The organism is Tatumella sp. JGM118, assembly GCF_018257515.1.
Lineage (GTDB): Bacteria > Pseudomonadota > Gammaproteobacteria > Enterobacterales > Enterobacteriaceae > Tatumella > Tatumella terrea.
The window spans coordinates 57,672-108,944 of record NZ_JAERJR010000010.1; the positions used below are offsets into that span (position 1 = coordinate 57,672).

The 51,273-nt window shown below is 48.5% G+C and carries 41 protein-coding genes, 4 tRNA genes, 3 other RNA genes and 2 pseudogenes (1 of these 50 cut by a window edge); 5 read left to right on the forward strand and 45 right to left on the reverse strand.

What is annotated here, in order from left to right:
• From JK223_RS10845 to JK223_RS10860, 4 genes and pseudogenes are all read right to left on the reverse strand, one after another.
• Nucleotides 1-15, reverse strand: the 5' end (the start) of a protein-coding gene (locus JK223_RS10845) for a hypothetical protein (protein ID WP_212714203.1). 417 nt of this gene lie to the left of the window's left edge; the window shows 15 of its 432 coding nt (coding positions 1-15); it begins with the start codon at nucleotides 13-15; its stop codon lies beyond the left edge, outside the window.
• Nucleotides 12-248, reverse strand: a pseudogene (locus JK223_RS16955) (DUF2778 domain-containing protein); the annotation flags it as partial. The gene JK223_RS10845 and the pseudogene JK223_RS16955, both read right to left, overlap by 4 nt.
• Before the next feature lie 488 nt (nucleotides 249-736).
• Nucleotides 737-1,171: a hypothetical protein gene (locus JK223_RS10855; protein ID WP_212714204.1), complete on the reverse strand. Its 435-nt coding sequence runs from the start codon at nucleotides 1,169-1,171 to the stop codon at nucleotides 737-739.
• A complete protein-coding gene (locus tag JK223_RS10860; protein WP_212714205.1) occupies nucleotides 1,168-1,533 on the reverse strand; it encodes a tlde1 domain-containing protein in 366 nt (121 codons plus the stop codon). Before JK223_RS10860 ends, JK223_RS10855 begins: the two co-directional genes overlap by 4 nt.
• A 534-nt stretch (nucleotides 1,534-2,067) precedes the next feature.
• On the opposite strand from JK223_RS10860, the pseudogene JK223_RS16960 reads away from it, so the two are divergent.
• Nucleotides 2,068-2,325 (forward strand): annotated as a pseudogene (locus tag JK223_RS16960) (integrase core domain-containing protein); the annotation flags it as partial.
• 199 nt (nucleotides 2,326-2,524) lie between these two features.
• Here JK223_RS16960 and JK223_RS10865 read toward each other — a convergent pair.
• The 19 genes from JK223_RS10865 to JK223_RS10955 all read right to left on the reverse strand — a co-directional run bounded on the left by JK223_RS10865 (nucleotide 2,525) and on the right by JK223_RS10955 (nucleotide 26,318).
• Nucleotides 2,525-3,814 (reverse strand): oligosaccharide flippase family protein, encoded by a 1,290-nt coding sequence (locus JK223_RS10865; protein WP_212714206.1) that lies wholly within the window; start codon nucleotides 3,812-3,814, stop codon nucleotides 2,525-2,527.
• Nucleotides 3,815-3,852: 38 nt separating this feature from the next.
• A complete protein-coding gene (locus JK223_RS10870; protein ID WP_212714207.1) occupies nucleotides 3,853-4,767 on the reverse strand; it encodes a GT-D fold domain-containing glycosyltransferase in 915 nt (304 codons plus the stop codon).
• Between the two features lies 1 nt (nucleotide 4,768).
• A complete protein-coding gene (locus JK223_RS10875) occupies nucleotides 4,769-5,668 on the reverse strand; it encodes a beta-1,6-N-acetylglucosaminyltransferase (protein WP_212714208.1) in 900 nt (299 codons plus the stop codon).
• Between the two features lie 16 nt (nucleotides 5,669-5,684).
• Nucleotides 5,685-6,740: a glycosyltransferase gene (locus tag JK223_RS10880; protein ID WP_212714209.1), complete on the reverse strand. Its 1,056-nt coding sequence runs from the start codon at nucleotides 6,738-6,740 to the stop codon at nucleotides 5,685-5,687.
• Nucleotides 6,740-7,483: a glycosyltransferase family 2 protein gene (locus JK223_RS10885; RefSeq protein ID WP_212714210.1), complete on the reverse strand. Its 744-nt coding sequence runs from the start codon at nucleotides 7,481-7,483 to the stop codon at nucleotides 6,740-6,742. The genes JK223_RS10880 and JK223_RS10885 overlap by 1 nt, the downstream gene beginning before the upstream one ends.
• A 1-nt stretch (nucleotide 7,484) precedes the next feature.
• On the reverse strand, nucleotides 7,485-8,474 hold the full coding sequence (locus JK223_RS10890) for a glycosyltransferase family 2 protein (protein ID WP_212714211.1): 990 nt from the start codon (nucleotides 8,472-8,474) through the stop codon (nucleotides 7,485-7,487).
• An 18-nt stretch (nucleotides 8,475-8,492) separates the two neighbouring features.
• Nucleotides 8,493-9,368, reverse strand: coding sequence for a capsular polysaccharide synthesis protein (locus JK223_RS10895; RefSeq protein ID WP_212714212.1), 876 nt, complete (start codon nucleotides 9,366-9,368; stop codon nucleotides 8,493-8,495).
• The gene (locus JK223_RS10900) at nucleotides 9,365-10,594 is read right to left on the reverse strand and encodes an EpsG family protein (protein ID WP_212714213.1); all 1,230 of its coding nucleotides are present in this window, start codon (nucleotides 10,592-10,594) and stop codon (nucleotides 9,365-9,367) included. The genes JK223_RS10895 and JK223_RS10900 overlap by 4 nt, the downstream gene beginning before the upstream one ends.
• Nucleotides 10,595-10,623: 29 nt before the next feature.
• Nucleotides 10,624-12,054 carry an undecaprenyl-phosphate galactose phosphotransferase WbaP gene (gene wbaP, locus JK223_RS10905; RefSeq protein ID WP_212714214.1) on the reverse strand — a complete coding sequence of 477 codons (1,431 nt, stop codon included), beginning with the start codon at nucleotides 12,052-12,054 and terminating at the stop codon, nucleotides 10,624-10,626.
• A 120-nt stretch (nucleotides 12,055-12,174) separates the two neighbouring features.
• Nucleotides 12,175-14,340 carry a polysaccharide biosynthesis tyrosine autokinase gene (locus JK223_RS10910; protein WP_212714215.1) on the reverse strand — a complete coding sequence of 722 codons (2,166 nt, stop codon included), beginning with the start codon at nucleotides 14,338-14,340 and terminating at the stop codon, nucleotides 12,175-12,177.
• A gap of 17 nt (nucleotides 14,341-14,357) precedes the next feature.
• A complete protein-coding gene (locus JK223_RS10915) occupies nucleotides 14,358-14,792 on the reverse strand; it encodes a protein tyrosine phosphatase (RefSeq protein WP_305803616.1) in 435 nt (144 codons plus the stop codon).
• Entirely contained in the window at nucleotides 14,792-15,931 is a 1,140-nt protein-coding gene (locus tag JK223_RS10920; RefSeq protein WP_212714216.1) for a polysaccharide export protein, read from the reverse strand. Before JK223_RS10920 ends, JK223_RS10915 begins: the two co-directional genes overlap by 1 nt.
• 126 nt (nucleotides 15,932-16,057) lie before the next feature.
• Nucleotides 16,058-17,551, reverse strand: a complete 1,494-nt coding sequence (locus JK223_RS10925; RefSeq protein WP_212714217.1) for a capsule assembly Wzi family protein — start codon at nucleotides 17,549-17,551, stop codon at nucleotides 16,058-16,060.
• A gap of 1,015 nt (nucleotides 17,552-18,566) precedes the next feature.
• Entirely contained in the window at nucleotides 18,567-20,087 is a 1,521-nt protein-coding gene (lysS, locus tag JK223_RS10930; RefSeq protein WP_212714218.1) for a lysine--tRNA ligase, read from the reverse strand.
• 9 nt (nucleotides 20,088-20,096) lie between these two features.
• A protein-coding gene (prfB, locus tag JK223_RS10935; protein WP_212714219.1) for a peptide chain release factor 2 occupies nucleotides 20,097-21,195 on the reverse strand; the annotation gives its coding sequence in 2 pieces (ribosomal slippage) (nucleotides 20,097-21,119 and nucleotides 21,121-21,195; 1,098 coding nt in all).
• 141 nt (nucleotides 21,196-21,336) lie between these two features.
• Nucleotides 21,337-23,073 (reverse strand): single-stranded-DNA-specific exonuclease RecJ, encoded by a 1,737-nt coding sequence (recJ, locus tag JK223_RS10940; RefSeq protein WP_212714220.1) that lies wholly within the window; start codon nucleotides 23,071-23,073, stop codon nucleotides 21,337-21,339.
• Between the two features lie 3 nt (nucleotides 23,074-23,076).
• A complete protein-coding gene (dsbC, locus tag JK223_RS10945) occupies nucleotides 23,077-23,781 on the reverse strand; it encodes a bifunctional protein-disulfide isomerase/oxidoreductase DsbC (protein WP_212714221.1) in 705 nt (234 codons plus the stop codon).
• Between the two features lie 28 nt (nucleotides 23,782-23,809).
• On the reverse strand, nucleotides 23,810-24,724 hold the full coding sequence (xerD, locus tag JK223_RS10950; RefSeq protein ID WP_212714222.1) for a site-specific tyrosine recombinase XerD: 915 nt from the start codon (nucleotides 24,722-24,724) through the stop codon (nucleotides 23,810-23,812).
• A gap of 1,048 nt (nucleotides 24,725-25,772) precedes the next feature.
• Entirely contained in the window at nucleotides 25,773-26,318 is a 546-nt protein-coding gene (locus JK223_RS10955; RefSeq protein ID WP_212714223.1) for a TetR/AcrR family transcriptional regulator, read from the reverse strand.
• Nucleotides 26,319-26,454: 136 nt separating this feature from the next.
• Here JK223_RS10955 and JK223_RS10960 point away from each other — a divergent pair, with 136 nt between their 5' ends.
• Entirely contained in the window at nucleotides 26,455-27,267 is an 813-nt protein-coding gene (locus tag JK223_RS10960) for an SDR family NAD(P)-dependent oxidoreductase (protein ID WP_371813110.1), read from the forward strand.
• Nucleotides 27,268-27,353: 86 nt separating this feature from the next.
• Here the strand turns inward: JK223_RS10960 and JK223_RS10965 are convergent.
• The 19 genes from JK223_RS10965 to trxA form a co-directional block, all read right to left on the reverse strand.
• Nucleotides 27,354-27,466, reverse strand: a non-coding RNA gene (locus JK223_RS10965) — RtT sRNA.
• Between the two features lie 30 nt (nucleotides 27,467-27,496).
• Nucleotides 27,497-27,609: non-coding RNA, RtT sRNA (locus JK223_RS10970), on the reverse strand.
• 30 nt (nucleotides 27,610-27,639) lie between these two features.
• A non-coding RNA gene (locus JK223_RS10975) (RtT sRNA) lies at nucleotides 27,640-27,752 on the reverse strand.
• A gap of 30 nt (nucleotides 27,753-27,782) precedes the next feature.
• A tRNA-Pro gene (locus JK223_RS10980) sits at nucleotides 27,783-27,859 on the reverse strand.
• A 29-nt stretch (nucleotides 27,860-27,888) separates the two neighbouring features.
• Nucleotides 27,889-27,975: transfer RNA gene (locus JK223_RS10985), tRNA-Leu, on the reverse strand.
• A 15-nt stretch (nucleotides 27,976-27,990) separates the two neighbouring features.
• A tRNA-His gene (locus tag JK223_RS10990) sits at nucleotides 27,991-28,066 on the reverse strand.
• Between the two features lie 83 nt (nucleotides 28,067-28,149).
• Nucleotides 28,150-28,226 (reverse strand) — tRNA-Arg (locus JK223_RS10995).
• Nucleotides 28,227-28,375: 149 nt separating this feature from the next.
• Entirely contained in the window at nucleotides 28,376-29,116 is a 741-nt protein-coding gene (wecG, locus tag JK223_RS11000; protein WP_212714224.1) for a lipopolysaccharide N-acetylmannosaminouronosyltransferase, read from the reverse strand.
• Nucleotides 29,117-29,134: 18 nt separating this feature from the next.
• Nucleotides 29,135-30,493 carry an ECA oligosaccharide polymerase gene (gene wzyE / locus JK223_RS11005; RefSeq protein WP_212714225.1) on the reverse strand — a complete coding sequence of 453 codons (1,359 nt, stop codon included), beginning with the start codon at nucleotides 30,491-30,493 and terminating at the stop codon, nucleotides 29,135-29,137.
• The gene (locus JK223_RS11010; protein WP_212714226.1) at nucleotides 30,490-31,572 is read right to left on the reverse strand and encodes a TDP-N-acetylfucosamine:lipid II N-acetylfucosaminyltransferase; all 1,083 of its coding nucleotides are present in this window, start codon (nucleotides 31,570-31,572) and stop codon (nucleotides 30,490-30,492) included. Before JK223_RS11010 ends, wzyE begins: the two co-directional genes overlap by 4 nt.
• A complete protein-coding gene (wzxE, locus tag JK223_RS11015; RefSeq protein WP_212714227.1) occupies nucleotides 31,569-32,816 on the reverse strand; it encodes a lipid III flippase WzxE in 1,248 nt (415 codons plus the stop codon). The genes JK223_RS11010 and wzxE overlap by 4 nt, the downstream gene beginning before the upstream one ends.
• The gene (rffA, locus tag JK223_RS11020) at nucleotides 32,816-33,946 is read right to left on the reverse strand and encodes a dTDP-4-amino-4,6-dideoxygalactose transaminase (protein WP_212714228.1); all 1,131 of its coding nucleotides are present in this window, start codon (nucleotides 33,944-33,946) and stop codon (nucleotides 32,816-32,818) included. Before rffA ends, wzxE begins: the two co-directional genes overlap by 1 nt.
• A complete protein-coding gene (rffC, locus tag JK223_RS11025) occupies nucleotides 33,933-34,640 on the reverse strand; it encodes a dTDP-4-amino-4,6-dideoxy-D-galactose acyltransferase (RefSeq protein ID WP_212714229.1) in 708 nt (235 codons plus the stop codon). Before rffC ends, rffA begins: the two co-directional genes overlap by 14 nt.
• 29 nt (nucleotides 34,641-34,669) lie before the next feature.
• On the reverse strand, nucleotides 34,670-35,929 hold the full coding sequence (wecC, locus tag JK223_RS11030) for a UDP-N-acetyl-D-mannosamine dehydrogenase (protein WP_212714230.1): 1,260 nt from the start codon (nucleotides 35,927-35,929) through the stop codon (nucleotides 34,670-34,672).
• Nucleotides 35,926-37,056, reverse strand: coding sequence for a non-hydrolyzing UDP-N-acetylglucosamine 2-epimerase (gene wecB / locus JK223_RS11035; protein ID WP_212714231.1), 1,131 nt, complete (start codon nucleotides 37,054-37,056; stop codon nucleotides 35,926-35,928). The genes wecC and wecB overlap by 4 nt, the downstream gene beginning before the upstream one ends.
• A 38-nt stretch (nucleotides 37,057-37,094) precedes the next feature.
• A complete protein-coding gene (locus JK223_RS11040; RefSeq protein ID WP_212714232.1) occupies nucleotides 37,095-37,934 on the reverse strand; it encodes a Wzz/FepE/Etk N-terminal domain-containing protein in 840 nt (279 codons plus the stop codon).
• Nucleotides 37,935-37,967: 33 nt separating this feature from the next.
• On the reverse strand, nucleotides 37,968-39,050 hold the full coding sequence (gene wecA, locus JK223_RS11045) for a UDP-N-acetylglucosamine--undecaprenyl-phosphate N-acetylglucosaminephosphotransferase (protein ID WP_212714233.1): 1,083 nt from the start codon (nucleotides 39,048-39,050) through the stop codon (nucleotides 37,968-37,970).
• Between the two features lie 255 nt (nucleotides 39,051-39,305).
• The gene (rho, locus tag JK223_RS11050) at nucleotides 39,306-40,565 is read right to left on the reverse strand and encodes a transcription termination factor Rho (RefSeq protein WP_212714234.1); all 1,260 of its coding nucleotides are present in this window, start codon (nucleotides 40,563-40,565) and stop codon (nucleotides 39,306-39,308) included.
• A gap of 347 nt (nucleotides 40,566-40,912) precedes the next feature.
• On the reverse strand, nucleotides 40,913-41,245 hold the full coding sequence (gene trxA, locus JK223_RS11055; protein WP_025904146.1) for a thioredoxin TrxA: 333 nt from the start codon (nucleotides 41,243-41,245) through the stop codon (nucleotides 40,913-40,915).
• A gap of 117 nt (nucleotides 41,246-41,362) precedes the next feature.
• Between trxA and rhlB the strand changes: the two genes are divergently transcribed.
• The gene (rhlB, locus tag JK223_RS11060) at nucleotides 41,363-42,652 is read left to right on the forward strand and encodes an ATP-dependent RNA helicase RhlB (protein ID WP_212714235.1); all 1,290 of its coding nucleotides are present in this window, start codon (nucleotides 41,363-41,365) and stop codon (nucleotides 42,650-42,652) included.
• 7 nt (nucleotides 42,653-42,659) lie between these two features.
• Complete coding sequence (gene gppA, locus JK223_RS11065; protein ID WP_212714236.1) at nucleotides 42,660-44,144, forward strand: guanosine-5'-triphosphate,3'-diphosphate diphosphatase; 1,485 nt, start codon at nucleotides 42,660-42,662, stop codon at nucleotides 44,142-44,144.
• 32 nt (nucleotides 44,145-44,176) lie between these two features.
• Here gppA and rep read toward each other — a convergent pair whose 3' ends face one another.
• On the reverse strand, nucleotides 44,177-46,204 hold the full coding sequence (rep, locus tag JK223_RS11070; RefSeq protein WP_212714237.1) for a DNA helicase Rep: 2,028 nt from the start codon (nucleotides 46,202-46,204) through the stop codon (nucleotides 44,177-44,179).
• An 80-nt stretch (nucleotides 46,205-46,284) separates the two neighbouring features.
• Here rep and ppiC point away from each other — a divergent pair, with 80 nt between their 5' ends.
• Nucleotides 46,285-46,566 carry a peptidylprolyl isomerase PpiC gene (gene ppiC / locus JK223_RS11075; protein ID WP_212714238.1) on the forward strand — a complete coding sequence of 94 codons (282 nt, stop codon included), beginning with the start codon at nucleotides 46,285-46,287 and terminating at the stop codon, nucleotides 46,564-46,566.
• A 43-nt stretch (nucleotides 46,567-46,609) separates the two neighbouring features.
• Here ppiC and JK223_RS11080 read toward each other — a convergent pair whose 3' ends face one another.
• Nucleotides 46,610-48,085 carry a pitrilysin family protein gene (locus tag JK223_RS11080; protein WP_212714239.1) on the reverse strand — a complete coding sequence of 492 codons (1,476 nt, stop codon included), beginning with the start codon at nucleotides 48,083-48,085 and terminating at the stop codon, nucleotides 46,610-46,612.
• A gap of 403 nt (nucleotides 48,086-48,488) precedes the next feature.
• Nucleotides 48,489-50,501, reverse strand: coding sequence for a biofilm formation regulator HmsP (gene hmsP, locus JK223_RS11085; protein ID WP_212714240.1), 2,013 nt, complete (start codon nucleotides 50,499-50,501; stop codon nucleotides 48,489-48,491).
• Nucleotides 50,502-51,273: the final 772 nt, after the last annotated feature.

The following is a 51,273-nucleotide window of genomic DNA, read 5'->3' on the forward strand; positions in this document are numbered from 1 at the left end:
GGCTAACGCGTTCATTTTACAACCAGCCAGCGGTCCCCGCTTTGCCAAATCCGCTCTCTGTAAGAACGTGCCATCACGATACATCCTTTCGAGGCAGAGCCTGGTAAGGTCAGACTGTCTCCATGGATCATAAACGCTTCCCGCCCGCACATATTATTATCGGGGTCCGGCAGTAACGGCAGTGTGAAAGGCCCTGTGGCAGAAGAAAGATAAGGCGAACCAATGCGGTATGTACCCGAAGGTAATGGTCCCTTATTTTTAAGACATTGATAACGGTCCTGATCTTTATAACCGGGAGCACCGGCATAACGGGCACTGAACTGATAAACCCCTCACGAAGAAATTGTCTGTCAGATATAATGTACGTCCATGTCATAAACACTCTCCTGAGTAAAAGTAATCAGTATCAGAATTACTTTTAAATCGATATGTGAAAAGTGTATTTATTTGAAATAACGATCGGGGTCACAATAATAATGCAAACAATGTAGGATTTTAATTGAGCTATTGCTAAAGGGGTTACTAAGAAAAGTACGGAGGGTTAAAACAGCGGGTAGAAGGCAAAAAGTAAAAAGGACATTAAGAGAAAAAATACCGGAGATAAGAATAAAACAGAAAATTAAATATAAAATGAAATCCCCCTTACCCTGCCGGCAGATAAAAAAGGCGAAGAAATTTCAGCCCTGGGAAGTTAAGGACTGATACCCACACCAGGAGACATTAAAACACCAGGACATCAGAAATCCCGTCGCTGAGTAATATACCCTGCGAATGCCACCGAACATTCATTATCATTGATAATCGAAGCCGCAATATAAACATTCGTCTTGTTATTCGGGAAATGATAGATATAACGAACCGTCTCCAGCACGGGATGCGCCTCTGTAAAGATGCGGAAATAATCATCCCGGGTAAGAATGCTTCCTCCCGGGAGCTTGCTGGCTGCCGCATAGGACGCATCCGCTAACTGGCCCGCCAGTAAATCCCCGGCCGCGACTGTAGATAACACCTTCATCACTGGAACAGGAAATTTTCGGGTGACCAATCCGGTGTCTTTTTCGATTTGGTCTTTCAGCATGATTTCCGGTGCAGCCCCCGGAACAGCACAAGGTGTGCTGTCTGCGCAGGCGTTACCGGTAAACAGCGCAAGAATTAAAGGATAGATTTTCATAGAACGATTAACTCATGGTCATTACTCAGCCAGATAGCTCTGCGGTGTTGTGGATCCATAACAATACATCCCTGCGATGCTGTGCCGGGCTCCCTGCGGCTATCGCCATGGATCATAAAAGCACTTCGTCCACACATCTGGTTAGCAGCATCCGGTATCAGTGGCAGGGAATAATAACCTGTAGTTGAGGAGTTAACCGGGGCGGCAATCCGGTATTTTCCCGCAGGGAGAGGCCCTTTGTTAATAAGGCATTGATACTGTGAATCATCCTTATAACCCTGAGCTCCTGCATACAAAGCAGAAAACCGATAAATACCGTTATGGAAAAACATCCGGGTACTCACCCGATACGTCCATGTCATAACCACTCCTGATAACAATTAGTGAAGAAAAACCCCTACCTGAATTCACGGAGAGCACAGTACAGGAAGAAGGAAAGCTCAGGGTTAGGTCTAAACCGGAAGTAGTATGCTGGCCGGGAGGAGAAGGGACAAAGTGCTGAAGCCGGATTTAAGAGCAGGATCACAGCTTATATCAGTAAATCAGAGGATTACATCAGATGGACAGTGTGGCGGGAAAGACTCTTACAAAGGCTGAAGCCGTTGCGCAGATGGAAGGAATATCGGAAGCTACCCTGTATAACTGGCGCAATCAGAGGGTAAACCGGTGTCCGTCGCCGAAAAAAAGTGAGCAATAATCTGAAGAAGCTCGCTTTGTCGCAATAGTCGAAACCGCTACGCGTTCTGAAGTTGTGTAAGCATTCCTGCAAAAAGAACCATTCATTTTTAGAGATCTTCGGACATACTGAATATGTTTACTGAAGGAGGTCGCTAAACGTAAAGGCCGATTTACTGAACACCAGATTATCGCCGTTCTGAAGTCCGTTGAATGACGTAACAAGAGCGTTCGCCGCCTCACAGGGATTCATCATGTGTACGACGCCAGTAGGTAGTCCGGAGAGCAATAGGGTGACTGAATCGTTCGTTAAAACGTTCAAGCGTGACTAGGTTTATGTGAATGACCTGCCGAATGCCATGACCGTTAATGGGAGAACTGACAGAATGGATGGAAGACTATAATAACAGGCATCCCCATGGAGGGTGAAAATGCGGTCACCAAAGGAATACATAAGTTCGTTACTAGGTATAAATTAACCGTATCCGGTTTAGCGGGGAAAACTCTAAAGCATAAAAAAACGTACGAACGAGATTAAGGATAAGGATAAGGATAAGGATAAGGATAAGGATAAGGATATATGATTTATAACTTTTCCATTGAATTTTTATAATTAACTAAATCGTAGTGGAAACTTATGAAGATTTAGTCACCATAAATTCCCACGTAACTTATTAACTATAGATATGTCCTTACATTAAAAACACTGAGATGAACTTTCAATAACTCACCTGATCTGAAGAAATAATTTAGTAATGTAGTAGATAAAACTTCAGTAATTAGCAACGAATAAACAGCACCACTCAAACCAAAATACCTAATCATAACGAAAGACAAAAGAACATTAAAAACCATCAAGACATTTGTTTTTCTCTGAAGATAAGAGTAACCATTGAAATTCATTATGTATCTTTCTGATACCGTACTCAAACCAGAAAACAAACAGATAAAAACCATTGGTATGAGAACAGTGTTAGCCTCTATAAACTTCTGACCATATAATTGATTTATAATAAAATGACCAAAGATAACAAAAAACAACAAGCTACATAAAGATATAACAACAATTATAGATATTATTCTGGCTATAATTTTACGGGACTGGTTTATATCATTTTCTTTATAAACCTGAGTCATAAAAGAAGATATTAGTGCGTTTAAAACAAAATGGAAACTCGTCCCTAAAGTAGCGGCTACTGTGTAGATACCTAATTCATATTTAGAATGATACCCCAAGAAAATCTGGGATATTTTTGTAAAAATTTCAACAGACAAAGTATAAAAAACCAACTTCCGCCCTATTAAAACCATTGCCTTTCTAACGTAAACCTTATTTTTTTTAACTTGCTCTATATTTAAAACCCTGTACTTCCTATAGAAAAAAGTTCTTAATAAAAATGGAACCAGAGTAACCAAAACAACCGGAACACACAGATACTCAGGAGAAAGTTTAAAATAAGCTATTACATATCTAAAGAACAGAGAAACCAGAACTCCACTAACATTGCATATAGTATTAACTTTAGACTTTAATATTGCGTTAAAATAGATACTATAAACATCCTTTGTCAAAAAATACACAGCGAGACAGGAAGACAATGAGAAAATAAAAGTTAATGAGTCAGATGAAATATAAACATAGGATATCAAAAGCAAAGAAAAAACAAAGAATATTAATTCACGAGTTTTTTTTGTAGCATGAATTATTTTCTCTCCTAACTTTATATTTTTGCTTATCCTTTGAAAAATAACATCATCGGTACCGAGCATAGCAACGCTACGAACAATAGCGAAGATAGAGGCAGCATAAGTAAGCTTACCAAAGTTAACAGGGCCTATATATTTAGCTACGAAAGATGTAACAAAAATGAGTCCAAAGATAGAAACAATTTTTTCAGACATCATCCAGAAAGAGTTTTTCAATACATGTGCGTTGCTGCTTAGCTTAGTTAATATTTTGAATTGCATTTTTAGTCCTGAAAAAGTCCTTAATGAAAGCCATCTGATTAAGAAATATGCTGTATTATCTGAGAGGTATATTCATCGTCATTTAAATGATTACCATCTGAAGATACCGCACCAACTTCATTAACATTTTTTCCAGCAACAGCAGTTTTTGAACTTGCATTAGATAGCATCCACTCATACTCAATATCAATGTGGCCGGTGTCTATACATCTGATGCCGGCTTTACTTAAATCAAAAGAAAGTATTGTTGCTGTAGGCCCCAAGGATATTAATACTATGTCATACATATTTTTATGCTCGATTATTGAATCATAAATTTCATCATATAAATCAAATGCATTTTTATTTAATGTGGTAATTCTTAAAATACATGCCGAGGTATTTAACAAATCATTACCAACGCCAAGCTTAGTCCCGGCACCTTCAACGATTAAAACCCTCAGACCTGACAACAACCGCCTGAATTTATTGAATGCATGAGGAGCATTAAGTTTGCTTTTATAATCATTATATGGTCTGGTAACGGAGGTGTTACCAAACGTGTAAGTCCTGGAAAGTAAATTATTGTACTTATGAAAGAAGAAGGCTTTATGGAAAAACCAAAAAAGAGATGGTCCAGATTTAAAATTTTTTGTATTAAAAAACCCATCAGGCATACACACAAGACAATTTTTATTTTTCTCAACATCATTTAAAACTTCAACTAACTTATCAGATAGCTTTTTGTTGAAGGTTTGAAAACCAATGTTTTTATAATGGAGCATTTCCAACTCCCCATCACCATATCTTGCAATAGATAGGTTTGGATTTTCAATCAAGTAATCCAGTGTTTCATCGATTGTTAGTACCTTAACAGACTTAACCTTTCTAAATATAAATAAATACATTACAGAAGCTAAAACAAGCTTAAATGGGAATCTTAATTTCTTATAGAATTTATTAATAAAATTCATTTTAAACCTCAATTTTTAATGAGTCTTTCCGAAACGATCTCATATATTCGTCACTAGCTACTTTAGGTATTTTCCTTGCAAAGAAACATCTACTTTCTTTAATCTTTAAACGATCACTAGGTTGAAGTATTCTTGGATATTCCGGACCTGTTTTCCAGTCGATATATCGCAATGAATTTGATGCTATCGTTTCATCATCAAAAAGTTTTATATCGGACCATGTCTTTATAATTGTGTGAAAAAAAACCTCATCGCAACAGTAAGAATGAATAAAAGAATCATAATACCATGTATTATTTTTTATATAATCAATTACATATTCAACGCATTGATATGACATTCCAAACCAATTACTACCCTTGTATAACTCAGGAAACTCTTTATGATGAGACAAAAAACATTTATTTCTAAAAAATAAAAATTTCAATTTATCGAAGGCTTTACTTTTTATTTTGTTATAAATATTTTTCTTTCTTTTAAAATACCAAAAAGGGTATTTATACTTCACCCTTTCGAGGGGGTTAACATAATTATCATTTTCACTTTGAAACTCGAAAAACTCATAGCCGGAATTATCCTTAAGGAAAACGGTTAAATCTTTCTGACTAGTTAAAGGAATATCATCTCCCGAAAGAAGAAAAAAATAATCAAATTCCAATTTATAGGCATAGCTTAGTAATTTATAGGTAGCTTCAATTTGGCTGAACGTTCCCCAGCAAATATCGACTCTGTCCTGAAGAAAAAAAACATTATCAATATCTATTGAAGAAAATTGTTGAAGATCTGATTTTTTATCGACATGAATAATAACCAAATTATCCTTACAACTGGATAACTCATTTACTGTATAAAGCAAGGGGTCAGTAACTTCATGACAAGTGATAGCATAGATAATTTTCATAGGAGCTCCGAAAATGTCACTCTTTAAAATTGTGATGTAATAGAGCATTCCATTTTTGCTTAATTAGCTCAGGATTATACATCGATGAATTACTAACAGCCCCTTGGCTTAATCTATAAAAAACATCATCTTCATTCAATAATTCTAATTTTGATATAAATAATTCATTATCATCCATATTGATAAGAAATCCATTCTCACTATTTTTGATGACTTCTTTAGGCCCAGTAGGGCAGTCAAATGATATTGCAGGCATACCCCATGATTGAGATTCCAGAAGCACCAATGGTAAGCCTTCGTATCTGGAGGTCATTAAAAAAACATCAGCTATATTGTAGTAATATTCAATATTATTAACTCTACCAAGAAAGGTAATGCTATTTTCAATACCTAATTCTTTCACTTTACTTTGCAAGCTCAGCATAAGCTCACCATCACCCGCAATATAAAGCTTCCAGTCAGGATTATTAATTATAAATGCAGACCAAATATTTATTAACTTATCAAAACCTTTTTGATGACTTAATCTACCGGCAGCTAATGCTATTTTACTCCGGGTATTCCGGATTACGCCCTGGTATTGGACCGGATTTGGGATACAAAAAGAAGTAATATTGAACGAGTTATAAATAGCTTGATCACTGGATGTTAGAAGTATGACTCCGTCATAAAACTTCAAAAATGTCTTTTTTAATATTTTAATCAGTGGGCTAAATGAATGGTAAGATACATGCTCACAAGAGATAAATTTAGCTTTGTTTTTCCCTGTAATGCTGATCATTTTTTGGATAAGTGAAAAATACACACTCAGCTTACCCATGCTAATTATAAATGCAAAGTCAAAGTTTTTATTATTAATACTAATAATTGCCGAAAGTAAAGGAAACCTCTTACCTCTAAATGTTACTATTTCTCTAACGTTATCAAAAGGGTAGAATGTCTCCCCGGAACCGTGCAAAGAATAAACTGTCACTTCGTTGTCAGCACCAAAAGTTTCAGCCATAAAATTACATATATTTTCAGTCCCTGCATAAGAATAGGCATTATCGATTAATATAACGATACGTTTCATTATTTTTTGATTGACCTTGTGAATTTAATGGCATTTATCGCATAAAAAATAAAATAATAGAAAACCTTTATTTTATTGCTTAGTATTTTTTCAAGAGCTTTATAGTGCCATAATGCTGCAGTCACTTTATTACTGGACAGTGATCCTTCAATTACTTGGTAAGATACCATTGGTTCTCTGATGACCTTGCAACTATCATGAATATTGAAAACCTCATTAATATATATAAAATCCTCATGCCCTACGGCTTCAAAAAAAACCTTCTTTCCACTCGGGACATAACATAATGATGAAAAGCATACCCTGAATTTTTTCTTAAGAAAATCGTCCCTGGTTAAGATATCTTTATCATATTCTACCAAGTGAACTTTCTTTTCTACATAATTGTATGATGTAACTAGAAAAAGATTATCCTTTAATATTTCTTCGTGCTGTGCCTTCAACTTATCCGGATGCCATATATCATCGCTATCGAGAAAACATATAATATCTTCAGAGCAAGCTTCTAGCCCCTTATTCCGAGAACCAGCAACTCCAAGATTAGATTCATTTTTCAAAATTCTGATATTATCATGTTCTTTATATTTCGATATTAATGAAAATGTATGATCTGAAGAACAGTCTTCAATGATATAAAGAACCCAATTCTTGTATGATTGGGCCAGGACTGATTCAATTGATTTCTCGATGGTTCCAGTTGCGTTATAAGCAGGCATAATGATAGAAAAAGATTCTAATTTCATTCTATCTAGTACCTTTATCCTTTACGATTCTTAACAAGCTTTTCAATAAAAAACTCAATTTAGGGTTGATTTTGAATGCTACCAAATATACTTTTGTGCCTAATGGTATGCTTTCCGAACGAAGAATGTTAGATAGATTATAGCTATTCTTATCCAGAATTGAATTTAGATACTTTAGGTCTGCGTCGATATTCTTACTGCTATTGTAAATCATATTTGAAGTAACAAAAACCAGATGGAAAATATATGAATTACAAAAAGAAATATTAATCATTGCGTTTTCGTCAGGCCTATTTATACCTAACTTACTTTTTAAAGAGGATAATATCGCCACCTTATCATCAATGTGCTTTTTAGAAAAAGACCTCATAATTGACCCATTCCTTATCCTATAAAAGTAAAGATGATCATTTATTATTTTTATATTCTTATTAGAAACCACATCATAAACTACAGCATAATCTTCATATAACATTCCCACGGGATATCGGATAGATGAAAACACTGTTCGTTTATATAGTTTCCCCCACGCTGTAGGCTCCAAGCATATTGCTTCTATTGCTAATATTTCAACGTCTGAATATTTTTTAGTGTTAGTTAAATTATGTTCTTTATTCTTTATAATTTTTCCATCCAAATCTTTATAATAATTAAAAACCAATATATCATTATCACCAATTTCATTTAAAGCGATAGTAAGACATTCTTTATCTAAATAATCATCACTATCAAGCATTAAAATAAAATCACCTGAACATAGATCAAGTGCAGTATTCCTCGCTGCTGCTAACCCCCCATTAGGAGTATCAACTAATTTAAATCTAGCATCTTTATTGCAAAAGGATTGTACTATTTCTTTTGTCTTATCAGTAGAGCCATCATTTATTACTAAAACTTCAAAGTCAGTCATAGTTTGTACGGATAAACTATCAAGACATTCTTTTATATAATTATCTACATTATATGCTGGGACGCATATTGATACCTTCATACTAATACTCTCTTAGTGTTATATTTTCTTAAAAAGATATTTTAATTTATTTTCTTCTTCTTTCGATATTTTATATGACAACTTATAAATCCCTATAGAGTCATGATCATACAGAAACCTTTCATTTTTTAATGATTCCATTAAAAAATATATTTCATTACCATAGATCCCCAATTGCTCTATATCATTTTTAAATTCACTGAGCCTATCAAAAGTAATATCCAAAACATAATCAATCAAAAAATAGTCTACCATTTGATTGTTTAGCGTCCAATATTCTAATAATAAATTATAAATATATTTAGCTGGGTAATATCTTGATTCAACTTTTACAAAAAAACCGCTCCATCTTCCCTTAGGAACATATTGATATGCTTCTTCAGAAGATTGTTTTAAGGTAAAAAAACCTTCCCCACCAATATTATTTATTTCTTTGGCCAAGAAGATAGTAGAATCCATCCATATACCACCATACTCCGATAATAATGCCCATCTTAAAATATCACTAAAATGAGTTTTAGTAATAATTCCAGATTTATATTTTTTAGTTATCACCATTGGTAGTTTCACATAGCTTGAGAAATTATCTTCGTCAATGATCATAACTTTATAATCTTTCGGTGAATTTTTCTTTATAGAATTAATGCATTGAGAAACGATAAATGGGGCATTTTTTTCTCCCTGCAACCAACTCACCCACACATAATTCCCATCAGGATATAACTGGTTTTTTTCTTTGGGGTATTTTTTTCCTGTAAGTTGCTTTTGAAGATAAGCCTTAATTTCATTTTGAATAAGAACGTTAATTTTATCCAAAAATCGTTCAGAAGCATTAGTTTTTTTTAGAACTAATCTTAAAATTTTAAGTATCTTTATATAAAAAAAACCATTCATTTTATGTCGTGCCCAATCCAGTTTCCATTAAAGTCAACATTATTTAACATTTTTTCAAAGTCACTTTCAGTCCTTAAGACATAAAATACTGGAGGTATAAATAATGACTCCCACATATCACCAAACATCAAAGGTCTTCTTTGTAGATAGATGTTAGAGAATGACATATTCAGAAGCGCTATTACAAATATAATATATTTGACTTTATATAAAATACGACACCTCATCGAGGTAAATGCTAAGACATAGAAAAAAATACCAGTTTCTACAAAGTACCGATTAAATGCCACATAAAAAGAAGACAGAAGAAAACAACTACATATATATATACTTAAAAAATTAGCATATTTTTCACTACCAACCTCAGGGAAAACGAAAAATGACACGATAAAAAAAGCTGCCAATGTATAATAATAGAGATAGACAATAAATTCATTCGTACTATCCCCCTGATTAGCAAATGATTTATTGTCTATGTAACCGTTAAGAGCATAGTCACTTAATCCACCAAATCCAAACTTATTCAATATTAAAGGAATCAGTGCCTTACCGAGCAACAATGATACAACAATTGCAAACGGAAGGATTTTTTTATTCAACCTGACAAACATTGATGCAATCAATACAAAAAAAACATACAGCATTGAAAAGTGAATTAACGCTGACAATATAAGTAACAATATTGATGTTTTTAGTTTATTCTTATCTAAGAAATAGTATGAAATAACACCTCTTACTGCAAATGATACTGCCCATCCCATTCTTAAACCAAGAGCCACAATCAATATATTAATAAAGCAGAAGTAAAAGAAAAATATCAAATTTGGGAATCGTCCCTTCCATTCCCTCCTTCTTATAAAGAGATTTAGAGCTGACAAATGATTCCACACTGTATTAAATACAACAAGTACACTTATATAAAAAAATGGAATCCCTTCTTTTTTAAAGAAAAGCGTTACAACGTAATAAATTACATCAACCTTACCAGTAATAACTTCTGAATAGCTAGTGTCTTGATTATACACAAGGTAAGTTTCAAGAAACCTTCTATATAAATCCTGAAAAGGTGGAATAAAAAAAACCAAACACGCAGAAAACAATGATATTAGGAATATAGATGCCTTTCTATTCCTATCAGTTATTCCAAAAAATGCTGAAATCGCACCTGCTATAGGTAATAGCATTATCAGCACAAAGGATCTATATGTACTAATACTTGTTCTCATAGAATGTAACCATAGTAGTATAATTCATATTAATATGCCCCATCTCTCTTCAACACTACATTTATAGTTTTAAAAAGAATTACAATATCATTCCACATTGACCAGTTTTTTACGTACCAGGCATCAAAATAAACACGGGTTTCATAATCGACATCGCTGCGCCCGCTTACCTGCCAGAGCCCCGTCATACCGGGTTTGCTCATCAGGTAGTAATCGACCTGGTCGTGATAACGTTCCAGCTCAGCCTGAATAATCGGTCTTGGCCCGACCAGACTCATCTCACCTTTAAGTACATTAAACAACTGTGGCAATTCATCCATACTGGTACGTCGTAATACATCGCCGATACGGGTAATGCGAGGGTCATTTTTCAGTTTGAAGGTCGCATCCCACTCGGCTTTAGCCTCAGGATCGGTGGCAAGCAGTTGTTCCAGCAACTCTTTCGAGTTAACGGCCATCGAACGGAACTTCAGGCACTTAAACGGCTTACCGTGTTTACCGATACGCTCATGACCATAAATTGCCGGGCCGCCATCTTTTTTTACTTTACTGCGGATATAGAGCAGTAATGGTGATAACAGCGCGATAATCGCCAGCGATGCAGTGATATCAAAAGCCCGTTTTACAAAACGGGATGACCATTTTGCCAGGTTCTGATGCACACGGAAGATCATCACTTCGTGGCTGAAGATAAAAGACATATCCGTACTGTCCAGCGGCATACCGCGTAATGTGGGGATCACAGAAACATAGCGATAGCCTTTAATCATAAGATCACGCAGCCAGGTATTTCGTAACTTACTCTGATGGTTTTCGACGGCAACAATAAACTGCATTCGTTTATCTACCGCATCTCCCAGCCAGTCACTTTTATGGTGTAGCAGAGGTATCCCATGCAGTTCATTCTTTTCAGTCAGGCCCGGGTCGCTGTTGATAAATGCGGTCACCCGCAGTCCCATATTGGTCTCACTTGAAATAGCCTGCCAGGCATCTATAGCATTTTTGCCACTGCCGATAATCATCGTATCCCGCTGCCAGAGCCCGGCTCTGTGCAGCAGCTTTTTTGTCAGCATCCGTAATGCCGGCACCATAATCAGGATCAGTATCCAGGTCAGTACCCACAGATAACGGGAGAAATACCACTTCGCAAAAGCGACAATAGCAATTTCAAAGACTGCGAAGATAATCAGAGTGCGCAATATCTCTTTTAGCTCAAACCAGAACGTCTTGCGGTAAAAGTAATGACGTAACCGAAAGGAAAACCAGCCAATACAGCATACCGCCAGTCCCCAGTGCAGGTTAATCCAGCCTTCGGTAGGTCCTTCCGGAATACGTTGCGGAAAATGGCTCAGGGTAAGTTGTAGTATTCCCTTGGCAATATATATCGCCAGAGTAAATCCAATAAAATCTGACAGGATCAGCATAGCACTGACCCAAAAATTACGTGTTACGCGCGTCATGGTTTCCTCACCAGCATCCCGTAACCGGGGGTGATAAAAAAGGGGCGGGGTAAAGAACTTAATTAAAAGATAAGAATAGATTCTTATATAAGAAACAGCCCGCGGAGCGGGCTGTTTCTACTACTTATTATTTTCGTAGGAATAGCCGTAATGGCTGTAGCCGTAGCCATAATAGCTGCTGGCCTTTTTGATTACACCGTTCAGAATACAGCCTTTAATATCAATCCCGCTTTGCTCGAAACGTCTCACACTCACTTCCATCTCTTTCGCGGTATTCTGCTCGAAGCGGGCCACCAGCAGCGTTGTGCCGGCATAGCGGCCGATAATGGCGGCATCGGTTACCGCCAGGATTGGCGGGGTATCTACCAGTACCAGGTCGTAGTTCTGGCTCGCCCACTCGATCAGTTGCTGGAAGCGTGAGTGCATCAGCAGTTCTGCCGGATTCGGCGGGTTAGCACCTCGGGAGATAAAATCAAAGCCGGCAGTAGCTACCGTTTTTATCCCCTGCTCTACCGTTGATTTGCCGGAAAGAATATCCGACAAGCCATGTTCAGTACTATGGTGGAAGATCTGATGGGCATAGCCTTTACGCATATCCGCATCGATGAATAATACTTTCTGACCACTCTGGGCTATCACAGCCGCCAGGTTGGTAGTGACGAAAGTTTTACCGGCATTCGGGCTGGCACCGGAAATCATTAATACATTGTTACCTGCCTCCATCATCGCAAAATGCAGGCTGGTACGCAGGCTACGTATAGCTTCGATAGCTAGATCCGCCGGATTATCCACCGCAAGGAAACGGGTATTTTCCAGTTTTTTGCCTTTGAGTTTCAGCGATTTTTTAGGTGACTGACGTGTCATCCACTCAGAGACCGGGATACTAGCGTAAACGTTAATACCCATCTCTTCGAGTTGCTCTGGTGATTCGATACCACGGCGCAGGAATATCCTGAGCAGAACAAGCCCGACAGAAATGAATGCGCCAAGCACCATCCCGATGACAACAATCAGCACCTTCTGTGGCTTAACTGGTTTAGGCTGAGTTACTGAATCATCAACAATACGCACATTACCTATGGCACTGTTTTTGGCAATATTCAGCTCCTGCTGACGGTTCAGCAATTGCATATACACTGCACGATTTGATTCAACATCCCGGCTCAGTTGTAACACCTGCTGTTGGGCTGAAGGCATTTTTGAGACCTGCTGACCTAAACGGGCCTTCTCTTTTTCCAGTGTCGCTCTTTTTTCCAGTAAGGCTTTGTAGGTTGGATGGTCCTTAGTATATAACTGAGAAATTTCTGCTTCGCGGAAGGTCAGTTCGTTCAGCTGGTTATCCACATTCACAATCTGATTTAATGCGGATTGGGTCTGCATATTTAAATCAACAGAGTCGCTTCGCTTGCGGTAAGCACTCAGTTTATCTTCTGCATTATCCAGCTGAGATCGTACCTGTGGCAGTTGCTGGTTCAGAAATTCCAGACTTTTACTGTCCTGTGCTGCCTGTAAATCAATATTCTGCGCCAGGTAATTATCGCTAATACTTTGCAGTATTTTTTGGACTTGTTTCGGATCACTCCCTGTCAGGGTCAGGTTTAGCATCCCGGTATCTTTGCCCTGATCAACAGCGGAAAAAGATTGCTTCAGGTTATTAATCGCATCCAGCCAGCTGATATATTTAACAGTAAACTCGGTACCGGGCACTGCCTGGAGATCACTAATCAGTAGTGATAACCCTTTCGCTTCCAGTAACTGACCAATATGCCCCTGCAGATTATAACCACCACCGGTTAAACGATAATTACCGTTTTCTTCTGCTGTCAGCATCAGTGTCGGTACTTTACCACCCTGTGAATCAACATAAATTCTGCCCACAGAAACACTACCCGGTTGATGACCGGTCAATCTTGCCCAGCCGCGCCCAAAGACCGGGAAATATTTCTGTTCAACCTGGGCCTGCAGATTCAGATCATCGACGGTTTTGCCAAGGATCATGCGTGAACCGAGCAAAATAACTTCAGGTGCTGATTCCGGCTGGCTATCAGGCAGCATCTGACTGAGGCTATTAATCAGTGAATTGCCTTGCTTTTGCTCGACCTGAACCAATGCGTTGGCCTGATAGACCGGAGTGGCAAATAAAGCATAAAGAATAGCCAGCACGGTAAACAGTGCGGTAATACCGATAATCAGTTTACGGTGGTCAATCAGCTCACCTACAAGGCGACCCAGATCGATTTCATCGCTATCCGGCGAAGCCGGCTTATTTGTTAAAGAAGGAGACATGCATTTACTTCCTAAAGTTATCCGCCCAGCTTCCGGGTCCATTCCTTGGCGGACTGGTCCAGTAGCTGATACACAAATTCAAACGCTTCCATACTCTGACGATACGGATCCGGGATTTCTTTGTTTCCGAGCCAGTGGCCGAACAGCAGTGTCTTACCCCGGGCTTCCGGGGCAATTTTTGTCACCTGCTCAATATGGTGTTTTTCCATCACCAGGATCAGGTCATACTGACGGCCCAGCTTACCGGTAAACTGCTGGCCTTTATGCTCATCCAGGGAAAGCCCATGGTTCTCCGAGACCGCAATGGCCGAGGCATCGGCTGCATGATCCACCAGCGCCCCGACGCCTGCCGAGTCTATTTTTTTCCCGGGCAGAGCACGGCGAAGCAAGCGTTCGCCAATAGGCGAACGGCAGATATTACCGGTACATACCACTAAAATTGAATTAAACATTAATTTGGCCAGGTTTTGATATATCGTACGGTTTCGGTCAGGTCATGTACTCCGGTAATGGTCGGTACCAGCTGGGAAATTACACGGTTCCAGCGAACCACTGGGGCAGTAGTGACATAAACGATATCGTAAGGCTGTAACTGGAATTCGGTCGACAGCACCATCGTCGAAGCATCTTTCGCATTCAGCTGATAGATATTGGCAATACGCCCGCCTTTGTCTTTCGGGATCTGGCGGATAACAAAAATCCCCGAGGCATCGGCATATTGCTGATTAATCCCCTGGGCATTACCTAATGCTTCAGCCAGGGTCATACCACTGCGATCCATTTTCAGGGTGCTCTGCTGACCGACTTCGCCCATCACAAACACTTTCTGGTCATCATTGCGCGGTACAAATAGGATATCGCCAGGGTACAGCAGGTGGTTTTCCATCAAATCACCTTTCTGCATAAGAGCCTGCAGGGAAATAATCTGATCTTTACCGTTATGGGTCAGTACCACATGACGCCAGTCGGCATCGGCAGAAAGTCCGCCGGCGGCATTAATCGCGTCCATCACCGTTAACGGCACGTTGGTAATAGGCTGCTGACCGGATTTATTAACTTCACCGGTCACATAGGCTTTCTGGGATCTGAAGGCGGCGACCGCAACATCCACCTGCGGGCTCTCGATATAGGTGGACAGACGGCGGGCTATCTCAAGACGGACTTCATCGAGAGTCCTTCCCGCAACCTGCACTTTACCAATATAAGGATAAAAAATATTGCCGTCGGCTCCGACCCAGTTACCGGTATCGCTGGCACTGCGGTAGGTACCCGCCGGGTTGGTCAGTTCCGGATGGTCATAGACGGTGATCATCAGTACATCACCCGGCCCGATACGGTACTGATAGCTGCTAAGCAGGCTATCCAGTTGCGGATTAGGCTGAGCCAGTACCGGCGCCGGACGCAACTGGTCAATCAGATCCGGAGTCATCGGGTAAACATTCACCAGTTTATCCCAGTCGTAATCGCTGTCCGGCAGTTCCACCACATTTTTGCGCAGGCTGTTCAGGCTCTGGCCGGGGATCATGGTACAGCCGCTCAGCAACCCCACCAGGGTTGCCGCGACCGTCAGTTTAATTGCAGTATTTTTCATCAATTTATTTCATCAGTTAATAGTAGACACTTCTGACGGCAAACGGTCCGTTATAATTTTTACAGCTCAATGGCGGCTGTCCCTGCCGCTTAAGCCTGAGCTGTCATTGTCCGGCGTCAGTGTTAGTTACAGATTAAACGGAATTTCCAGGGCGGCACTGGCGCCCAGGTCGTTATTATCATTATGGTTAGCGTCGGTATACCAGGTGCCCAGGTTCAGGCGGACAGATTTATACACATCCGCGCTCCATCCCGCCTGAACCCCTTTCAGGGTATCTGCATGCGGGAACGCACGGTTAATACTCTGGTTATCCGGGTTTACCTTGGCGTAAAACATTCTCAGGCTCCAGCGCTGGTTATCTTCGGTCACCAATTCGGTTTTGGCCGCCAGTAAGCGACCGTCGCCGCCCATGCTGTCACCCAGTGCATAGCCCTGCTGGTAATAGCCATCGGTATAAATATGGTGGGTATAGCTGTAGTTCGTACGTTTGCCGAGATCGGTACGGGTATCATGCCCTTCCACATACCAGTTCAGCGCATTTTTTCCGAGGCTGTAATGACCTTCAATCCCCGCCAGATACATATTGGCGGATGGCAACAACCCGGCCTCATCTTCACCAATCATCTGGCCATAGAGACTGATCGGGATCCCCAGGGTCGGTTCGAGTTTAAGACGGGCATCAAACCCGGCCAGCTGATTACCCGGTTCATTCGGGTCATTACCAGCTGTATTATCTTCTCCGGCAAAACCATCCCAGAAGTTATGCAGTGATTCCGGCCGGTTTTCACCGCCCCACTGCATAATACGGCTGGCACCCAGTTCCAGAGACTGCCACGGAGAAACCGATAAACGCATACCAATAATTTTGACGCCTGGTACCGCAGTATACTGTGCTTCCCGGGAGGCAGAAAGCTGATACTGCCAGGGGCCAACCCAGTTCAGCCACCAGGTTTCCGGAGCCGTCTGCTGGTCACGCTGCAGCATAAAGCCGGTCAGCGGGCGGGCGGCATCGGAACGGATCAGGCTGCCTTCATAACCCGGCCCCCACCACTGTGGCGTCTGACCAAACGACAGCCATTGTCCCCAGATTTTAACTGCACCATAACTGTTGTTCAGATTGGTCCGGGAAGGGGACTCGATCTGCTCACCACCTTCCAGGTTACCCTGCAGGTTAACATCCCACCAGTCGCCGCTGTTACTTGCGGTCACCGACAAACGGTTATCGGCCGGCGTAGACTGCGCAAAAGGCTTAGGCTGTCCGGAGTTGCCGGTGGAGGTATAAGCGTTGACGCGAACATCTGATTTCAGTGTGCGCAAACGCTGCTGAACCCGCTCGATAGCCAGTTGTTCAGAAGCATAAGAAGGATGGGCTTTGTTCAGAGCTGCTTCAATAGCATCCTGGCTGAGCGGCCAGGTACTCAGGCTAAGGTTAATGACCCCGCGGTCGGCCAGCCAGCTCAGATCTGAGCGCAAATCACTGTCCGGTAAAACCAGGCCGGCGGCGAAACTATGGGTAGCAGGTAATACTGCCAGGCCGATAGCCAGAGCCAGCAGGCATTTTTTAATGCCGCGCTGCTTTGTGGCCGGCGGCAAATCCGCCCCGGTAAAGGTTTTCTGCATCTGAGCTCTCTCCTTTCCTTTGCTGTCCCGCCGCGAAAATCTCTGGATGTTCGGCGACGGATTAATATAAATGATAGTGAAATAAGATTCTGTTTTGTACCAGTCATACTGGATACAACAATACCGCTTATTGAAATATCAAGGTCACTGGCTGTCGGCAGGATGACAAACCGGTTTGCCGGAATGGCCAATTTTTCTCTGCTGAATGCCTATGAAAATAGCAGAAACCGACAAAAATCAGGCGTTTTTTTGACGTAAAGTGGCAAAATTATCGATACCTTCAGGCACGCTACCGCCCCTGGCTCGCAGCTACCAGTGCACTCTCTGATAAAACAGGGCAAATTTTTCCTGCGCATGCCGGTCGCAGGCGGGTGATGGTTCAGCCATTATCCGGATAAAAACCTGATAAAATCTGAACAATCACCTGACAATCCAGGAAATTCTGAACAATTATTAAGAATTAATAAAGGCAAAGATATAGATAAATTCCTGGTTTTTTACTGTTGCTGACAATATTGATTAAAACTCCACCACTCTTACATTTTATTGCCCGTAAGTCTCTGATTTTTACACTCCAAAGAAACATTATGCTGACAGATATATTTACTCTTTCATGAGAGTGTGGCTCTTATGTGACGCGCCCTGTCACGGCAGAAGATGATCAGACCAGGGGTGGCAGGTATAAGCGAGGAAGTTCAGGGATCAGCACCTGCTATGGCTCATCGAGAAAACAGCGACATATCATTCATCCAGGGCGGCATCCCCCGGGGACCCGATGTCTGTCTGCGGGTCCCCCCGGGAGGGCAAACAAGGTACGAATATCAAAGCGGTGTAATACAGATAAGAAGGTACAGCGACCTGCCTGTCAGGGGGTGGGGTTAAGCAGGCAGCAGAGGATGCAGCCGACAACGGGTGACGGGATAAACTCCAACTCAGTTCGGAGAGTTACAGGGGAAAGTTAAACGCCTGGCGTGTGCCAGGCGTTTAAGGGAATGCAACGATCAGGCCCGCAGGCTTATTTGCTTTCCGGGCGCAGTGCCGGGAACAGGATAACGTCGCGGATGGTATGGCTGTTGGTAAACAGCATCACCATACGGTCGATACCAATGCCCAGACCGGCGGTCGGCGGCAGACCATGTTCCAGCGCGGTGACATAATCTTCGTCGTAGAACATCGCCTCATCATCTCCGGCGTCTTTCGCGTTGACCTGCTGACGGAAACGTTCCGCCTGATCTTCAGCATCGTTCAGCTCGGAGAAGCCATTACCGATTTCACGGCCGCCAATAAAGAATTCAAAGCGGTCGGTAATTTCAGGGTTTTCATCATTACGGCGGGCCAGCGGAGAAACCTCTGCCGGGTACTCTGTAATAAATGTCGGCTGGATCAGCTGGCTTTCGGCGGTCTCTTCAAAGATTTCGGTGACCACTCGGCCCAGACCCCAGCTTTTCTCTGTTTTAATTCCCAGAGATTGTGCCAGCGCCACGGCTTTATTAAAATCATCCAGATCACTCAGTTCGGTTTCCGGACGGTATTTTTTGATAGCTTCGCGCATGGTCAGACGGGCAAAAGGTTTACCGAAATCGAAAATCTGATCCCCGTAAGTCACCTGACTATGGCCCAGCACGGACTCTGCCAGCGTACGGAACAGGCTTTCGGTCAGTTCAATCAGGTCATTGTAATCCGCGTAAGCCATATAGAGTTCCATCATGGTGAACTCAGGGTTATGACGCGGAGAAATGCCCTCATTACGGAAGTTACGGTTAATTTCGAATACCCGATCGAACCCTCCCACGACCAGACGCTTCAGATACAGCTCCGGCGCAATACGCAAGTACATATCGATGTCCAGCGCATTATGATGCGTGATAAACGGACGAGCGGAAGCTCCCCCCGGGATCACCTGCATCATCGGCGTTTCGACTTCCATAAACTCACGCTCAACCATGAACTGGCGGATGCCGGCCATGATTTTCGAGCGGATACGGAAAGTATTACGGGACTCTTCGTTGGCAATCAGGTCCAGATAACGCTGGCGATAGCGCGTTTCCTGGTCCGCCAGACCGTGGAATTTATCCGGTAACGGACGCAGAGCCTTGGTCAGCAGACGCAGTTCGCTACAGTGAATGGATAATTCGCCGGTTTTGGTCTTAAACAGCTTGCCGCGTGCACCGAGGATATCGCCGAGGTCCCATTTTTTAAATTGTTCGTTATAGTAACCTTCCGGCAAATCATCACGTGACACATATAACTGAATACGGCCACCGGCGTCCTGCAGGGTCACAAAGGAGGCTTTACCCATAATGCGGCGGGTCATCATACGGCCGGCCACACTCACCTCGATACCGGTCTCTTCCAGCTCTTCGTTTTCCTTCGCGTCAAACTCAGCATGCAGTTTGTCTGACTGAGTATCACGACGGAAATCGTTAGGGAATGCCACGCCATTCTGGCGCAGTGCGGCCAGTTTCTCACTCCGGCTTTTCAGCTCGTTGTTGAGTTCCCGGATGGCATCAGCCTGCTGTGGTTGTTGTTCAGACATGGGTTTTCCTTATAAACCTGCTTTCAGACTTGCTTCAATAAACCGGTCAAGGTCGCCATCCAGCACTGCCTGGGTATTGCGCGTTTCCACGCCGGTACGCAGATCCTTGATCCGCGAATCATCCAGTACATACGAACGGATCTGGCTGCCCCAGCCGATATCGGATTTGTTGTCTTCCAGTGCCTGTTTCTCGGCATTTTTCTTCTGCATTTCCAGCTCATACAGCTTCGCTTTCATCTGCTTCATCGCCTGATCTTTGTTCTTATGCTGAGAACGGTCATTCTGGCACTGGGTAACGGTATTGGTCGGAATATGGGTAATACGCACCGCCGACTCGGTCCGGTTGACGTGCTGACCACCCGCACCCGAGGCGCGATAAACGTCGATACGCAGGTCGGCCGGATTAATGTCGATATCAATATTTTCGTCCACTTCCGGGTAAACAAACGCAGAACTGAACGACGTATGACGACGGCCACCGGAATCGAACGGACTTTTACGCACCAGACGGTGAACACCGGTTTCGGTACGTAACCAGCCAAAGGCGTATTCGCCGGAAATACGGATAGTCGCCGACTTAATACCGGCCACATCCCCTTCGGATTCTTCGATAACGTCGGTTTTAAAGCCTTTAGCTTCCGCCCAGCGCAGGTACATACGTAACAGCATGTTGGCCCAGTCCTGTGCTTCTGTTCCCCCGGACCCGGCCTGCAGGTCGATATAGCAGTCCGCGCTGTCATATTCGCCGGAAAACATACGACGGAATTCAAGATCAGCCAGTTTCTTATCCAGCTCGTCCAGTTCGGCTATAGCTTCATTGAAGGTCTCTTCATCGTCCGCTTCAATAGCCAGTTCCAGCAGGCCATTAACATCTTCCAGCCCCTGAGCCATCTGATTCAGGGTACTGACAACGGCTTCCAGAGATGAGCGTTCTTTGCCCAGCGCCTGGGCGCGTTCCGGATCATTCCAGACATCGGATTGTTCCAGCTCGGCGTTTACTTCTTCGAGACGTTCGTTTTTAGCATCATAGTCAAAGATACCCCCGAAGCAGCAGGCTGCGTTCGTTGAGGTCCTGGATGCGATTTTTAACCGGATTAATTTCAAACATGGCTTCAGATATCTTTTAGTTGGTCGGTTAATGGCTTAATTCAGGCCACATAGTCTACCGGAAAGGTGGTGTTTCGGGTATCCCTTAAGCCATCGCATAATGGCTTTTGTTTCAGGGAAAGTCCCGCCGGATGTCTGCGGCTCAGGTGACGGGCCACAGATGCTCAATCAATAACTGCACATTTCGCTGACCGCGGAATTCGTTAATATCGAGCTTATAAGCAATTTCGGCCTGCTGAACGCTGTTATCCGGCCACAGACGCGTATCTATATTAAATGCGATACCATCCAGCAAGGGGCCGCCGCCGACCGGCTCCAGCATCAGTTTCAGATGCCGCTCACCCACCAGTCGCTGCTGCAGAAGCCTGAATTTACCGTCAAATACCGGTTCAGGGAACGCCTGGCCCCAGGGGCCGGCCTCACGCAAGATCTCTGCCGTTTGCAGGGTCAACTCACTGCCGGTAAGCTCGCCATCAGACCAGATTATCCCCTGAAGTTGCGCAGCATCCAGCCATTCACCGGCAATCAGAGCAAACTGCTGACGGAACGTTTCAAACTGGTCTTCCTGCAGCGATAGTCCGGCCGCCATCGCGTGTCCGCCGAACTTCAGGACAACGCCCGGGTTAAGGGTATCCAGTCTTTCCAGCACATCGCGCAGATGAAGGCCGGGCACCGAACGACCAGAGCCTTTCAGTGTGCCATCACCCGCCGGAGCGAAAGCAAATACCGGCCGGTGGAAGCGTTCCTTCAGCCGTGAAGCCACAATGCCGACCACGCCCTGATGCCACTGCGGATGATAAAATGCCAGTCCGTGAGGTAATTGCTGATGCTGCTGTACAAGAGAATCGCACAGGCTCAGGGCTTCCGCCTGCATGCCCTGCTCAATCTCTTTACGGGTCTGGTTCAGGGCATCCAGTTCGCTGGCCAGCATCCTTGCCTGCTGGATATCGTCGGTTAACAGCAATGACACTCCGACTGACATATCATCCAGACGCCCGGCGGCATTTAACCGCGGGCCGAGGGCAAACCCGAGATCACTGGCGACCAGCCGCGATGAAGGACGGTTCGCGACCTCCAGCAAGGCACGGATCCCCGGGCGGCATTTGCCGGCCCGGATCCTTTGTAACCCCTGCCAGACCAGAATACGGTTATTGGCATCCAGAGGCACAACATCTGCGACTGTCCCGAGGGCAACCAGGTCCAGTAATTCCGCCAGATTCGGTTGCGGACGGTCAGCAAAGCCGTTGTGATCACGCAAACGCGCCCGTAAAGCGAGCATCAGATAAAACGCGACCCCGACCCCGGCCAGTGCACGCGAAGGAAAACTGCAGCCGGTCAGATTAGGGTTAACAATGGCTGCCGCCTCCGGCAGAGTATCGCCGGGCAGGTGGTGGTCGGTGATCACCACAGGGATATGGTACTGGTTTGCCAGCGCCACACCGGCGTGTGAGGAGATGCCGTTATCCACGGTCAGTATCAGTTCGGCGCCCAGAGTTTTCGCCTGTTCGACGACCTCCGGACTGAGTCCGTAGCCATCCTCAAACCGGTTCGGCACCAGAAAGGTGACATTCTCTGTCCCCATCGCCCGCAGAGCCAGCAAAGAAAGCGCGGTACTGGTGGCGCCATCGGCATCAAAGTCCCCCACCACGACAATCCGCTGACCGCTGAGGATTGCCTGATGCAGCAACGCGGCAGCAGACTCAATTCCGTTCAGTGCCTGCCAGGGTAATAAGGCCGACGCCCCGCGTTCCAGTTCACTGGCCGCGGTGATCCCGCGCAGATGATACAGACGACGCAATAATGCCGGCATTTCCGCCGGTAACTGTACGTCCCCTTCCGGCTGACGACGGCGCAGCTGTGAAACCTGTTGTCCGGTCAAAAGTTACTGCCCTGCTTTCAGACTATCGAGATATTTTTTCAGATCTTCCGGGCTCTGGTAGCCGGGAATAAGTACACCGGTATCCGTCAGGATGGCCGGGGTCCCCTGAATACCATACATCAGGCCCAGCTGATACTGGCGGGACAGGTCGATATTGCAGGTTGCTGCCGGCGGTACATTACCGTTCATGGCCGCATCGAAGGCTTTTTTACGATCCGCAGCACACCAGACGGAAGTCATTGCTTTTGCAACTTCTCCGCCCATTCCCTCACGCGGGAAGGCCAGGTAACGTACGGTGATCCCTAACGCGTTGTAGTCTGCCATCTGCTGATGCAGCTTATGGCAATAGCCACAAGTAATATCGGTAAATACGGTGACCACATGCTGTTGCTTCGCCGCTTTATAGATGATCATCTCCGGCACCATCTGCTCCACTTTCTTATCCAGCTGACGGAAAGTGACATTGACCGGGTGCTGACCACTGACATCATAGAGTGGTCCCTGAATCATCTGTTTGCCGTCGTCGGTCATATAAAACACACCACTGTCGGTCAGCACGGTTTTCATGCCTGGCAACGGGGAAGGCTGGATATCGGTGACCTTCACCCCCAGTTTCTGCAGGGTGCTCTGAATGGCGGAATCATCTGCCTGCGCCAGTCCGCTCAAGGCGGAGCACAGCAGTGCGACTGCTAAGAGAGTTTTTTTCATGAAACTGATGTCCTTTTCATCCCGGAGCTCAGGCCCGGGGATGGTGCTGTTGATGTAACTGACGCAGCCGTTCATTGGCTACATGGGTATAAATCTGAGTCGTCGAGAGATCACTGTGACCCAGCAGCATCTGTACCACCCGCAGATCTGCACCGTGGTTCAGCAGATGTGTGGCAAAGGCATGGCGCAGTACATGCGGTGACAGGCTTTCACTGTCGATGCCGGCGATCACAGCATAATGTTTAATCCGGTGCCAGAAGGTCTGCCGGGTCATCTGCCGGGCCCGGGTACTGGGAAACAGCACATCCAGTGTCTGCCCCTGAATAAGCCATGGACGGCCGTACTCCATATACTGTTCCAGCCAGTAGATCGCTTCTTCGCCCAACGGGACCAACCGCTCTTTGTCGCCTTTGCCTAACACCCGCACGACCCCCTGGCGCAGGCTGACATCGCTCAGCGATAAGCCTACCAGTTCTGAAACCCGCAGACCGGTGGCATAAAGCAGTTCCAGCATCGCTTTATCACGCAATTCCAGCGGAATTTCGGTCGAGGGTGCCTGCAACAGGCGTTCTATCCGCGACTCACTTAAATCTTTCGGTAAACGTTGTGGCAGTTTAGGAGAGGATAGTATGGCCGTCGGATCATCGCTACGCTGTTTTTCACGGTACAGATACTGAAACAGTCGTCGCATCGCACTCAGTTGTCTGGCCGAACTGCTTGCTTTTGCGCCATGTTCCAGCCGTTCAGCAAGAAAGTTCTGTAAATCCGCTGCGCTAACGGTCAGCAGAGAGAGTTCCTGCGGTTTCATCCAGTCGGTGAGTTGTTGCAGATCCTGACGGTAGGAAGACAGAGTATTTTCCGCCAGATTACGTTCAATCCAGACAGTATCGAGAAACACCTCTACCCTGCGCAGATTGTCATCGTGTTGCTGATTTTCCTGCACTGTTCCTCCGCTCTTTTTGGTGCTTTGCCACAAGTTTCGCTGCGCTATTATGCCTGAAATCCCCGGCCAATGGCTAAAACAATGTGGGACGGAGGAGCGGTTTTACAAATACATAGGAAGATTCCGGGGAACACCGGAAGCGTTTTTTATTATCAGTACGGTGAGTGTTCCGTTCGCTTTATGTTAAGGCAGGCTGCCTTAGCCCCGCTGGGGGCGACCGGGCAAAGGGCGCATGGCCGCGCCCTCTGCACTCCGGGCCTGGCGACAAGCCTGCCCGCCGGTACGAATTCCGGGTAAACCGGATGTGTTTTTTATTATAAGCACGGTGAGTGTTCCGTTCGCTTTATGTTAAGGCATGCTGCCCAAGCCCCGCCGTGGGCGACCGGGCAAAGGGCGCAGGGCCGCGCCCTCTGCACTCCGGGCCTTGCGACAAGCCTGCCCGCCGCTGCGCGGTACCTTCACTCACTCATTTGTCCTTGACGGACCGGTCATGATTCGCTCCTGCTCAGCATGACCTCTCTCCGCGTCCCTGCGGCTCGTCCTGGACATATTCATTCGCTCAGCGGTGCGATGTCGCGGTAAATCACCGGGATGTGGGACAGGGAAAAGCGGGGGATTTTTTTCTCAGGTCTGTGGGTAAGTAGTCTGGCTGTTGTTTAATATCAGATCGTGAATATTCCGTTCGCTTTATGATAAAGCAGGCTGTCCTCTGCACTCCCAGCCTTGCGACAAACCTGACCGCCGCTGCGCGGTACCTTCGCTCACTCATTTGTCCATTACGGACCGGTCACGATTCGCTCCTGCTCAGCATGACCTCTCGCCGCGTCCCTGCGGCTCGTCCTGGACATATTCATTCGCTCAGCGGTGCGATGTCGCGGTAAATCACCGGGATGTGGGACAGGGAAAAGCGGGGGCTTTTTTGCAGTAAAAGGAAAGCTGGCCAGCAATGAATAGGAAATAACTTTTTCCCGATGCCTGTAAGCGACATAAAGTCTTTACTTTGACTTTGGTGCGGGAAGAAAAAGAGATCCACAACTGAATCTTTATTTTAAATAATAGTGGGGCCGGCAGGTATCGCTTCGAGCGCAACACCTACAGCCTCTTGCAGCTCTGTCAGGGTATACCCATCATGGGCCTGGATGGCCAAACCTTGCATTACGACTGTAATGAAAATGGACAGACGCTCGGCCTCTTGTCTGGATACCCGGTTAAGTAGTTTGTCCCTGAGTAAGCATCGAAATTCATAACGACGCTGAACAAGTTCTTTCGCCAGATCGGTATTGTCAGGATGACTGCTAATCATACCGGTATTGAGCATACAGCCAATCTCACCTTCCGGGTCGAGTAATCCCCGTGCTGTGCCATCGAGCAGAAGGTAAATAGCATCCCGCAGAGATACCGCCTTATCCATAAACGAAAGGTCGGTGGTTCCCCGGAGTTCTTCGTATCGGTCCAGCGCTTCACGATAGAGCGCAGCTTTGTTACCGAACGCAGCATATAAGCTTGGTGCTGCGACACCTAATGTGGCCGTAAGCTGCTGGAAAGAAACCCCCTCATAGCCATATCGCCAGAACAAGCGCATGGCAGTATCCAATGCTTTTTCCCGATCAAATCCACGTGGCCGACCAGACGGTCTGTCTTTTGATAATTTCATAAAGATCATTAAACAATGTTTGACAGTACAAATCAATCGCCTATTCTTTAGTAGTCATTAAACAATAGGAGGTTCTGTGCCATCACCATCAATAAATGCTGTAGCTGTTATTACCGGAGCGTCTTCCGGGATCGGAGCCGTTTACGCAGATCGACTGGCTAAGCGGGGTTATGACCTTATATTGGTTGCACGTCGGATCGAACGCTTACGAAACCTGAAAGAGGTATTGTCAGCCAGGTATCAGATAAACGTCCAGGTGATCGAGGCCGACCTGACCGTAGAGAATGACCTGGCACAGGTCGAGCACGTTCTGCGATCTGATGAACGCATAGCCGTGCTCGTGAACAATGCAGGCAATGGTAAGCTGAGTGGTACCGTTGCTATGTCTGATGCCGATACAGCCTCTACGATAGCGCTCAACATCGTAGCACCCACCCGACTGGCTCGCGCTATACTGCCCGCATTCATCGGGCGGAATACAGGCAGTATCATCAACGTATCCTCGGTAATGGCATTCCATGCTCTGCCTGTCACGACACTTTACAGTGCGACTAAGAGCTATTTACTGATGTTCAGTCGCGGGTTACAAACTGAACTGGCAGAAACAGATATCCGTGTTCAGGCTGTTCTGCCTGCAGGGACGGCGACTGAGTTTTATGAACATTCCGGTGTCCCGCTTTCAGCTTTCGATCCTTCGGTTGTTATGACTACCGAAAATCTGGTCGATGCCGCGCTTTCTGGTTTCGATGCAGGCGAGAAGGTTACGCTTCCATCGGTCCACGATACTGCTTTCTGGACGGCTTACGATGAGGCAGAGGAAGCGCTGTTCGGCGCTACACAAACCGGTATTCCGGCACCGCGCTATTCTCATGCGATTTCAGCTGAATAATACGTGGAGGGTAAGACCCCGTTTAACAAGCGCCGTAACCTTTTTACAGACGTAAAAAAACCCGCCGGAGCGGGTTTCTTCAAATATGGTCGGCGAGAAAGGGTTATTCCCCTTCGGGCCGTTGCTACGCAACGTTGTCTCGCTTCGCCCGGCTCAAACCTCCTTCGGAGATTCTCATCCTGTTAACTACAGACGTAAAAAAACCCGCCGGAGCGGGTTTCTTCGAAGATGGTCGGCGAGAGAGGATGATTCCCCTTCGGGCCGTTGCTACGCAACGTTGTCTCGCTCCGCCCGGCTCAAACCTCCTTCGGAGGTTCTCATCCTGTTAACTACAGGCGTAAAAAAACCCGCCGGAGCGGGTTTATTCGAAGATGGTCGGCGAGAGAGGATGATTCCCCTTCGGGCCGTTGCTACGCAACGTTGTCTCGCTTCGCTCGGCTCAAACCTCCTTCGGAGGTTCTCATCCTGTTAACTACAGACGTAAAAAAACCCGCCGGAGCGGGTTTCTTCGAAGATGGTCGGCGAGAGAGGATTCGAACCTCCGACCCACTGGTCCCAAACCAGTTGCGCTACCAAGCTGCGCTACTCGCCGAAATACTGCTTTCTCTCTTATTTTTTGCCTGGTGCGAAGAGAGGGACTTGAACCCTCACGTCCGTTAAGACACTAACACCTGAAGCTAGCGCGTCTACCAATTCCGCCACCTTCGCATAACCAGCAAAAAATGGGGTGGCTAATGGGACTCGAACCCACGACAACTGGAATCACAATCCAGGGCTCTACCAACTGAGCTATAGCCACCATATCTTTCTTACTACAACGATGCCAAAAACATCTTTACTACTCTCGCGGTAAACCACCGCAGCTCTTGCGCATAAACCAAATGGCGCGCCCGACAGGATTCGAACCTGAGACCTCTGCCTCCGGAGGGCAGCGCTCTATCCAGCTGAGCTACGGGCGCTTAGCGCCGTTGCGGATGCGGATATTACGGGTTTGAGGTGATCCTGTCTAGTGCTTTTTAAATAAAAAAATTCATTTGCTTACTGAATGCACAGTTTGAGCGAAGATTCAGCATAACGGGTAATAATTCACCGCGATACTGCTGCTGAATCACAATTTCCCCAGCCAGTGATACTTTTGATAACGGAGCAGCCTGAGCTGTCTTCGCCAGCGGGAGGGCTGCTTAATCAGCCGGTATAGCCACTCCAGACCCATTTTCTGCCATATCAGGGGAGCACGCTTAACCCGACCGCTGAAAACATCATACGTCCCGCCTACGCCCATATAGAGAGCATCAGGATAAATTTCACGGCAACGGCGAATAAAAAGTTCCTGACGGGGGGACCCCATCGCCACGGTCACTATCTTTGCGCCGCTGTCGGCTATCGCACGGATCACACCCTCTGTTTGCTGTTCCGTAAAATAGCCATCCTGTGTACCGGCCACCGGGACTGCCCACTGTTGCCGCAGTTTATCACCGGTATACTGCAGTACCTCCGCCTGCCCACCGACCAGAAAAACAGGAATACATTTCTGACCCGCGGACTGCATCAACGCATACCAGAGATCGACACCGGCAATGCGGGTCACTTTACTGCCCGGATATTTTTTTCGTATCGAACGGACAATACTGATGCCGTCTGCATAGTTGAATTCCGCCGCCGATAAAATCTGCTGCACCTGCGGATTTTGTTCTGCCGTCAGGATTTTTTCTGCATTAATCGCCACCAGCATCCCGCACCGGGGATGCTGCGGTGGTAACAGAAAATCAGTGAACTCACTGAGAGAACTGAAACCATACAGAGGTACCCCCCGAATATTGTAGGGGGGCTTCACGGAAGAATTACTCATGCACTCATTGTCCTGCCATTACTGATTTTTAATAGTTAACGCGGCATCGGTTGTCCGGATAATCCGGTCACGGATAACGCCTGCGCTTTTCAGAAACCAGAAAACTGTTTTAGCTACCAGTAACGAAAAAAGAAAAATAACACTAAAGAAAACTATCCGCGAACCGAAGGCATCCAGCCCCTCACGTGCCAGCACTATCATGTTAAAAATGGCACCAAAGCAAAAGCTGTTCAGTACCGCCGCGGTATAGCGGTTCTTCTCCTGCTGCGCCTGCCGGTAAATCGCATCAAAGCCTTTGATAATCAGTCCGACCACTACCGCACCGGGTGCCAGCAACCAGGCCCCGCCCATGACCACCAGCGAGCCTATCAGGGTCGGGGAAATTGCCAGGCCTGAATGATTGTGCAGCACATCCCAGGTAAAGTAATTAGCACTGTTCAGAACCGTCGCCGGTCGGTCATGCCATAACCAGCCAGGAATAAAGACATAGAAATCACGCCACATCGGGGCCAGCCCCTGAAATTCGATCCGGTGGTAATGACTCAGTAATAAGCCCAGATTTTCCCACGGCGAGAAGGTATCCCGGGTCAGATAGAGGAAGGTATAGAACGCTTCATCGCCCGACACCTGCAGGTTATAACGTCGTAACGCCAGCCAGAACATCGCGACCACCGATAACACGCCAGCGGACGCCAGCATTGCCAGATTAATCCAGCCACGGGTAATACCGATAAACAGGAACAGAGCAAAAGCAATAATGATATTGGCCCGCGTACCGCCGACAATCAGGTACGTCAGCACCCCGAAGCCCACGGTATACACCAGAAAGATCATCCAGTTTTTCCGTGTCGGCTTCAGAAAATAAACGATAAGCATCGCCGGGATAAAGAAATAGAAAAACCGTTTCAGTGCAACCCCGGAAACCTTACTGGAAAAGATCTGGCTGTAGGAACTGAGCCTGAACAGTAAAAACCCATTATGCATAAAGAAAACAGCCACGGTGCCAATGGCAATGAATGCCAGTAAGCCACAGAGGATGAGTGTCTCCACCCGGTTCATTCTCAGTAATGCCGGAACCTCCGATGGCCCTCCCCGGCGCAATTTCACTTTATATGTCAGATAGTAGAGGCCATAGAACCCGGTGGCAGAGAGTATCGCCTGTAACAGATATTCCGGGGGCACCACCGGGGCATGAAAGCAAAATACCAGCAAGCTGGTCAGCGGAAACCCGAAATAAAATGTCAGTAGAAAAAGCAGCGAAAAAAACAGATGAAAATTAAACCGCACCCGCCGGAACTCTTTCCAGGTCAGTGTCAGCACAAAGGTCAGGCAGCAAAGATAAACGGTAGCGAGACCGGAGAACTGCAACAGACTCATGCTTCCTCCCCGGATTCCAGCGAATGTAACAGCTCATACCAGCCCTGGAGATATCCCGGAGAAAGGAAAGCAATCGCGGATTTATCACAGCTTTCCAGCTGCCGGCGGGCTTCATCAATCACAGGCAAAGTCAGTGTATCCCCCTGGAAAAGGACCGGCAGTTTCTGTTCTGTCAGATCACGCCAGAACGGATTTTCCCGGCTGACAACGAACGGAATATTTTTTTCGATTAATAAACACAAAGTACCAATGCCCTGTTGACGTTGAAAAATAAAGTAACCCAGCTGACAACGATCCAGAATGCTCTGATACGCCGCGAAATCCATCGTTTCCGTTAATATACTGACCTGCCCGTCCGGGAAGTATTTCTCAGCGACCGCCTCTACAGACGAGATATAAGGCTGATTACCGGCCGGATATCCCATTGGCACCATCACCCGCACATTGGCGCCAAACTGGTGATGGATCTCTGCCAGTGCCTGTGCGTGACGATTGGTCGGGTCTCCTGAATTACCCAGTAAAATCGTCAGCGGTGGTATGTTATCGTCAGGGACGTCACTGTTTACGTTCACCGGCATTCTGGCCGGAAAATAGAGCAGTGATGCAGGTACCGAGGGCACCCGTTGCTGAAAATAGCAGATATCTCCCCGTGTCGCCCAAACCCCGGCGACCCGCTTCCTGGCCCTGCGGCGCAGAAGATAAAACAGCCGGAAACGAAGCTGGCGGGAATCTTCATAGAGATCGGCCCCCCAGATATGCCAGTACAGTTGATGGCGGGTAATTTTCCCACTGAGTAACGCCAGCCATAGCCAGGGATTAAACTGTCCGTGACAGAAAAAGCGGTAGCGGCGATCAGCGGCCAGCTTCACCACTGCCTGTGCGAGGCTTTTTTTATCAGAAAAAACCTGTAGTTCCAGTGAAGTAAACTCAGCCAGTGACTCCGGGGCAGAAGAGACCACCATAAATTTCCGTGCCTGTGCCACCGGGACCTGCGTGGCCAGCTGATCATTAAAGAAACGGAGCAATGTCAGGTTATGATGGGGGATATCTGCACCGAGCAGATGGATCAATGTCGTCATTTTCTATACCAACACAAAAATACCGCCCCGCACAGGGCAAAATAAATCATATAACACAGTGCATAAGCCTGTACGGCGCCGATCACCCCATGGGCCGGGATCAGCCAGCAGGCACTGGCCATCAACAGGATAAACTGGCTGACCTCGGTAAGAAGATAAAAACGCAGGGAAGCCCTGGCAATCACCAGGTAACCGAAGACGTAAGCACCGACCTTGAAGAAATCACCGATCAGTTGCCAGACGAACAGATCGCGCATTGCACTGAACTTCGGTGAAAACAGGAGCCAAATCGCCACATCACGCAGCAGCCAGACCATGATGGCTATAGCCGCGACGACCGGTAATACAAAGCGTAATGCACGGCCTATTTCCCTGGCAACATCCTGTTTGCGGCTCAGTCGGGCCAGTGTCGGTAATAGCCAGACACTGAAAGTTGCCGTAATAAACTGCAGCCAGGCATCTGAAATACTGCTCACGCCCTGCCATAACCCCACGTCCTGCCATCCTGCATGCGCCGCCAGCAGGTTACGCATCATAATCCAGGCCACCGGTAACGTCAGTGCCGTCATCATGGCCATTAAGGTATAGCGAAATAATTGCGCAGCCATCTGCGGATGCCAGCGCGGAATAAACCAGTGCCACTGCACAGGCGTTCTGCCCTTCAGTAAGACGCCTGCCGGGAGCAGGGTTACCGCCGGCACCAGAGCCAGCCCGATCAGCGCCCCGGAATACCCTCCCGCCAGCCAGCTCAGCAGATACCCCACGACGCCCAGCAGGCTGCCGCCGGCAACCACCAGCGCATTGCCCCTGGCATCACGGAAGCCTTTCAGTTGCGCCTGCAGCAGGTTTGCCCAGGCGATACCGGCCTGCAGAAAGGCGACAACCCGGATCACCTGGCTGTACTGGTCATTTCCGAAAAGCATGTCACTGATCGGGGCCGCCGCCAGTAAAAGGACAACAGCCAGTAAAAAAACTGCCCCCGACACAATCGCCGAAGAGGTGGCCGTCAGTGCACGCAGTTTCTCCGGTTGCTGCTGATACTCTGCAGTGAATCGGGTGACGCCATTAAATATGCCGGCACCGGCCATCACTCCCAGAACGGTGATAAGTTGCCGGAAGTTTCCTGCCAGCCCAATCCCTGACGGGCCATAACTGACCGCCAGTAATTTTATGACCAGCAGTCCGCACAGGATCTTGGTCAGTGTTGATAACGACGTCCAGAGAGAGGCTTTAGCCAGTGACATCAGCGAAAGAAACTCATCAGTGAGCCGATAACCGTCTTCTGGTTGTTATCCGTCAGATTGTAGAACAGTGGCAACCGCAGCAATCGCTCACTCTGTGAAGTGGTATAACGATCTTCCCCGTAGAAACGCCCAAATTGCTCCCCTGCCGGAGAACTGTGCAACGGAATATAGTGAAATACCGCCAGAATCTCGGCTTCTTTCATCCAGGCAATCAGTCTTTCCCGGGTGTCATTATCTTCAAGCCGGATAGCGAACATATGGGCATTGTGGGTACAGCCTTCCGGTACAACCGGTAATGTCAGACGTCCCTGGCTGGCCAGAGGTTGCAGGGCAGAGTAATAATTATTCCACAACGCCAGACGCCGCTGATTAATCTGCTCAGCAGATTCCAGCTGAGCCCACAAATAGGCGGCCTGTAAATCCGACATCAGGTAGCTGGACCCCAGGTCCCGCCAGGTATATTTATCTGTCTGCCCGCGGAAAAACTGACTCCGGTTGGTCCCTTTTTCCCGGATAATTTCGGCACGCGCGATCAGTTCAGGATCATTAATCAGCGTCGCCCCCCCTTCTCCACCGGCCGTATAATTTTTGGTTTCATGAAAACTGAAACACCCGATATGGCCGATAGATCCTAGCGGCCGGCCTTTATAGGCAGACATGACTCCCTGAGCGGCATCCTCAATCAGGTAGAGTTGATGTTTTTCGGTCAGCCGGACAATGGGATCCATCTCACAGGGGACCCCGGCATAATGCACTACCACTACCGCCCGGGTTTTGTCGGTGATTGCCGCTTCAATCAGCGTTTCGTCAATATTAAGAGTATCCGGGCGAATATCGACAAAGACGATGCGTGCGCCGCGCAGGACAAACGCATTCGCAGTTGAAACGAAGGTATAACTTGGCATGATAACTTCGTCGCCAGGCACAATATTAATCAGCAGTGCCGCCATTTCCAGCGAAGCCGTACAGGAAGGGGTCAGCAGAACCTTATGGCTCCCGAACTGCTGTTCCATCCATTGCTGGCAGCGTCGGGTAAACCCGCCGTCGCCGCTCAGTTTTCCGCTCTCCATCGCCGAGCGCATATAGTCAAGTTCACTGCCTGTTACCGGAGGAGAATTAAAGGGGATCATCTGTTTTCCTGTATAACCAATATGCCGTATTTTCCAGCCGCGCACCGCTACGAAGATAGAGCCGCATTGCTGCCAGGTTACTAAGCTGCGTCGTAATATGGAGCTGTGTGACACCCCTTACCCGTCCCCAGTCGGCCGCGGCCAGTAATAACCGCTGGCCCACACCTTTCCCCCGGGCATCAGGTAAAACAGCGAGCAGGCCAATACGCGCCTGCTCTCCGGTTTCACGGACTGAAACGAATCCTTCGGGCTGGCCCTGCGCATTACAGGCAACCAGACACTGATCATCGAACGTCCCGTTCACAGCATTTTCGATCCATTGGGCGTAAAATCGCCGGCAGTCATCCTCGTTAAACCACGGGGCCCGAAAACGGCTTTGCAGAAAGGCGCTGGCTGCCGCATGGCGTAATTCCGGGATCTGTCCCGCCCGTGCGATACGCACACCGGTCTGGCGTGCGGTCTGCCTGAGCGTCATGACCAGAGAGGCTTCACCCTCTGCCAGCCGGAAACCGAGGCGGTTAAGCGTTCCGAGACTTTCGTAATCCTCTGCGCTGACTCTGGCCTGTAACAGGTGATATTGCTGCATCACCTCCACCGGCAGCGTCTGATCGCCACCGGCTGTAAACCGGCCTATCCGGCTGCCGAAAAATTCAGATTCCCATTCGAGAAAAGAAACACTGCCATTGATTTGCATCTGCACTCCCTGTCTGTCTGCGTTCAGGTTTATCCCCAGATGCCCCGGGTATCGACTCTGCGTCGATCCGCGAGCAACGCGGGATCAATGTGCAGGAACTGTTGATGATCCACCAGCATGACCAGGATATCGGCGTGCTGCAGGGCATTCGTGCTGTCAGTCAGCGTCACTTTACCCGCTAACGCCGCCGGAACCGTATCAATGTGCGGTTCCACCACCAGCACTTCTCCCTGATGCCAGTCACTGATCATCCCGACAACATCTAATGCCGGGCTTTCACGTAAATCATCGATATTAGCTTTGAAGGCCAGCCCGAAGCAGGCAATGCGGATGTCCGCAGCACGCTTACCGGTAGCATTCAGGCAGTCAGCCAGTTGCTGTTTTACCTGATTCAGCACCCATTGTGGCTTACTGTCATTGACTTCCCGGGCCGTACGGATAAGACGGGCCTGTTGCGGGTTTTGTGCCACAATAAACCACGGGTCAACGGCGATGCAGTGGCCGCCCACCCCGGGCCCCGGTTGCAGAATATTGACCCGGGGATGCCGGTTAGCCAAAGCTATCAGTTGCCAGACATTGATCTGCTGCTCATCACAAATCATTGAGAGCTCGTTAGCAAAGGCAATATTAACATCGCGGAAACTGTTTTCAGTCAGCTTGCACATTTCTGCGGTACGGTCGTCGGTCGTGACACATTCCCCCTTCAGAAACAGACGATATAGCTCACAGGCGCGTTCGGCACAGCGTTCCGTCATTCCCCCCACGACCCGGTCATTATTAACCAGTTCAGTCATGATTTTTCCGGGCAACACCCGCTCGGGACAATAGGCAACATGAATATCCGGCGATCCACTTTGCGACGGAAAGACCAGGTCAGGCCGTAGCGCAGCGAGCCATCCGGCAAGCTGACCCGTGGTACCGACCGGCGAGGTGGATTCCAGGATCACCAGATCACCTTTCTTCAGCACACCGGCAATAGACTCTGCCGCCGAACGGACATAACGTAAATCAGGCTGATGACCCTCAGCAAAAGGCGTCGGCACGGCGATAAGAAAGGCATCGGCCGGCTCCGGGGTCAGTGCTGCCCGTAAATAGCCTTCACGCACCGCCCGGGCCACCACCTGATCAAGATCCGGTTCGATAATATGGATATGACCGCGGTTGATGGTATCAACGGTACGCGGGTTCACATCGACCCCAATCACTTTTTGTTTCTCAGAGGCAAAAACTGCCGCCGTAGGCAGGCCGATATAGCCGAGGCCGACAACAGAAATCGTTCCAAAACTCATAACGTTACTCTGTGCTGTTTTAATATTTTTATAATTTGCTGGCAGGCGGTACCGTCGCCATACGGATTATGCGCCCCGCACATGGCCTGGCGGTGATCAGCATCCTGTAATAATAAGGAGGCCTGCTCCACAATCTTCGTAATATCCGTACCGACCAGTCGTACAGTACCTGCCGCAACCGCTTCAGGACGTTCCGTTGTCTCACGCATCACCAGTACCGGGATGCCCAGTGCGGGAGCTTCTTCCTGTATCCCGCCGGAATCTGTCAGGATCAACCGTGCACGGTTCATCAGCCAGACAAAAGGTAAGTAATCCTGCGGCTCTATCAGGAAAATATTAGTGATATCCCCGAGGATACGTCTGACCGGCGCACTGACATTCGGATTAAGGTGCACCGGATAGACTATCTGAGCCTCCGGATGCCGGACAGCCAGTTCGGCCAGCGCACTGCAAATCCGCTCAAACCCTTCACCAAAGCTCTCTCTGCGATGGCCGGTGACCAGTATCATCGGTTGTTCCGGGTTGAGAAAGGGGTATCGTGCCGCCAGTTGTTGCTCCAGCGTGCTGTCCCCGAGAATTTTTGCTCTCACCGACAACAACGCATCGATGACCGTATTCCCGGTCACAAAGATCCGCTCAGCAGGAATATTTTCCCGCAACAGGTTCTCACGCGAACAGTCGGTCGGCGCAAAATGAAAGCGGGCCAGATGCCCGGCAATTTTGCGGTTACCCTCTTCGGGCCAGGGAGAAAAGAGGTCACCGGTACGCAATCCGGCCTCAATATGGCCGACCGGAATACGCTGATAATACGCAGCCAGACTGGCGGCCATCGTGGTGGTCGTGTCTCCATGTACCAGCACAATATCCGGACGAAATTCTGCCAGTACCTGTTGCAGGCCTTGCAGAATACGGCAGGTGATGGCGGTCAGATCCTGGCCGGGTCGCATGATATCAAGATCGTAATCCGGCGCCAGCCGGAATAAACGTAAAACCTGGTCGAGCATTTCACGATGTTGTGCCGTCACGCATAAGCGTGAATCGATCTGCGCATCCCCTGCCAGCGCGGTGACCAGGGGGGCCATTTTTATGGCTTCCGGACGCGTGCCGAAAACAGTCAGTACTTTCACAACGGCTCCTTTCGGATCGAGCGGTTTATCTGCCACCATCAGGTCACCTGACGACGGCTAATCGCAATGATCGCTCCCGCGATCGCACCGGTCACGCCCCACATCACCATCAGCAGCACCAGACGCGGGCTTTCGCGGCTGATGGGTGGCTCAGGGGAACGTAAATAGCGCCATGTCCGGATATCGTCCGATAGCCGTGGCTCAGCCCCTATCGGTGTCGATGGTGATACCGATAGGGGCTGAGCCGCCATCGGTCCTGCGTCTGCCGGTGATTTCATGGCCCGGACCTGGTTCGCCCGCCACTGACTTTGCCATTCTTCCCGTAAGTTGCTGTTCAGCACAGCGACCGCCCGCTGGCTGGCAAAACTGACATAGTCGCTCAGTAAATGGCTGGAGGCTGCCGCATTATCAGCCAGCAGTATCACCGTATCATGGGTTCCACGGGCTGCATCCGCAGGCTGAAAGCGGATGTCGCTTATCAGCCGGTCAAGAATCATGGCCTGCCGGTCCGGATGCGCCTTCACTTTGTCGCGGAAGTAATCCGAACGACGCCAGAAATCCCGGCGACTGTCCCAGGAGGAAAGCTGTAACAGAAACTCCTGATACACCTCATCACAGACCGCTGAAGCATTCAGTGCCGATGAGGTGTCCCCTTCCAGCAGTGTCAGCAGTTGCCGTTGATCGTAATAAACGGCCAACTGACTCAGTTGCGGCCGGTCAACGATCGCCGTTGAACTCCAGACCTGTCTTGCCCAGTGTGCATAACCCGCGGCCAGCAGTACGCCGGCCAGGGCAACACCGGCAATCAGTGCCTTACCCCGCCACAACCGCCTGAATAACAGCGCAATATCCAGTTCATTTTCAACAGAAGAAGCCATACAGGTCAGTCCTTATTACCGGGGAAATCCGGGTTAATCCCGGTCGTTACGATCATTATGCAGGTTGTGCCAGCGGCGTTTCAGCCGCCGGATCAGTCTGGCGACCCGCCAGGCATGCCGCAGGCAATAGCCATAGCCTGAAAACGCCACCAGGAATAACACCATCATTATCCATTCGGGGATAGGCAGATATTCACCGATAACCCCGATAGCTGCGAGTATGGCAGCAGACAGGGTGATCAGTAAAAATGCCTGACGGGAACTGAAGCCGGCACGCATGATCAGGTGATGGATATGCTGGCGATCGGCAGAAAACGGACTCATCCCTTTATGCAAACGGCGATACATAATGGCAACCATATCCATTAACGGGATGGCGATGATCCAGAGGGCGGTGACCGGCCGGATATCATGGGTCGAGCCCTGGGTCGCTTCGAGCAGGATCCAGATGATAGTGAAACCAATCATCGTACTGCCGGCATCGCCCATAAACACTTTATAGCGCCGGCCGAGTAGCCCGAGGTTGAGTAAGATATAAGGCAGAGTGGCGGCAATCATCGCAAAGCACCAGAATGCCATGCTGAGTTGCCCTTTCAGAAAAAGAATAATCCCTAATGCGCCAAAGCTGACGCACGACAGTCCGCCCAGCAGTCCGTCGATTCCATCGACCATATTGAAGGCATTGATCGCCGCCCAGACGGCAAAGAGTGTCAGCAGATAACCGAACGGCCCGACGCTTAATTCGATGGGACCAATGACAAAGCCAAAACTTATCAGATAGTGGTCGGCACCGGCCATCATCATAATTGCGATGGCTGCCTGTACCAGCGCACGCAGTTTGACACTGATATCGAACCGGTCATCCAGCGCCCCCACCAGCACCAGTACGCCTGCACAGCAGAGGTAGAGTGTGGCATGTGGCTGATAGCTGTTCGTCAGCAACAGGGCAAAACAAATGCCCGCAAACACCGAGATACCGCCGACCAGAGGAATCGCTCCCTGATGGCGTTTACGGTAATCGGGTCTATCCACCAGTCCCACTTTTTTCGCCAGCTTGCGGGCGAAAAATAAAAATCCCAGCGAGAAAAGAAAAGTCAGACAGAGTTCAGAACTCATCTCGAGTAAATTCACATTAAACGCTCTCAGTTAGAATTCTCACTACGATAAAAAACTCCTGACGTTTTTACCTTGATTCAGAGAGTGAGTTCTGTGCTGCCGGCGACATTCTTCGCAGATGTGGTCCCCATGTGTAGCTCCGTCACAAATTTCCCTGTCCCTGATAATGCTATAACCTGTTCAATAAAAACGCCACGTAAAGACGTGGCGTTTCACTACTTTCAACAAATTCCTACGACCGGAAAAAACGATCGATTAAGAACGCTTCATCATATCGAAGAATTCTTCGTTTGTTTTGGTCATCGCGAGTTTGTTGATCAGGAATTCCATTGCATCAATCTCACCCATCGGGTGGATGATTTTACGCAGGATCCACATTTTCTGCAGCTCTTCAGGCGTGGTCAGTAATTCTTCTTTACGGGTTCCTGAGCGGTTGTAATCAATGGCCGGGAACACACGTTTTTCAGCAATTTTACGCGACAGATGCAGTTCCATATTACCGGTCCCTTTAAACTCTTCATAGATGACTTCATCCATTTTAGAGCCGGTATCCACCAGTGCGGTGGCAATAATGGTCAGGCTTCCGCCCTCTTCCACATTACGGGCAGCACCAAAGAAACGTTTCGGACGGTGTAATGCATTCGCATCCACACCCCCGGTCAGGACTTTACCGGACGCCGGGACCACGGTGTTATAGGCACGGGCCAGACGGGTAATGGAGTCCAGCAGGATGATGACATCTTTCTTGTGCTCAACCAGGCGCTTGGCTTTCTCGATAACCATTTCTGCGACCTGAACGTGACGGGAAGCTGGCTCATCGAACGTCGACGCAACGACTTCACCTTTCACCAGACGCTGCATCTCGGTCACTTCTTCCGGACGTTCATCGATAAGCAGGACCATCAGCTCACAATCAGGATAGTTGTAGGCGATGCTCTGCGCGATGTTCTGCAGCAACATGGTTTTACCTGCTTTCGGTGGCGCGACGATCAGACCACGCTGTCCGCGACCAATGGGCGATGCCAGGTCCAGCACACGGGCAGTGATATCTTCGGTCGACCCATTACCACGTTCCATACGCAGACGATTGTTGGCATGCAGCGGGGTAAGGTTTTCGAACAGGATTTTATTGCGGGCGTTTTCAGGTTTGTCGTAGTTAACTTCGTTGACTTTCAGCAGGGCAAAGTAACGCTCACCTTCTTTCGGCGGGCGTATTTTCCCGGCGATGGTGTCACCCGTACGCAGGTTGAAGCGACGGATCTGGCTTGGCGATACATAAATATCATCCGGACCGGCAAGGTAAGAGCTGTCCGCTGAACGCAGGAAACCAAAGCCATCCTGCAGGATTTCCAGAACACCATCACCAAAGATGTCTTCACCACTTTTCGCATGCTGCTTAAGAATGGCAAAAATAATGTCCTGTTTGCGCATACGCGCGAGGTTTTCCAACCCCATATTTTCGCCGAGAGTAATCAGCTCAGAAACCGGCGTATTTTTTAATTCGGTAAGATTCATAGTGATGGGTTCTTGACTCGGGGTATTACTCGAAATGTTAGTCATGAGTGGTATGGCAGGAAATCCGGCCTGTAACCTGTAAATAGAAATATGTTAACCAGGTGTCCGACAATGAAGTCATCAATATACAGAGACAATCTATGACGAGACAGCCTTAATGCGACGTGGTGGTAACCCACCGGATTGCTAACCCACTCTGACGGATACACAGACCGGCTTAACAAAAGGAAATCTTAGATTCTGACTACTGGTAAGAGCGTAATGCAGTGGGATTAACTTAGCACGACAAAAAGCAGACGTCTAGTGACAGCACAAAAATAAACCACCACCGACGTCTGTATTTGATCTTAACCCAGATTAGCGTTCAGGAATTCTTTCAGCTGACCTTTGGATAACGCCCCGACCTTGGTCGCAGCAACTTCACCGTTTTTAAATAACAGTAACGTCGGGATACCACGAATACCGTATTTAGGCGCTGTGCCCGGGTTATCATCGATATTCAGCTTAGCAACCGTCAGTTTGCCCTGATATTCTTCCGCGACTTCATCAAGGATTGGCGCGATCATTTTGCAAGGACCACACCATTCAGCCCAGAAGTCTACCAGTGTCACACCTTCCGCTTTCAGGACGTCGGTTTCGAAACTGTCATCGGTCAAGTGAACAATTTTATCGCTGCTCATGTTTTGCTCCACAAAATTATGCCTGGTGAATTGGCGTAAAATGTATCAACGTAAGTTGACTTTATTTCATTGGATACGCTTTCGTAAAGCGACATTAAGCTGATATTCTACCACACTATGAGCAAAACACACTTAACAGAAAAGAAGTTTTCCGACTTCGCGCTGCACTCTCAGGTAGTGAAAGCCCTTGATAGTAAAGGATTTCAGTACTGTACACCGATTCAGGCACTCGCACTGCCTTACACCCTTTCTGGGCGTGATATCGCGGGTCAGGCGCAAACCGGTACGGGGAAAACGATGGCGTTTCTGACGTCAACGTTCCATTATTTACTCTCTCACCCGGCCGCAGAAGGCCGAAAAGTGAATCAGCCACGGGCATTAATCATGGCTCCGACCCGCGAACTCGCGGTGCAGATCCATGCCGATGCAGAACCCCTGGCACAGAGCACCGGATTACGCCTGGGGCTTGCCTATGGCGGTGATGGTTACGATAAGCAGCTGAAAGTTCTGGAACAGGGTGTTGATATCCTGATTGGTACCACCGGCCGACTGATTGATTATGCCAAACAGAACTACATCGACCTGAGCGCTATCCAGGTTGTGGTGCTCGATGAAGCCGATCGGATGTTTGATCTGGGCTTTATCAAAGATATTCGCTGGTTATTCCGCCGGATGCCTGCGGCTTCTCAGCGACTGAATATGCTGTTTTCCGCGACCCTGTCATGGCGTGTGCGTGAACTGGCATTTGAACACATGAACAATGCAGAATATGTCGAAGTTGAACCTGATCAGAAAACAGGTCACCGCATAAAAGAAGAGCTTTTCTACCCGTCTAACGACGAGAAAATGCGCTTACTGCAATCACTGGTCGAAGAAGAGTGGCCTGATCGCGCCATTATTTTTGCCAATACCAAACATCGCTGTGAGGATGTCTGGGGGCACCTGGCGGCAGATGGCCACCGTGTCGGACTGTTAACCGGTGATGTCCCACAGAAAAAACGCCTGCGTATTCTGGAAGACTTTACTAAAGGGAATCTGGATATTCTGGTGGCAACCGATGTTGCTGCGCGTGGATTACATATTCCGGAAGTGACACATGTGTTTAACTACGACCTGCCGGATGACCGTGAAGATTACGTTCACCGTATAGGCCGGACCGGGCGTGCAGGTGCCAGCGGACATTCTATCAGCCTCGCGTGTGAAGAATATGCGCTTAATCTGCCGGCCATCGAAGAATACATTGGCCACAATATCCCGGTCAGTAAGTATAACAGTGAAGCTTTATTGACAGATTTACCTGCCCCTAAACGGCTGGCACGCCGTCCGGCAAATAACAGCCGCAGGAGCAGTAATAACAATCGTCGAAACGGGCCTCCACGCAACAATAACCGTAAACGTTCAGGTTAAGTCAGCCATGCAGAGCGCATCATCACTTTATGCTGCTATTGATTTAGGTTCTAACAGTTTTCATATGCTGGTGGTGCGCGGTATTTCCGGCAGCATCCAGACCGTTGCCAGGATCAAACGTAAGGTGCGCCTGGCGACCGGCCTGAGTCAGGAAAATCATCTTTCTGACGAAGCGATGGCCCGGGGCTGGCAATGTTTGCGCTTATTTGCAGAACAACTGCAGGATATTCCCGTCAGCCAGATCCGTGTGGTCGCGACCGCTACCCTGCGTCTGGCGACGAATGCACAGCAGTTTCTGTCGGTGGCAGAGGATATTCTGGGGTGCCCTGTCGAGGTCATCAGCGGCGAAGAAGAAGCCCGCCTTATCTATCAGGGAGTCGCCCATACCACCGGGGGGCCGGACCAGCGCCTGGTCGTCGATATCGGGGGCGGCAGTACCGAACTGGTCACCGGTTCAGGGGCCGAGGCGACAGCATTGTTCAGCCTGTCCATGGGCTGTGTCACCTGGCTTGAGCGTTACTTTACCGATCGCTGCCTGACCAAAGCCAATTTTGAGCGTGCAGAGCTCGCGGCACAGGAAAAAGTCCGCGAAGTGGCCGCCACATTACGCGGGCATGGCTGGAAAATCTGCGTAGGCGCTTCAGGAACGGTTCAGGCACTGCAGGAAATCATGGTCGCTCAGGGGATGGATGAACAGATCACCCTGAACAAACTGTTGCAGTTGAAACAGCGGGCTATTCAGTGCGGTAAACTTGAAGAGCTGGAAATTGAAGGACTGACACTGGAACGTGCGCTGGTTTTCCCCAGCGGTTTGTCTATCCTGATTGCCATTTTCCGTGAACTGCAGATAGACAGCATGACCCTGGCCGGAGGCGCACTGCGTGAAGGGCTGGTCTACGGTATGCTGAACCTGCCTATCGACAAAGATATCCGTACCCGGACCTTACACAATATCCAGAACCGTTTCTCCATCGATGCCGAACAGGCCACGCGTGTGGAACAACTGGCAGAGGTTTTTTTCCGTCAGGTAAGCCAGAGCTGGAAGCTGGATGCCCGCTGTCGGGAGTTATTGCAGAGTGCCTGTGCTATTCATGAAATAGGCCTCAGTGTTGACCACCGCCAGGCACCGCGTCATTCGGCGTATCTGGTCCGCTCGCTCGATCTTCCTGGCTTTACGCCGGCACAGAAAAACCTGTTGTCTTCGTTACTGGAAAACCAGCAGGGAAGTATTGATCTGGCGCTGCTGGCCCGGCAGAACGCTTTACCCCCCCGGCTGGCAGAACGAATTTGCCGGTTACTGAGACTGGCGATCATTTTTTCCAGCCGGCGCCGTGACAATACGTTACCTGCTGTCAGGTTACAGGCCGATGACGAAGAGATGCACCTGACGCTGCCCGCAGGCTGGCTGGAAGCCCATCCGCTGCGTGCTGAGTTTCTGGAACAGGAATGTCACTATCAGAGTTATGTCCACTGGACACTGACCCTGAACTAAGCGGCAATACCGGCCCTTCCGGGCCGGTAAACTTAGCCGTTTTGCTTTTTAGACTGCTCAAGCATTGCGCGTAAGCCTGCCACCCGGCTCTGGCTGTTGACCATGCGCTCTTCGCTGCTCATTTTTTTACGTTCCCCCTCCCATACTAAATCATCCTGCGGTAACTCAAGCAGGAAGCGACTGGGCTCCGGACGCATCTGTTCTCCATACTGACGACGTTCACGACACAGAGTGAAGGTAAGCTCTTTCTGTGCGCGGGTAATTCCCACGTACGCCAGACGACGTTCTTCTTCGATATTCTGCTCGTCGATGCTGCTCTGATGTGGCAGTAACCCTTCTTCCATCCCGACCAGATACACATAAGGAAATTCCAGACCTTTTGACGCATGCAGGGTCATCAGTTGCACCTGGTCCTGATCATCATCGCTCTCTCCCCGCTCCATCATATCGCGCAGGGTAAAACGGGTGACCACCTGTGTCAGCGTCATCGGCTCATCGAGATCCGTACCTTCCAGCATTTCTGTCATCCAGCGGAACAGAGTATTCACGTTTTTCATCCGCATTTCGGCGGCCTTCGGGCTGGCAGAGCTTTCATACAGCCAGCTTTCGTAATCAATACCGTGGATCAGGTCACGCACGGCGGCCACGGGTTCCCGTTCACTGAGCGTTACCAGCGAATTCAGCCAATGGGTAAAACGCTGCAAATGTTCCAGGCTGCGGGCCGGTAAGCGTTCGCCCAGACCGAGGTCAAAACTGGCATGAAACAGGCTCTTATTCCGGATGCCGGCCCACTCGCCCAGTTTCTGCAGCGTTGCCGGGCCGATTTCACGTCGCGGCGTATTCACAATCCGCAGAAAGGCACTGTCATCTTCCGGATTCGTTAATACCCGCAGGTAGGCCAGAATATCTTTGATCTCGGGACGGGAGAAGAAAGATGTCCCGCCGGAAATCCGGTAGGGAATACGGTTTTGCATCAGTAGTTTTTCAAACACCCGTGACTGATGGTTTCCCCGGTACAGAATGGCATAATCGCGGTAATGGGTTTTGTTAATGAAGTGATGAGCAATCAACTCCCCGGTCACTCTTTCCGCTTCATGATCTTCATTGTTGGCGGTGATAACTTTCAGCAGGCTCCCTTCCCCGAGCTCAGAGAACAGTTTCTTTTCAAACACATGCGGATTATTAGCAATCAGGATATTGGCAGAACGCAGTATCCGCTGCGAAGAGCGGTAATTCTGTTCCAGTTTGATCACTTCCAGGGCCGGAAAATCCTGTTTCAGCAGCACCAGGTTCTGCGGTCTGGCACCTCGCCAGGAATAAATTGACTGATCATCGTCTCCCACCACCGTGAAACGGGCCCGGGAACCGACCAGTAATTTGACCAGCTGATACTGGCTGGTATTGGTATCCTGATACTCATCGACCAGCAGATAGCGGATACGCTGCTGCCAGCGTTCCCTGACCTGCTCATTACGCTGCAGCAATAGCGTCGGCAACAGGATCAGGTCATCAAAGTCCAGCACGTTGCAGGCGCGTAAATGCTGATCATACAACTGGTAACAGTGCGCAAAAATGGCCTCCTGCCCGGCGCGGGCGAGACCCGCGGCCCCCGCAGGATCAATCAGATCATTTTTCCAGTTAGAGATGGTCGAGATCAGTTGCTGCAGTAGTGCTTTATCTTCTTCCAGCCAGGGGCGGGTCAGCTCTTTCAGCAGCGCCATCTGGTCCTGATCATCAAACAGGGAAAAATTCGATTTCATTCCCAGTGCGGCATATTCACGCTTAATGATTTCCAGTCCCAGGGTATGGAAGGTCGAAATAAATAATCCCCTGGCCTCTTTTCGCCCGAGAGTCTGCGCCACACGCTCTTTCATTTCCCGTGAGGCTTTGTTGGTAAAGGTCACGGCGGCGATATGCCGGGCCTGATACCCGCACTCCCGAATGAGGTGGGCAATTTTGTTGGTGATCACACGAGTTTTGCCGGAACCGGCGCCCGCCAGCACCAGACATGGACCGGTAACATACCCGACGGCATGCTGCTGACCGGGGTTTAAACGCATAAGAAATCGCTCTGTTTGTGACTTAAAGGATGGTATATAAGGCGGCAAGTATACACATCTCAGATTCAGGGAGTCGAGATATGGCAAAGACAGCCGCCGCATTACATATTCTGGTCAAAGAAGAAGCACAGGCCAGAGAATTATTACTCCGCCTGCAAAAAGGAGCCAGCTTTCAGCAACTGGCGAAACAGCACTCCACCTGCCCCTCCGGCAGGAAAGGCGGTGAGCTGGGTGAATTTCGTCGTGGTCAGATGGTTCCGGCATTTGATAAAGCCGTATTTTCCTGCCCGCTACTGACGCCTTACGGCCCGGTAAAAACCAGCTTCGGTTACCATATCATCAAAGTGCTGTGGCGTAGCTGATCCGTCGTTGATCAGCGCCACAGCACTCTGTACTGCTCCCCCGCTAGGAAGAAGCCGCAGATGTCGCGGTACTGACCGGAAGGGTAACGTCGTTCTGGTCAGGAGTGACAATATTATCAAACGTTTCCCGCAGACTATTGACCGGAATCGCTGGCTCATTTTTCGGCTGTACCAGCACCATGGTAAAGGGCTGAGCAAGCAGGGTATGCAGCTGATGGTTTAATGTGTCTGCGGTCAGGCCGGCTAAGAATGCCTGCCGTAAACGCTGGTACTGTTCCGGAGAAATATCCACCACCGAGTTTTGCTGTGAGCGCAAACGCTGGGCAACCAGGATATCGGTGCCGGTTCTGGCATAAGTCGCGTACAACGTGTTGAGTTCAGCCAGTTTCGCGGTCATCAGATGATCAAATTCATCCTGAGACAAGCCTTTGTCGCGTAATGTGACAAAATCTTTTGCTACCCGCTCCAGTTGCGCTGGCAGATGATCCCCGGAGGTATCGATATTCAGTCCGCACTGTGCACGCTGATAATAGACCCGACAGTCCAGCCCGAACACCGCATCTGGCCCGGTGTTATCTCCGGTGGCCGGATGCAGATGCCAGTAAAGCACCTCACGGGCTAAATCTTCCAGCCAGTACTGCTGTAATGTCTGTGAATCGGTAATCGGTGACCAGGGCATATCCCAGATCAGTGACAACCTGTCGGTGGCCCGCTCATCGTCTGCCAGGCCCACGGCCCTACCCGTCAGTGGCGGTAATATGGCCATCGGTGCCGGAGTGCTGCGTCTGCCTTTCAGCGGACTAAAGGCTTTGCTGATTTGTTCGGATAATGCCCGGCTATCTACATTCCCGACCACATATAACGTCATCGCATCCGGGGTATACCACTGATGGTAGAAATCACTCAGCCCGGGGAGGTTAACCGGCGTGACGGGGCTGACCTGAGGGTCATGGGCTAATAACGCCGACCCTTTCAGCCGGTAACGCCACCAGGCGGAGGCCGGATTCGCAGGCCAGGTACTGGTAGGGTCTGAGGCCGCCTCTGCGGTATTAACGATCTGCGGGTCAATGGACATATTGCCGGCAGTGGCGGCCAGCCATTGCAGCGCATCTTTCATCAGGTCTGGCCGGTTAGCGGGCAGACTCAGGTTATATTGCGTGTAATCATATGACGTAATCGCTGGCGGTAATGCGCCCTGCTTATTGATACTCTGCTGCCATATCTCACGCTGCTGAGCAGGGGTGATCGCCGTATTATGCACCAGTGCAATACGTGTCAGGAGATGGCTGTAACCGGTCTGCGATGTGTTCTCGTTCAGTGATCCGCTTTCGACGACCAGCCGTAATTCCACATCATCTGACGGACGCTGTGGCGTCGAGAGTACCTGCCAGCCGAATCCGTTTTTCAGTTTCCCTTGCTGCCAGGCAGGATCTGGCTGAAGGGCCTCGGCATGCAACGTAAAACTGGTCGCTGCGAACAAAATCCCGCCCATCCAGTGCAAAAGTTTGGTGCCCTGCATGTGAACCCCTAATTTCAAATGGTGAAAATATTATTTTCACTGGTAATTCATCGTGATACGTGGTCTTCAGCCAGAGCTGAACCTGTTTTAAATAGATCATCGCTTTTTTGACCGCAGAAAAAACAGGATGTCACGCAGCAACAGAAAAAAATATTCAGAAAATTTCGGGCATTATTATGCAAAAGTCCGGAGGAGCGGCAAGGAAAAAGCGGGGATTCATCGAAAAAGTTGATGAAAGAGGATCAATTCCTGCCTTTAGTCAGCTTTTTTGTACAAAGAATGTCTTAATTTACTTTCCGGCTGCCGGAGGCTGACGCCTGCCCCGCCCTCAGCATCAGGGAACGGCACCCTCACATTCTGCCGGCCGCCAGTCCGCTCGGGCGACAGCAGGAGGTGCGAAAATCTAACGACCTTTCGGTGTGCTGTCAGATAAACCCAGCCAGCGTTTGTTAAATTCCTGCTCCGGTAATGCCGGCGAATAAAGATAGCCCTGCGCAATATGAATACCACGGTCAATCAGCCAGTCCCGTTGCTCTACCGTTTCGACGCCTTCTGCAATAACATCCAGCTGCATTATGCCGGCTATCGAAGACACAATACGGACCATTGTATCATCTGCAGGCAAGGCACTGACAAAGCTGCGATCAAGTTTCAGACGTCTGACCGGTAATGAACGGAACTGATGCAAATAATGAAGATTCGAATATCCCATACCAAAGTCATCCAGCACGACAGATACCCCGGTTTTTTCAATCGGGCGGAGAAGTTCCATGGCCCGTTCGGTATCAGAAATTTTAGCGGTCTCCGTCAGTTCCAGCACAAAACTGCCCGGATTAACGTTCAGGCTGCTGAGCAGATTCTGCAGATGGCTGACCATCGACGGATCCTGTAATTGCAGCGCTGAGGTATTCACGCTCAGGGGTAAAGTAATGCCGTGCGACTGCCAGACATTCAGGATGCGGCAAGCCTCTTCAAAGACCCAGCGCCCGATTTCCGGCATCACACCGATATCTTCAGCCGTAGTAATGAAATCTTCCGGCAGCGCATATTGGCCATTTTCACGGCGAATACGCAATAAAGCCTCAGCCCCTGCCAGCGCGCCGGTATCCATATTCACCTGCGGCTGAAGGTAGAGCGCAAATTCTTTATTATGAATCCCCTGCAATATGTCGTGGAACTGTGCCATTCTCAGCCGGGCACGTTCCTCCAACACGGGGTCAAAAAACAGGATCTGATTAATACCTTCCTGACCTGCCGATGTCATCGCCGAAATCCCGCGCTCCAGAAATTCTGCAGCTTTTAAGGGTTCCTGCTCCATCACCGCCAGACCGATACTCACCGCTGGTCGTAACGGGACATCCTGAAGATTTAACGGCAGCGTCAGTTCTTCCATCAGTAACTGTGCCTGACGCATTAATTGCAGCGGCTGGACCGAATGTTCATAAAACATCACAAAATCACTGTCCGACAATTGCGACAGGATACCCTGCGTCCCCATCGCCCGGCGCAGCTTACGTGCCATCAGCAACTGAAAAGTATCTTTATTTTTCGGGGTCAGTATATCCGGTAATACCTCAATACGAACCACCATCAACGCCACGATCTGACTGGCTTTCTTCTGGTGCAGATACTGGTCCAGCAGGGCCAGAAACAGCGTGCGGTTGGGTAAATCTGTCAGTTTAAAATGGGTGTTCAGTCGTTCGACTTCATTATTAATGGATACCATTAATGACTGATTCTGGTTGATACAACGGACCAGCACACCGATTTCATCATCATTGTGCCCCTGCGGCAGCCGCAGGCGAGTACTGTTCCCGTTATTTCCGCTTTTATCCTGCAATTGCTGACAGATACTGCGTAACGGATGCACCATCAGGCGGTTAATAAACCAGCTAACGGTAACGGACAGTACCAGAGCCAGTAACAGATAAGTGATCACCATGGTAGACAGCGTACTGATCACAAACTGATAGACCCGGCCGTTATCGGCTTCCAGAACCAGCCAGGCCAGAGGTTTCGGTAACCCGGCCTGTTCTGCGGGGTACAGCGGGACAGAGATCCTTACCGGCAGACGGAAGATATGCGCCATCAGCGGCGGTACGGACTGCGTACCGGTAAAGTCCACATGCAGGGTCTGTAATTTATCGGGAAGAAGAATATCCGCACGACCCAGAATACCTGCGGGTTTCAGCGTATTCAGAAGCTGCTCTGCCGTAGGAATATCGGCTTTCAGCACCGCCTCCGACAATGGCTGCCGGATGGTGTGAGCAATATTTTCCATTTGCTGCGCGTATTCTGTAATGCGTTGCTGAACAAAATGAAATAATTGCACCGCAATAAAAATACAGACAACCAATATTGCTACGGCAGAAACCGTAGTCATTTGTTTAATGGTAAGGGAGCGCTGAACTCGCAAGAGATTCTCCGGGGGAGGATGCCGTTAAGTATTTAAAGTATATAGTAATACACTCTTGTTGCTATCCGGTATTATGGGTAAAGAGACGCAAATTAAGTTAATTCCGGGTATTGTTACGGGACTTATTGATAACTCTGAATATTAACATACGCCGGAATACTCCGGGTCGCCACTTTTTCGCGGACCGTCCGGGGGGTGCACCGGGAAAACAGGAAGATGGCTTTTTCAGGACAGTGAATATTCCGTTCGTCTGTGGTTTTTTATGATCAGACCGTGAGTGTTCCGTTCGCTTTTATGTTAAGGCAGGCTGCCTTTGCCCCGCCGGGGGCGACCGGGCAAAGGGCGCATGGCCGCGCCCTCTGCACTCCGGGCCTTGCGACAAGCCTGCCCGCCGCTGCGCGGTACCTTCGCTCACTCATTTGTCCTTTACGGACCGGTCACCATTCGCTCCTGCTCAGCATGACCTCTCGCCGCATCCCTGCGGCTCGTCCTGGACGCATTCGCTCGCTCAGCGGTGCGATGTCGCGGTCAGTCACCGGGTTGGTAGCCCGGAGAAAACCAGGAGATTTTTTCTCAGGTTTGTGGGTAAGGAGTTCAGCTGTAGGTTTTTATGAGCAGACCGTGAGTGCTCCGTTCGCTTTATGTTAAGGCAGGCTGCCTTTACCCCGCAGTGGGCGACCGGGCAAAGGGCGCAGGGCCGCGCCCTCTGCACTCCGGGCCTTGCGACAAGCCTGCCCGCCGGTATGGGACCGGTGAAAAACCGGAAGAGGTT

Excerpts from the sequence above, each read along its gene's own strand:
- JK223_RS10925 (WP_212714217.1), bottom strand. The coding sequence starts at position 17,551 with ATGCAGAAAACCTTTACCGGGGCGGATTTGCCGCCGGCCACAAAGCAG.
- wzyE (WP_212714225.1), bottom strand. The coding sequence starts at position 30,493 with ATGAGTCTGTTGCAGTTCTCCGGTCTCGCTACCGTTTATCTTTGCTGC.
- JK223_RS11010 (WP_212714226.1), bottom strand. The coding sequence starts at position 31,572 with ATGACGACATTGATCCATCTGCTCGGTGCAGATATCCCCCATCATAAC.
- rep (WP_212714237.1), bottom strand. The coding sequence starts at position 46,204 with ATGCGTTTAAACCCCGGTCAGCAGCATGCCGTCGGGTATGTTACCGGT.
- wzxE (WP_212714227.1), bottom strand. The coding sequence starts at position 32,816 with ATGTCACTGGCTAAAGCCTCTCTCTGGACGTCGTTATCAACACTGACC.
- wecG (WP_212714224.1), bottom strand. The coding sequence starts at position 29,116 with ATGAGTAATTCTTCCGTGAAGCCCCCCTACAATATTCGGGGGGTACCT.
- wecC (WP_212714230.1), bottom strand. The coding sequence starts at position 35,929 with ATGAGTTTTGGAACGATTTCTGTTGTCGGCCTCGGCTATATCGGCCTG.
- JK223_RS11040 (WP_212714232.1), bottom strand. The coding sequence starts at position 37,934 with ATGGCTTCTTCTGTTGAAAATGAACTGGATATTGCGCTGTTATTCAGG.
- JK223_RS10855 (WP_212714204.1), bottom strand. The coding sequence starts at position 1,171 with ATGAAAATCTATCCTTTAATTCTTGCGCTGTTTACCGGTAACGCCTGC.
- JK223_RS10860 (WP_212714205.1), bottom strand. The coding sequence starts at position 1,533 with ATGACATGGACGTATCGGGTGAGTACCCGGATGTTTTTCCATAACGGT.
- trxA (WP_025904146.1), bottom strand. The coding sequence starts at position 41,245 with ATGAGCAGCGATAAAATTGTTCACTTGACCGATGACAGTTTCGAAACC.
- wbaP (WP_212714214.1), bottom strand. The coding sequence starts at position 12,054 with ATGACGCGCGTAACACGTAATTTTTGGGTCAGTGCTATGCTGATCCTG.
- lysS (WP_212714218.1), bottom strand. The coding sequence starts at position 20,087 with ATGTCTGAACAACAACCACAGCAGGCTGATGCCATCCGGGAACTCAAC.
- ppiC (WP_212714238.1), top strand. The coding sequence starts at position 46,285 with ATGGCAAAGACAGCCGCCGCATTACATATTCTGGTCAAAGAAGAAGCA.
- JK223_RS11080 (WP_212714239.1), bottom strand. The coding sequence starts at position 48,085 with ATGCAGGGCACCAAACTTTTGCACTGGATGGGCGGGATTTTGTTCGCA.
- JK223_RS10900 (WP_212714213.1), bottom strand. The coding sequence starts at position 10,594 with ATGAGAACAAGTATTAGTACATATAGATCCTTTGTGCTGATAATGCTA.
- gppA (WP_212714236.1), top strand. The coding sequence starts at position 42,660 with ATGCAGAGCGCATCATCACTTTATGCTGCTATTGATTTAGGTTCTAAC.
- JK223_RS10875 (WP_212714208.1), bottom strand. The coding sequence starts at position 5,668 with ATGAAAATTATCTATGCTATCACTTGTCATGAAGTTACTGACCCCTTG.
- JK223_RS10880 (WP_212714209.1), bottom strand. The coding sequence starts at position 6,740 with ATGAAACGTATCGTTATATTAATCGATAATGCCTATTCTTATGCAGGG.
- JK223_RS10865 (WP_212714206.1), bottom strand. The coding sequence starts at position 3,814 with ATGCAATTCAAAATATTAACTAAGCTAAGCAGCAACGCACATGTATTG.
- rho (WP_212714234.1), bottom strand. The coding sequence starts at position 40,565 with ATGAATCTTACCGAATTAAAAAATACGCCGGTTTCTGAGCTGATTACT.
- JK223_RS10920 (WP_212714216.1), bottom strand. The coding sequence starts at position 15,931 with ATGAAAAATACTGCAATTAAACTGACGGTCGCGGCAACCCTGGTGGGG.
- JK223_RS10895 (WP_212714212.1), bottom strand. The coding sequence starts at position 9,368 with ATGAATGGTTTTTTTTATATAAAGATACTTAAAATTTTAAGATTAGTT.
- wecA (WP_212714233.1), bottom strand. The coding sequence starts at position 39,050 with ATGAGTTCTGAACTCTGTCTGACTTTTCTTTTCTCGCTGGGATTTTTA.
- JK223_RS10910 (WP_212714215.1), bottom strand. The coding sequence starts at position 14,340 with ATGTCTCCTTCTTTAACAAATAAGCCGGCTTCGCCGGATAGCGATGAA.
- rhlB (WP_212714235.1), top strand. The coding sequence starts at position 41,363 with ATGAGCAAAACACACTTAACAGAAAAGAAGTTTTCCGACTTCGCGCTG.
- JK223_RS10870 (WP_212714207.1), bottom strand. The coding sequence starts at position 4,767 with ATGAATTTTATTAATAAATTCTATAAGAAATTAAGATTCCCATTTAAG.
- JK223_RS10915 (WP_305803616.1), bottom strand. The coding sequence starts at position 14,792 with ATGTTTAATTCAATTTTAGTGGTATGTACCGGTAATATCTGCCGTTCG.
- JK223_RS10890 (WP_212714211.1), bottom strand. The coding sequence starts at position 8,474 with ATGAAGGTATCAATATGCGTCCCAGCATATAATGTAGATAATTATATA.
- JK223_RS10885 (WP_212714210.1), bottom strand. The coding sequence starts at position 7,483 with ATGAAATTAGAATCTTTTTCTATCATTATGCCTGCTTATAACGCAACT.
- dsbC (WP_212714221.1), bottom strand. The coding sequence starts at position 23,781 with ATGAAAAAAACTCTCTTAGCAGTCGCACTGCTGTGCTCCGCCTTGAGC.
- rffA (WP_212714228.1), bottom strand. The coding sequence starts at position 33,946 with ATGATCCCCTTTAATTCTCCTCCGGTAACAGGCAGTGAACTTGACTAT.
- rffC (WP_212714229.1), bottom strand. The coding sequence starts at position 34,640 with ATGCAAATCAATGGCAGTGTTTCTTTTCTCGAATGGGAATCTGAATTT.